The organism is Flavobacterium labens (genome assembly GCF_048286755.1).
GTDB lineage: Bacteria > Bacteroidota > Bacteroidia > Flavobacteriales > Flavobacteriaceae > Flavobacterium.
The window spans coordinates 288,358-346,028 of the sequence record NZ_JBLVPL010000002.1; the positions used below are offsets into that span (position 1 = coordinate 288,358).

Here is a 57,671-nt window from a genome sequence, read left to right on the forward strand (position 1 = left end):
ATACAACGAAAAAATCCTGATTTGTGAATCCCAAAACCAAACATTGCAAGACAAAAACATTTTATCTGATTTGCTTGGAGAATGGCATGATTACGAAGTTGTCATCAATCATTTAAAAAAAGGCATTAAGTCCAATAAGACAAATCCAAGCGTAACGAAACAACTTCAAGTAACTAAAGCAATATTAACTTCAAAAAGAGAATTGTTATTCAATAAAATAAATGCAACTTTACCCTATCAGACTCTTTTGTAAATATTTGAGACAAATAAAAACCAAAAAACATACTAAATAACTGTAGGAAAAGGGTGTTCCTTCTAAAACATTATGAACATTATGAAACAAACCATTACGCTATTATTCTTATTTGCTCTAATCGGTTGTGGCAGTAATTCCACTTATAAATCCGAAACTAAAAACAAAGATTGGGCGATGCTCAACTTTGTAAAAGTAGACAGTCTTAACCCAATTTTAGAACCTCAATTAAATCAGGTATTTCAATCTCCAATAAGCAATAAACAAGTACACTGGGAAGAAAGAAATGTTCTTAATCCATCAGCGATTGTCAAAGACGGAAAAGTATATCTCATCTATAGAGCACAGGACAAAGACATGACCTCAAGATTAGGGCTGGCCATCAGCGAAGACGGACTGCACTTTAAAAAACAACCGGCACCAATATTTTATCCGGACAACGATACTATGAAACAGTACGAATGGAAAGGTGGCGTTGAAGATCCAAGAATCATAGAAAGCGAAAATGGAACGTACATCATGACTTATACTTCTTATGATGGCAAAACAGCCCGACTTTGTTTAGCCAGCTCAAAAGATTTAAAAACATGGACAAAACACGGTTTAGTTTTAAAGGAAGAAAAACACAAAGATTTGTGGTCAAAATCAGGAGCTATTGTTTGTAAATTAGACGGTGATAAAATTACAGCCACAAAAATTAAAGGCAAATACTGGATGTATTTTGGAGATACTGATTTGTATCTGGCAACTTCCGAAGATCTTATCCATTGGGAAGTAGCCGAAAACGAAGAAAGCAAAAAAATGATTACTGTTTTACATCCTCGAATGGGTTATTTTGATAGTCGTTTAGTTGAACCCGGGCCTTTTGCTTTACTCCAAAAAGAAGGTATTGTTCTAATTTACAACGGAAGTAATGCAGCCAATTACAATGATTCGAGTTTACCTAAATTCACATACGCAGCAAGTCAAGCGCTATTTGATAAAGAAAATCCCTATAAATTAATAGACCGAATGGAAGATTATTTTATTCACCCGGACAAACCTTATGAAAAAACAGGTGAGGTAAATGAAGTTTGCTTTGTAGAAGGATTAGTTTATTTTAAAAAACAATGGTTTCTATATTATGGAACTGCCGATTCAAAAATTGCCGTCGCTGTTAAAAAATAAACTCAATCACTCCAATTGCAAACAAACTATTCAGCTACTAAACTTTCTAGATATGCCAGGAATCTGGATATTATACCCCTACTATTTTCGGTCGTTAAATTTTTTTTTTCAACTTTTTCAAATTCGTTAAAAGTAGAAATAAAGAACGTGACAAAGCATAAAATTACCACTACAGTCATGATAATTAATTCTATATTTTCCATATTATTTTTTGAGTTTAAGATTTAAAAATATTAAAAAACCTAAAATTGTTGGGGGCCATAAGCCAATAAAAATAGCTCTCTGAGGATCTTTTAACACAATATAAAAATATTCAGAAGTAAAAATTAACACTACAACCAGTACTAAAATTAAAATTTCAGACTTTTTAAATTTTTGAAACATATTTATGATTTTTATAATTTCTTATTTAATCTGTTACCCAAAACAGATTGTATCTTGTAAAATTAAGATGCTTTAAAAATAAATCAATTATTATTTTACTATAAACTCTAGATTATAATCGAAATAAACAAAGATGATAATGTATAAAAATTAGGATTAAAGAAAAACATAAATTTAGGTGACCATCAGTATATAAAATTATCGTCTTGTCTTATGGACAAAAAAAGAATACTGACAGTCCACAACCACCTATACAAACAGAGAATGAATTATTATTTTGGAAAATAAAAAACAGCATAGGCACTCAATCAATCACTATTAGTCTTTAGCATCTGAGAATCTAAAGATCTACAACGTAATGAAAAAGCATAACATCTAATTTAAAAAAACTAAACAAACGCAAAAAAACGATAGATTTAGTAGAAAAACGTAAAGTCAGCATGGGTACGACCAGAAATATAAGCCACCAATACCAATTAATTAATAATAATTGATAATGGCGACAACTCGTGAAATTCATTTTAAAGCTGGAAAATCTTTAGGAAAACCTAAATTTCTATTCCGGTTATTTTTGGTTCAAAATCGCTCCAATCATCAACGCACATTTCTCACCATCAATAGCGGCAGATATAATTCCACCGGCATAACCCGCTCCCTCTCCACAAGGATAAAGTCCTTTTATTTGAACGTGTTCGTAGGTTATTGGATCTCTGGGAATACGTACCGGCGAAGATGTTCTGGATTCCGGAGCATGAAGTATCGCTTCGTTTGTCAAATAACCACGCATCAATTTTCCAAATTCAGTGAATCCTTCTCGCAATATTTGTGTTAAAAATCCAGGAAAAACCTGTCCCATTTCTACTGAAGTCGTTCCGGGAACATAAGATGTTTTAGGAATATCTGATGAAACTCTATTTTGAGTAAAATCAATCATCCGCTGTGCGGGAACTTTTTGACTTTCGCCAGCCAAGTGCCATGCGCGTTGCTCTATACTTTTTTGAAATTCCATTCCAGCCAAAGCACCAAATTTAGCAAAAGGTTTAAAATCTTCCAGTTGCAATTCGATTACAATTCCAGAATTGGCAGTAGCCTGATCCCTTTTGGATGGCGACCAACCATTGGTAACCACTTCGCCAGGGCTTGTGGCACATGGTGCAATCACGCCACCGGGACACATACAAAAGGAATACATTCCCCTTCCTCCTACTTGCTTCACAATAGAATACGGAGCCGGAGGTAAATATTCGCCACGATAATCACAACTGTATTGAATGCTATCAATCAAAGATTGTGGATGTTCTGCCCTTACGCCCAAAGCAAAAGGTTTGGCTTCGATAAAAATCTTTTTTCTATCCAATAATTCAAAAATATCACGAGCTGAATGTCCTGTGGCCAAAATAAGTTTATTGGCAAGAATCGTATCTCCTTTTTGAGTAACGATGCCCTGCACTTCATTGTTCTTTATTAAAATATCAGTCAGTCGGGTTTCAAATAAAACTTGTCCGCCACATTCGATGATTTTTTCTCGAATATCCTGAATAATTTGAGGTAATTTATTGGTGCCAATATGTGGATGAGCTTCAATCAGAATATCTTCTGAAGCTCCAAAAGCGACAAACAATTCCAAAACTCGCGTTACATCACCTCTTTTTTTAGAACGGGTATACAACTTCCCGTCTGAATAGGTTCCTGCTCCGCCTTCACCAAAACAATAATTGGAATCTTCATTGACAAGATGATCCACATTGATGGCTTTCAAATCTCTTCTTCTGCCTCTAACATCTTTTCCACGCTCAATAACTACAGGCTTCAATCCCAATTGTATCAATTGTAAAGCAGCAAAAAGTCCTGCAGGTCCTGCGCCAACAACGATTACTTCTTGAGCTGTAGCAACATTACCATAATCCGGAAGTTGAATTTTTTGCTCTTGAAAAGGTTCTCCTTTTAAATAGATTACAACCTTAAGATTGATTTTTATAGCTTTCTGACGGGCATCAATCGATCTTTTCAAAATAGAAACGTGCTGAATTTCATTCACAGAAACCTTAATTTGTTTCGATAAATGATTTTTCAACAACAAATCATTTGCTGCAATTTCTGGAGATACTTGTAATAAGAGTTCTTGAGGCATTTTTTTAGATTATTCGATTTTTAGATTAGTAGACTTTTAAAAATGTCTAAAATAATCCAGGTACAAAAGTAGTATTTTGTACTGACTTCTTGTTATGGATAGAAGAATCCATTTTCAAATTTTCAAATTGGCTTATTTTCGAATAAGACTTTGTAACTTTGCCCGTTCAAAACAGTTAAACAATTAAACAGTTAACCCTTCCTAAAAAATGTCTAGACAAATAAAACTGGTATGGGATTTCCGCGGTCCGGCTGCAGCTAAAACAGCGGAACATCACGAAATCCATTTAAAAGAATATATCGCTATTGAAAAATTACCGTTGAATATAACTGGGTTTGAAATTCAAGGCGAAATGCAAGCCATTGCTTTTATGGTAGTCACGGATGAAAACATGATTCAGGTAAGAGATGCTTTGAAACCACATCGAGGAGAGTTGTATGTCGAAAGTTAAAAGTCTTAAAGTCGAAACCTTGAACAAAACATTAGAACTTTAAGACTTTCGACTTTCCATCTTTATGACTAGTTAGCTACTTCGCTGATGAATTTAATTCGCATTAAGCGCAATTCATCAATATCATAATCGCCATCAAATTCTTTGAGTGCGTTTTCTATATTATCAGATTCGGATTCCATAAAATAATCGTGAATTTCCTCTTGCTGATCATCGTCAAGCATATCGTCAATCCAATATTTTATATTCAGTTTAGTTCCTGAATACACAATTTGCTCCATTTCTTTAATCAAAGTATCCATATTGATACCTTTGGCAGAAGCAATATCATCTAGAGATAATTTCCTGTCGATATTTTGGATAATATAAAGTTTATTTACTGAGTTTACTCCTGTAGATTTAACCACTAAATCCTCTGGACGGATGATATCGTTATCTTGAACATATCGGCTGATTAACTCTAAGAATTCCTTTCCGTATTTTTTAGCTTTTCCTTCTCCAACACCATGAATATTAATCAATTCCTCTTGAGAAACAGGATATTTCAAAGCCATATCTTCTAATGATGGATCTTGAAAAACCACAAATGGAGGAACGCCTAATTTCTTAGCGACTTTTTTACGCAAATCACGCAACATAACCATCAATAATTCATCGGCAGTTCCGGTAGATTTGGAAGCGGAAACAATCGCTTCGTCCTCAGATTCGTTGTATTCATGATCTTCGGACATCATAAAAGATTCTCGGTTTTTAATAAAATCCAATCCCTTTTCGGTGATTTTTACAATACCATAGGTTTCAATATCTTTAGACAAAAATCCTGCAACAAGAACTTGTCGCAATAAGGCCATCCAGTATTTTTCATCATGATCTGAACCACATCCGAAAAAAGACTGCGTATCTGTTCTATGTGCTTTGATAACCGCATTGACACGGCCTATCAAGGTAAAAACAACTTCTTTTGATTTGTATAAATGCTTCGTATCGCGAACTACTTCCAATAGTTGCACCACTTGACCTATGGCTTCAACTTTTGTTTTTGGATTTCGAATATTGTCATCCATATCAGCGCCATCACCATTAACATCATCAAATTCTTCTCCGAAGTAATGAAGCAGAAATCTCCTTCTTGACATAGACGTTTCGGCGTAAGCCACAACTTCCTGCAACAAAGCAAATCCAATTTCCTGTTCAGCAACGGGTTTCCCCGACATGAATTTTTCTAATTTCTCGACATCTTTATAGGAGTAATAGGCTAGACAATGTCCTTCGCCACCATCACGACCCGCACGACCGGTTTCCTGATAGTAACTTTCCAGTGATTTAGGAATATCATGGTGAATTACAAAACGTACATCCGGTTTGTCAATTCCCATCCCAAAAGCGATAGTAGCCACCACCACATCTACATCTTCCATAAGGAACATATCTTGATGTTTGGCTCGGGTTTTAGCATCTAATCCCGCATGATAGGGAACAGCACTTATTCCGTTTACCTGCAAAACTTCGGCAATAGCCTCTACTTTTTTGCGGCTTAAGCAATAAATAATTCCTGATTTACCTTTATGCTGTTTGATAAAACGGATAATATCCGATTCTATATTTTTAGTTTTAGTACGTACTTCGTAATACAGATTAGGTCTGTTAAATGATGCTTTAAAAGTGGTCGCATCAGACATATCTAAATTTTTAAGAATATCTTCCTGTACTTTTGGCGTTGCTGTTGCAGTAAGCCCAATAATAGGAACATCACCCAATTGCTTGATGATGTGCTTTAAATTTCTATATTCCGGTCTAAAATCATGTCCCCATTCCGAAATACAATGTGCTTCATCAATCGCTACAAAAGATATGGTCACATTTTTAAGAAAGTTCACATATTCTTCCTTAGTCAAAGACTCAGGTGCCACATACAGCAACTTTGTCAATCCTGAAGTAATATCTTTTTTTACCTGGGCAATTTCGGTTTTGGTAAGAGAAGAGTTTAAAACATGGGCAACACCATTTTCAGAAGATAAACTTCTGATGGCATCTACTTGATTTTTCATTAAAGCAATAAGAGGCGAAACTACGATAGCAGTTCCCTCTTGAATCAAAGCTGGTAATTGATAACAAAGTGATTTTCCTCCTCCTGTGGGCATTATCACAAATGTATTCTGTTGGTTTAGGATACTTTTTATGACTTGTTCCTGCAACCCCTTAAATTGGCTAAAGCCAAAATATTTCTTTAATTCTTTGTGGATATCAATTTCGTTTGAATTCATTCTTTATTATGTGGTATTTTGTATAAATTTGCAACACCTAAAGGTACAAATTTCTTTTACACATACAAATTTTAATTATTCTGTTTTGATATCTAAAGAAAATATATTGGCTAGCGCCAAAAAAACTATTTTATCGGAAAGCCAATCTATTGCCAAACTAACTGATTTTCTTGATGAAAACTTCATTGAAGCGACACAAAACATCTATAATTCCAAAGGAAGACTAGTGGTTACAGGGATAGGAAAAAGTGCTATTATTGCCCAAAAAATGGTAGCTACTTTTAATTCTACCGGAACACCATCACTATTTCTTCATGCCTCAGAGGCTATTCACGGTGATTTAGGAATGATACAAAATGAAGATACTATCATTTGTATTTCAAAAAGTGGCAACAGTCCTGAGATAAAGGTTTTAGTACCACTCCTAAAACGTTTTGGAAATACATTGATCGCAATAACTGGAAATACAGCTTCTTTTCTTGCTAAGGGTTCTGATTTTGTTTTGAACACCACAGTAGATGCCGAGGCTTGTCCTAACAACCTTGCTCCAACGAACAGTACAACTGCACAATTAGTAATGGGTGATGCAATTGCCATTTGCCTTATGGAAATGCGCGATTTCAAACCGGAAGATTTCGCCGTTTACCATCCAGGAGGCGCATTAGGCAAGAAATTATTGTTGCGTGTAAAAGACATGTTGGAACATACCTTGAAACCTATGGTATCGCCTGATACATCAATAAAAAAGGTTATTTTCGAAATTTCTGAAAAACGTCTTGGCGTAACAGCGGTTGTCGATCAAGATAAAGTTATAGGTATTATTACCGATGGTGATATTCGAAGAATGTTAAACGACAGAGATTCTTTCGCTGATTTGACTGCCAAAGATATTATGACAAAAAACCCAAAATTAATACCATCTACCGCTATGGTTGTAGACGCCTTGAATATCCTAGAAGACTTCTCCATCACACAATTAGTAGTAGTTGATAATGGGGAATACAAAGGAGTATTACATTTACACGATATTTTAAAAGAAGGAATAATATAATGGCAAAAAAAAACTTAAACGAAATGTCGTTTTTAGATCATCTTGAAGAATTAAGGTGGTTATTGGTTCGAAGCACAATTGCAATATTAATTTTGGCTACAGTCACTTTTTTCATCAGTGATTATATTTTTGATGTCATCATTTTTGGTCCTACAAATGCTAATTTTGTAACCTACCGCTTTTTTTGCGACCTGTCAAATCAATTGGGCTTTGCTGAAAGTATTTGCGTAACCGAAATGCCTTTCATCATCCAAAATACGAACATGGAGGGACAAATCAACGTTTTGATTTGGACGTGTATAACTGCCGGATTTATTCTTGGTTTTCCATTCATTCTGTGGGAAGTTTGGAAATTCATCAGTCCAGCTTTATACGATACGGAGAAAAAACACGCGAGACTTTTTATCATTTCATCCTCTTTACTATTCTTTCTGGGTGTATTGTTTGGCTACTTTGTAATTGTACCCATGTCAGTAAACTTTTTTGCCACTTTTACCATCAGTACAGTAGTAAAAAACCAGTTTAGTATTGATTCGTATATTGGGTTAGTAAAAACAAGTGTTATTGCGTGTGGATTGTTTTTTGAACTACCCATAATCATTTTTTTCCTGACCAAATTAGGATTAGTCACACCGGTTTTCTTAAGAAAATATTGGAAATACGCCGTAATCATTATTCTTATAGTGGCAGCAATTGTAACACCTCCGGATGTGGTGAGTCAAATCATTGTAACCATTCCGATGTTGTTAATATATGAAGCGAGCATCCTTATTTCAAAAATAGTAGTAAAAAATAAAAAAAAGTTAAATGGCTGATATAATAGAAGAATTCAACGAGTACCGTTCAAGAATGAACGAAAAATTATTGGCAGACAATAATAAAATTGTAAAACGTATTTTTAATCTAGACACTAATGCATACGCAGCAGGCGCCTTGGATGTAAAAACGAAAGAATTACTTGGATTAGTAGCTTCGGCAGTTTTAAGATGCGATGACTGCGTAAAATACCACTTGGAAACCAGCCATAAAGAAGGCGTTACTAAAGAAGAAATGATGGAAGCAATGGGAATTGCGACTCTTGTGGGCGGAACAATCGTAGTTCCACATTTACGTAGAGCCTATGAATTCTGGGAAGCATTGGAAGAAAACGCAACCAAATAATTTGTTAAGAAGTTGAATCGTTTAATTGTTTATTCGTTTATTTGACACGATTAAACAATTAAACGATTAAAAAGTTAACCAGTTTAAACGATTAAACTAAAAAAAAAATGAAATTAAGAGCCGAAAATCTAATTAAAACCTACAAAGGGCGAAGTGTTGTAAAAGGCATTTCGGTAGAAGTAAATCAAGGCGAAATCGTAGGGCTTTTGGGACCTAACGGTGCTGGAAAAACTACTTCTTTTTATATGATTGTAGGATTGGTTAAACCAAATTCAGGCAATATATTTCTGGATGATTTGAATATTACCGATTATCCTATGTACAAAAGAGCACAGCAGGGAATTGGTTATTTAGCACAGGAAGCATCCGTTTTTAGAAAATTAAGCATTGAAGATAACATCCTAAGTGTATTGCAATTGACAAAACTTTCCAAAGCGGAACAAGAGGCTAAAATGGAAAGTTTAATCGAAGAATTCAGCTTAGAACACATTCGAACTAATCGTGGCGATTTACTTTCCGGTGGCGAACGCCGTCGTACCGAAATTGCACGTTGTTTGGCCACCGATCCAAAATTCATTTTATTAGATGAACCTTTTGCGGGTGTCGATCCTGTTGCCGTTGAAGATATTCAAAGAATTGTAGCGCAATTAAAAAATAAAAACATTGGTATTCTTATTACGGATCATAATGTTCAAGAAACATTGGCTATTACTGACAAAACCTATCTAATGTTTGAAGGAGGAATCCTAAAAGCGGGAATCCCGGAAGAATTAGTGGAAGATGAAATGGTTCGTCGTGTGTATTTGGGACAAAATTTTGAGTTGAGAAAGAAAAAATTGGAGTTTTAGAAAAGTGGTCAGTATTCAGTTTAAAAAAAGTCATCAGTATTCTACATTTTTTTTCACTATTCACTAAAAACTACTCATTAAAAAAACTACTCCACAGTAATATACCGCAACTGCTGTAAATCTCCATTGTAAATATTTATATCTACATTACCTTTAATCCCAGGAACTGATGCCTTTTCCGTGAATTGCCAAAACAACCAATCTTCGGCTATTTCTTCTCTATAGAAATTATAATTAGCAATCCAAAAAAGATAATCGCTGAATTCTTCTTTTAAAAAATCATCATAGTACCGCTCGCCTGTATAAATAATAGGCTTTACACCATAATGCGATTCTACAGCAGTTAACCATCTTTTTAAACCTAATTTAAGATTTTCTATCGACTGATTTTTAGGAAGTTTTTCTATATCTAAAACGGGTGGTAAATCACCTTTTTGTAACGTTACTGTTTTAATAAAAAGTTCAGCTTGTTCAATTGAATTTTCGTTGGGACGGTAATAATGATAGGCACCGCGAATCATTTTATTTTCTTTGGCGCCAAGCCAATTCTTATTAAACTGACGGTCTTTCCTATCTTTTCCAACAGTAGCACGAATAAACACAAAATGCAGCGGGTATTTATTTTCTAAAGTGTCGACATAAGTCCATCGGATTTTTCCTTGATATTCTGAAACATCCAAACCAATACTTTTCCCCTCGTGTTTTTCTAAAACCTGATAATTTCGAACATCAGAAATGCGCTTGGCTTCGGTTTCTTCTCTTAGGATTTTATCCGATTTAAAACTAAAATAGTACGCTAAACCATCTCTATAATGATAGCCAACAGCAACAATCAATACAATAAAAAAAATGACAATAGAATAACGCAAAACCTTTCCGGAGAAAACAGTTGCTTTCTTTTTAGGTTTACGAACAACCGTAGTTTTTCTTCTGACTGTTTTTCTTTTCATTCAAAAAGAATTACTTTTTTAGCACTTTATTATTCACCACAGAAAGCAAAACATAAAAGAGAATTACTAAAGGAATTCCTAGATATTGAAGAAAAATTAACAACAAAAGAGAACAAATCAAAAACACGATTTGAAGCACATTGTCTTTAAAATTGAACTTTTTGATTTTTAAGGAGAACAATGGAATTTCAGCATTCAAGATGTAAGCGCTCAATACCGATAATGCCAATAAAACCCATTGATTTGTCAAAATTTCGATAACAAATAAAGAATCCGTGTATTTTAAAACCAAAGGCAGACTTAAAATAAAAAGCGCATTAGCAGGAGTTGGCAAACCAATAAAAGAATCTGTTTGGCGGGTATCAATATTAAAATTTGCCAACCGGTAACAAGAACCTAAGGCAATCAAAAATCCTAAATAAGGAAAAACTTGTAAATGAGCAACCGCAGCAGTTGATGAATTGTCAATCATCATTTGAGACATCACTAAACCCGGTACAACACCGCTGGTAACCATATCTGCCAAAGAATCCAACTGCAATCCAAGCGGGCTGGACACTTTGAATAATCGGGCAAAAAAACCATCAAAAAAATCTAAGAATATACCTAAACAAACAAAATAAAATGCCATTTCAAAATCTTGGTTAAAAGCAAAAACCAAAGCGATACAACCGCAAAAAAGATTAAGTAAAGTAATAATATTGGGGATATGCTTTTTAATAGTCATAGTTATAAAATTTAGTGAACCACAGTTGGCAAATTTAGCATAATAAGTCAAGGAGAAGTACGTTTTTTAATAGAGTTTTTTCAACAGTGATTTCTTGTTTGGATATATTTACCGAAAGGAAGAAATAAGCTCAGTAAAAAATTATATTTTTGATAAAAATTAAACAGACTTATCGTTTGTAAAAATGACCCCATTGAAAAAAAGCTTCCTATTTGCAGCGGTTTTGGTTAGTACGCTAAATTACAGTCAAGCCGTCAGAAAATACTCGAATGAGTTTATGAATATCGGCGTGGATGCGGCTGCATTAGGTATGTCTAATACTGTTGTGGCTGCTACGAGTGATGTAAATTCCGGGTATTGGAATCCTGCTGGGCTTATTCATCTGGAGGATCATCAGGTGTCAATAATGCATGCTAATTATTTTGCTAATATTGCCCAATATGATTACATGGCCTACGCAAGTCCTATAGATGATCGGAGCGCTTGGGGAATTTCATTAATTCGTTTTGGTGTCGATGATATTTTAAACACTACAGAGCTAATCGACAGCCAAGGTAATATTGACTACAACAGAATCAGTCTTTTCTCTACGGCCGATTATGGTTTCACTTTTTCATATGCTCGAAAACTACCTGTTCCCGGATTTCAATATGGCGTAAATGCAAAAGTTATCCGACGAATCATTGGTAAATTTGCCAATTCCTGGGGTTTTGGTTTTGATGTTGGTTTACAATTCGAAAAGAACAACTGGAAATTTGGATTAATGCTTCGTGATATAACAACCACGTATAATGTATGGAATATTGATGAGGACGAATATCAGAAAATTGCCAATTCCATTCCCGGAGAAAACCAAGAATTACCCGAAAGCACTGAGATTACGGCTCCAAAAGCACAATTAGGAATCGCTAAAAAGTTCATCATACGATACGATTACAGTATTTTGGCTGCAGCCAATATGAATATGCGATTTGCCAAAACGAATGATCTTATCTCGACAGATTTTGTCAGCATCGATCCGGCAATGGGTCTTGAATTTGGCTATACTGATTTAGTATTTGTTCGTGCAGGCGTGGGTAATTTTCAAAATGTACAACAACTGGATAATTCCGAAAAAGTGGGCTTTCAACCAAATATTGGTTTGGGATTCAAATACAAAGGCATCCAGATTGATTATGCGTTGACTGATTTAGGTGATCAAAGTACAGCTTTATATTCCAATATTTTTTCAGTAAAAGTAGATTTGGGAATGTTTAGAAATTAATTTAAAAACAACAATACCACAAAAAATGTATATAGCTTCCTTTAAAAAAATAGTTCTTTTCATACTCTTGCTTTCAACTACAAGCTATAGTTTCGGACAAAGCATCGAATTATCAAAAAACACACAAGTTAGCGTAATTACTTGCGGAACGGGTAACGAATCCTATTCTCTTTTTGGGCACACTGCGATTCGGGTACGCGATACCATCAACGGAATTGATGTGGTATACAATTATGGCGCATTTGATTTTAACACTCCAAATTTCGTTATGAAATTCATAAAAGGCGACTTACAATATTTTGCTGTAGCGCACTCCTATCCTGATTTCATTAATCAATATCAATATGAAAAAAGATCTGTTTATGAGCAGGAATTAAACATGCCATTCCCTTTGAAGCAAAAATTATTTGACAACCTGAATACTTCTTTAGCCTCTGGCGAAAGTCATTATACCTATAAGTTTATTGATAAAAACTGTACATCGATGGTTGTTGACATCATAAACAAAACTTTAGACACCATCGCAATTGTAAAGAACACGGATACTGACTTCACTTACAGAACAATCCTTTATCCTTATTTTGACAATCACTTTTACGAAAAATTAGGGACAAGCATCATCTTTGGAAAAAAAGTAGATGGTTTGGGGACGCAACTATTTTTACCATTTGAACTGCAAAAAAGTCTGAAGAAAGTTTCTTTTCAAAATCATCCGCTGGCGCAGGAAAACAAAACACTGTTAGAATTCGATAATAAAGCTCCTGGCTCTTGGTGGAATAATATGTATACCTATTTACTTTTCCTTGGGTTTATGGTATTCTTAAATAAGAAAAGTGTCGATTTATTTTACCTCATCCTAATAGCGATTATAGGCCTGTTTTTTACGTTTATTGGATTTTATTCGTCACATTTGGAATTAGGATACAACTATAATATTTTACTTTTTAATCCAACTTTATTAGGATTGCTTTATTTTTATTGGACAAAAAACAAAAAAGGAATTTACAATTTGGCTTTAATAAATTTACTCTTGTTAGCAATCTATTTCTTTGTAGTAATTAACAAAGTTCATTTTTTACTGGCACTGCCATTAATAATTACTAACGGAATTGTTTTGGTAAGACTGGCAATGCAGAATAAAAAACGCATTCCAATTATCATTTAATTTTTTTTAAATAATAATAATAATAAATACTATTGTCCTCTATAAAATAAAACGGTGGTAATTGTTTTAAAAGCAATATTTAAATCCAGAAAAATACTTCTGTGTTTGATATAGTACAAGTCGTATTGAAGTTTTATTAAGCTGTCATCTATAGTCGCTCCATAAGCGTAGTTCACTTGTGCCCATCCTGTAAGGCCCGGTTTAATGATATGCCTTGTTTCATAGAAAGGCATAATTTCGGCAATTTCCTTTACAAAAAAAGGACGCTCAGGACGAGGGCCAATAACAGCCATATCCCCTTTTAAGATATTTATAAATTGCGGAAATTCATCAATTCTGGTTTTTCTTAAAAATTTACCGAATGCTGTCACCCGAGAATCATTTGTAGTGGTAAAAACTGCTCCGTTAGATTCCGCGTTACTGACCATCGTTCTGAATTTTAAAATTTCAAAAACCACACCATCTTTGCCTACACGTTCTTGGGTATAAAATAGCTTTCCCCGGTTTCCTATTGCGTTTCCAAGCAGTATTAATGGAAATAACACCAAACCGATACACAATCCAAGCACCGAAGCACTAATTTCAAAAATACGAACAGCAATTAAATACAACTTATTGTGATTGCTTCTGCTAAAAGGAAAAAACCGATAAAAATCTCTGGACATATAATGTACCGGAATACGTTGCGTTTTACTCTCGTATACCTGCGTGTATTCCCGAATTATAACTCCAGACTCCAGTAAATAAAGCAATTGCTGATACAACTCAGCCGTAATTCCATCTGTCTTTTGGGAAGCAATTACAATTTCGGATATAGAATTTTGTTTTACGAAAGAAAACAACGTATCCCGCTTTATATTTTTAACGTAGGGAAATTCGACTGTCTCATCTTCAGCTGCATCAGCATTAACAAATGCAATTATTTTATAATGGGGATCGATATTTTCTAATCCGGATATTAACTCTTCTACTTGTTCATTATCACAAATTAAAACGGCATTTTGCAAAAATCGAGTAGAGGCTAAAAACGAAACATAAAACATTCTCCATAAAAACAAAGCCAAAAACACCACTACATAAAACAATACAATCTGAATTCTTTTCGAAGGAAGTTCTGGAGAAAAAATTGGTGTTAGTAAATACACTAAAACAGTTGTTGAAACAGTAAGAATAGAGCTCTTTAGTACTTGAAATTGATTACTGGCAACCTGAAGATTATACATTTCGAAAATAGTACCGAAAAGATTAATATAAACGCCCAGAATTAGCATCCAATAAAAATTACTGGTAGACAAAATAAAATAATCAAAATCAAATATATTTCCTATCAAGAACAAAGAGCCAAAAACAAAAAAAACATCAAAAATACGGAGAATCATCTTTCGTTCTGATATTTCAAAATGCATTTTATCGACTGAAAACATAGGTGGTATTTACGCTTAGGACTGCAATTTAGTACTTTTGCTTAGAAGTAAATGGAAGAAATATTATTTTTTTTAACAAAATTTTAATAGAGACCGTTTTAATACAACATAAACACTATTAACATACCTAAAGAAAGTGATTAGAGTGTTTTATCCACTACTAAAATGTGTCCAAAACAGATACGGAACGCACTTATCAATAAATAACTCATCGACCACCGAACACTGAAATCTGATTACTAAACACTGACCACTGATCACTCCAAAAACTGATCACTCTTCTTCACTCTTAACCCTCCTAGGACTCCCCAACTGCACATTCAGCAAAGACAGAGAATACACAAATGCAGGAGCCGCAGTTCGCATCGCTGCATGATTAATGGTTAACAACCAAAATACAACAAAACATAATAAGAACATATTGAACTTATTTTCTAAATATAAAACCAGAGGGGTAAAAAATAAAATTAGTAATGCTAATACTCCTAATGAACCATGCTCCGCTAACATACGGGTAATTTCATCGTGTGACAAAGCCGCCCCCGGGGTGTCTAATTTTCTAACTTCAACTCCTTTCCCAACACCTACACCAAAAATAGGATTCTTTAAAAAGATATTAATTTCATCCGTTGCTATTTCCTCTCTTCCCGTCAATTGACTTTTTTTTGCCCTTCCGGCGGCATCTTGATTCGCATACCGCTTATCAATAAGCCCACCTGTTTGAAACGATGTATACGACCACGTTGCTATTAGTGCAATTACTAATAAAACTATGATATAATTTAATTTCACCTTCCCTGCAAAATTAGATTTAAAATACAAAAAGAACAGTAGTAAGAAAATCATCAAAAATCCGGTAATCATTCCCCCACGAGAAAAAGTAATCATCCCCCTATACGTAATATTCAAGGCTATAAAAACATTGATTAAAATTTGAAATTTTGATTTACTATCCAATATGATACGGGAAAAAAAAACAAACATTCCCAAGCCAAGTATAGTGGCTACTTGATTAGGTCCATATCCACCGGAAGTTTCATAATTAGATTGTGTACTGGTGATAATATCTCTAACATTTGGTGTATAAAAAGTCAAATACACCATACAAGTTACAATTGGCAAACCCATACTTAACAAAATACTATTAGTGTCTTCTAATGAAATTTTTCGTCTATAGGTATATAAGGAAGCGATTCCCAGACAAACAGGACCAGATATATTAAAAGCAATGGCTTTTCGGATATCAGTACCTAAATCCAATGCAAAAGTTGAAATGACGATACTAGGAACCAATAATATTAAAAAAAGCCAATACGGAGCAGCACCTTTAGAAAATCCGCTAAAATACATCCCTATAAAGACAAAAACCATGACCCCATATTTAGAAATTTCATACAAGGGATTACCATCCGTCATCCTCAAAAAAACTTCACTTCCTACGATATATGCAGCCGCAACAAGTGCTTCATTATTTCTATTTTGGCTTTTAATGACATAATAAACACCAAAAATAAAAATGAAATACCCATATATTTTAGAAATAAAGGGAACAGCATATACCATTGCCCCAAGAACGACATGGAAAAGAATTAAAAACAAATAGGATTGATCCTCTTTTTTCATTTACAAATATTGTTTAACCAATTTAAATACGCTGTAACGACAGCTTTTTTTGAATAATGCTCCTGTACCTTTTTATAAAGTAAATTGCCAAACTCGAGTTGCAGAAACTCTTTTTCTATTAATGCAACTAATGCTTCGTAAAACAAATGCTCATTATGGGGAGCCACAAGGAAACCGTTTTCGCCATTGATAATCAACGAGGATATTTCACCTACATCAGTAATTACAACAGGTTTTTTTAATCGTCCATATTCTAAAAGAGCAACAGGAAGACCCTCTGATTGTGATGTTAAAATCCCGATAGTAGCTTGTTGTAAAATATTTTCAATATCGGATTTGGTACCGTAAAGAAACACATTTTTTTCTAAATCAAAAGCAACTATAAGATCCTTGATTTTTTGAGAATAGACATCATTAAAATCTTTTCCGACCAAATGAAAAGTCCACTCTGGATGGGATATTTTTAGTTTACGTGCTACTTTCAATAATAAAAAGTGATCTTTCTGTACTCTGAGATTAGCTAAACATACGATTTGCTTTCCTTCGATTCCCTTCAATACAGTAAGTACCGTGCTATTATTCTTTTCAGAAGGAAAATTAGGCAAATAAACCGTATTCTTGAAATTCATTTTTTGCTCAGCCCAAACTTTCAATTTTTGGTTTACGGCAATAATTCCGCTAAAAAAAGGTAACATAATTTTTAAAGCACCTAATGGCCTTTTGGATAAAAACTCACTATCCCCATAATGGTCATGCCAAATTAATTGTATCGAGGGATGAACTAATTTCAATAAAAAAGCTAGAAAAAAAGAAGTACTGTGAGCATGAACAATAGTGACCTTATGCTGCTTCACATAATTTCTTAACATGTAAAGTGCTTTTAAATCAACGGCTTTATTTCTATTCAAAAATAAATATGATACCCCTTCGTCAACCTGATTTAAAAGTGGTCCTTCTTTACGACTAACCACCAATCCGGAAAACTCAATCGTATGAAATAATGCATTAGCATAACTCACTGCCATACGCTCGGCGCCGCCTGCCTCAAGAGAATCTATAATTTGAATGACTCTTATTTTATGATTATTATGTTGCATCTTGCTTCTCTTCTCTTATTTCTTGTTCCCTTAATCAAGGAGTCTTACATTTTGCCACTCCCATCGCTCCCAATTCTAACCCTCCAAACCTTAAACCTTAAACTTTAAACCTTAAACTTCAATCCCCTAAACAATTAACTCCTTAATCGCTTCCTCAAAAACATCCAGTGTAAACATTCTGGACCATTCAGCAGCTTTATTTTTTTTAGCATCAAAATCGGTTTGATCCTGTAAAGTCACCTCAATTTTAGCAATATCTTTTTCTAAATCCTGCTGCAATAAAATCCCTCTATTCCCACAATCCAACATATAAGGCACACAAGAAACGGAAGTAGCAATCGGAACACAACCCCAAAACATACCCTCCGCGATTACTTTGGGCCAACCTTCGCTGTCAGAAGGCAAAATCACAAAATAACTATTCTGATAGGCTTTCTTAACAATGTCATGTGTTTGGTTTCCCTTTAATGAAACTATATTTTGTAATTGTTGTTTAACAATATAATCTTCAAGAAGTTTTCGTTCTACCCCATCACCATAAAGATTCAATCGCACTGCATATCCTTTTTGATGCAAATTTTCTACTAATTGTATAGCATATAACGGATGTTTACCTTGAACTAAGGCACCAACAAAAACAAAATCAACAATTTCATTCAGACTTTTTTGAGCTACAGGTACTATATCATGGGTTGTATAGGAAGCTGTAAAAAAAGGTTTTATATTTTGGCTCGTGCCTTCCCACTCACCGTAAACCAAAACCTGCATATTTCGGGTTAAAAAAGTATTATTCAAAATCCATTGTTGCAATTTATAGGTCAAAGGTTGTTTGGATTTAGGATCCCAATTACCTGCATATTTTGCAGTTTTAGGCTTATTCGGAAATACAATTTGTACTATACAAGCTAAAAAACCAATATTCCCGGGACAGCGCAAATGAATGTGATCAGCAGATTGCATCGCTTTAAAAAGAATAAATAGTAAGCCTGGAAGTTTCAAAATAGTCCGCAAAATAGATTTAAGCGATAGGATATCAAAATTTGATACGGTTATAAACTCTATTTTGGGATGTACATACGAACTGTCAATTGCAGTTGCATCACCAATAAAAAAAGGGGCAACAATAACTAATTCATCTACATTTTCCCCCCAAACATTCATTTCTCTAACATAGGGAGCATAAGCATAATATTGATTATCAGCTTTAGAATGTGGGACATGAGTAAATATTGCGAACTTCATATTTTAACTATTACAGTTTCGAATTGTTTTTTAAAGTTGACTCACTATTTAATACAGACTCAACCACGTATTTTGCTTGTGCCGATGGGGTACAAAACCTATCAAAATAAATTTTACCATTAGCGGCTATTGTTTCATGATAGTCCGCATTATCAATTATTTTATCTAAAAGTGGTTTGAATTCTGTTGTTTTTTCTATAAAATGAGCTTCGGTATGCTGTGTTAAATTTTTAGGCAATTCAATTTTAAAAGGAAATGACATAACAAATAAACCTTGATTTAAATATTCAGCTAATCTCCAGCTAACCGCTCCACAAACTGCAGGATTATTTAATGCAATTTTAGATCTGGCGCTTAACTTTGAGAACATTCTGGGAGAATATTTTTCATCGTTAAGTTCATTATCAAATCCATAATTATTCCCATCAGACCGAGGTATAAATCCACCTTTAAATACTATTCTGTTATCTGCTTTACAAAAACGAATAAACTCAGCACGAATTTGATTGGTTTCTGGTTCTTTTTTCCAAATATTAGAAGAGAAAAAAATAAAATTATCTTTTTTAAAACTTTTTTGGTACTGCAAATACAAAGGCCTTCTTAGAAGAATATAAATTTGCTGCAATACCTCTTTTAATTTCAAATAACGAAACAGATCAAATCCAAAAACACGACAATAAAGCAGAACAATATTAACGGGATAATGAGGATAAAGTGGTTTAACTTTTGGTTGTTTATAAGAATCATGATTAATAAGCTTATTAGTCACAAAATAAATACTGGCTAAATCATATAATTCTGGATGAACTCCTGTAGGATCATCATTATCTATTACGGATATTGTATTATTAACCTTAAAAATCAGTAGGGGCTTGTTATTGAACTTAGCAAAACTAGGGTCCATTTTGAATTTGACCTTATACTCTTGATTCAATCCTAACAAATAGTAAGAAGAATAAAAATTAGGAATATTCAATACTTGTATTTCTATCATAATCTTGTCATTACCTATTGGGAACTAAATATGGAATGCATTACTTTCATTAAAACTTACTTCGGCTTATTAATCCATAAACTCCACCACCCCGCAGTTCTTCCTAAAGCTTCGGTTAAGGCTTCTTTTTTATTGCTTGTCGTAAGCACATTACTGTATCGTATTCCAGTTAAAAGTAAAGTTATAGCATGCCATTTTAATTGATGTTTCAATGTGGGACTTGGGTTTTTGGTACGCCATACATACCATCCGTTACGCACCACCATTGTTCCATATTTATATTGATTAGGCCTACCTGCAGCATCATGATAATGGTTTAGTCTCGCCGCTGTATTCAAGTATAACTTACCTATTTTAGCGGCTCTTAGGGTAAAATCAGCATCTTCATACAAACCATAGCCTTCAAAAAAAGTCGAAAAATGTAGCGTGTCAAAAACTTTTTTTCTAAAAGAGGAAACCCCTCCCATCAGCATTTCTACTTCATAAGTTTTACCATTTGGAGGTAAAAAGCCCACACTGCGACCGTGAGAATACAGTGATGAATAACCCGGTGGACAATCACTGTCCAATCCTAATTTTTTACGCAGGATAAAACGACTGCCGTCTTTTTGCTTCCATCCGTCAAAATAAAATTCTTGGATTGTAGGCTGATAATTAGGTCCTACAAATTGAAATTTATTCTCATTGCAAATGTAACCTCCCACACCCAACGCTTGCGGATAATCCGTGTAGGTTTTCAAAATTTGTTCAAAATAGTCTTTTTCTAAAACGGTATCATCGTCTAAAAAACAAACAATGTCAATTCCTTCATTTACTTTAGCTACACCATAATTACGCTGTTTCGTAAGACCTCTATGCTCAGGTTCCACTAAATAATAGTGTAGGTTTTTGAAAGGATTTTGATTCAAAACTGTTTCGGTATCCTGATTTAAGGAACCATCAACAATTATAATTTCATCAGGATAAACCGTTTGCCCGATAACAGATTGCAGTAATTGCAAAAGAGGTTTCGGACGCATATAGGTGCAAATAATCAGAGTAAATTTCATTTATATTTTTTCGTTAAAAAGAGTAGAAAGCGTTGTAAAATACGATTCTCTATTCAATAATTGAAGCCACAAATTACGGTTATTAACTTGCATCTTTTCAAAATCTTCAGCAGTTGTTTTTTGATGAAAAGCTATTAATGCCTCACAAATGTTTGTGTCAGAAGCAAGGATACAATGTGCTTCCCAATTGACAATCCCTTCCAAAGGTAATCTAAAATCAGTATCTATAACAAAAGGAATCCTTCCCATGGCAAGGGTTTCATAAAATCGTACAGAATAATTACCGGCTCCTCTAAGACAAAATGTGTAGGGATTGGCAGCTATATTTTTAAAAAAATCCTGAATTGTTTTCTGTTTATCCTGTGCTGTTTTTACTCCGGCTCGGTATTGATTTCTAAAAACAAAATCAGTTTCAATTTGATTATTTTTCTGCAATAAAGACAAGTACTTGTAGCGTTTTATACTAGAAGGATAAAAATGTTGATAATCAGTAAAGAGCACTTTGGTCAATCGCTTGTAATTGTGTAATAAAAAAACCAATACTTCTTTTACCCATTTAGTCCACGAGTTACTTGCGTGACCTACAAAACCAATTCTGGGTAATGGATTTTTAGGAATAGGTTGAAATTGGTTTTGAATAATAGCATAAGGATCTTCAATGAAGGAAGGCAAAATAAAGGTGTTGGCATCAAATTTTGAATTAAAACCACTTAATCTAAAAGTATAAACCGCTTTATTTAAAGTCAATCCATAATCACCAGCGGTATAAACCCATACTTTTTTATGCAATGCAATAGCTTTGTCTATATAATCAAAAAGCCATTGCTTCTGTTTTTTTTGAAAATATTCACTGATATCTAATGGTACAATTACAACAACTGCTTCCTCCATTTGGGTGACCAACTCATACTTTCTTAACAATTGCTCATTTTTTGTATAACACAAATCAAACAATAACGGAAAAACACATCTTCGGTTTTCCGGTGTAATAAAGTGTTGGTCTGTGTATATTTTTAGCATGTATTATTTTCTAAAATTTTTATAGGTTACCAGTCCTCTTTTGGATTTACTATAAAGGATACATTCTAAATGTAATCTAAAAGCGCGCGCAATCTTAATCAATGATTTATTTATTTTAAATTTTGGATTTTTGAATTTTACATTTCGGTCTATTACTGATTTACTTCCTTCCACAGAGGAAATATATTTATTTGGTACTATAGCAATCTTGGATTTAGATTTAAAAATTCTTATCGCGTATTCAGTTTCCCCATAATCTCCTGAAGTATTTTCAAGATAAAAACCATAATTATTGTAAAATTCTCTTGTTGTGATAAATGGATGATCACTATATTGATATGCGTTCACTAAAAAATTCTGAAAAGAAAATTTTGGAATCAAAAATATATTTTGAGTTAACGTAATGAGTTTTTTAAATTCATAATCAGATTTCAATCTAATCATATTAGCTCTTTGAGAATGTAATAGTTCAAAACATTCTGGTAGAATATCAATTATTTTAGAATTTAAAATAAAATCTTCCTGGCAATAAATAATATATTCTCCCTGACATGCTCGAATACCTTTATTTATATTAGCCGCCAATCCTTGATTCGTTCTGGAAGTAATCAACTTATCAATTTCGTAGTCTTGTATTATTTTTAAATGTTCTTCTTGACTGGCATCATCACTCACCACAATTTCAGAATCTACTACTTTCAGACTTTTTATAGCCATTAAACATTGCAACAAATCATCGGGTCTATTGTAATGTGTGATGAGAAAACTGATTTGTACTTTTCTATTTTCCATTCGTTATAATTTATTAGCCCAATATTGACTTAGACCCCATTTTTTTTGAAAAATTTTGAAAGAAACAAAATAATTTTTAAACGGTTCCTTTTTTATTATTTTAAAAAAGGAAACTAATTTGTAGCACAAAAGTTGTTGTTCTGTATAATGTTTCAAAAAAACATACATAATAGTAGGCGATGGTTTAGGTTGCATTTTTTCATCATCCCACAATTGTTTTACTTTGATTCTGAACCCACCCATGGGAGCCTTAAGATGCAAAATACGTATTTCCGGGAAATAAATAACATCTAATCCGTTATTGCGCAACTGCATTCCAAAATCAATATCCTCTCCATAACCAAACTCTAAGGCCATATCAAAAGATACCGTCGCTAAACAACTAGCTTTTACAAAACTATTTCCGGAACCAAATATTCCCGATTGATTCGTAATACTATAGCGTTGCGGTTCATTTTGTTGAAGACACGAAGTTGTGATAATGTTAGTGCCAAATTGTTCTATTTTATAAAATACAGTTTTAAAAAAATCTACATCAAAACTAATATCATCATCAGCTAAAAACACCCATTCACTTTCCACTTGGCTTAAAGCCAAATTACGGGCATTACAAGCACCAGCCTGATGAGTGAAAATATGTTTGATGTTAAAAGGCCAAGTTTGATTCGTCAAAAAATCCAATTCAGAAACACTGCCCGGCTGAGGATTTTGTTCTACAATTATTACATGAACCGGCAAATGGGTTTGTTGTGCCAAATCGTGCAAAACGTTATGTAAATAATTTTTCCGACCAATGGTAGGAATAATAACATCAATTTGTTTTTTTTCTACAACGGTCAAAGTTGATTGAACCGGAATAGCATCTAAATTCACTTCCTTTTTTTTTCTGCTTTTAAAAAACAACGAATATAACAATGGAAATAGTGGAATTTTTTTTTCGAAGACAAGCAAATTCAAAAACAACAATACTATCCAACGTTTTTTATAATGCTGTTTTACAAATCGAAATAAAACAAATAAATTGGCTTTTTGAAGATGGGGCTGTGGTGCGTTTTTTAATAACAATTTGGGTTCTGAATAACACAATAACCCCAAAATCATTCCAACTTTTGCTAGGGAGTTTAAAAAGTAATCAAAATTAGCGTCGGCTTTTATAGTATCTCCAATCATTTTTAGTACTGAAGCATGAATCACTCCAACATCACTACTCATTAACCAAGTAGGATAAGTACACTTTTTATTGACTTTAATAAAAGGGGATTCTTCTACAAAACCTATTCCATTTCCTAAGAAACCAATATCAGTTGCAGTATAAGAAAGCATCATTTTATTATGATGAAAAAGCGTTGCAATCTTTTCCATATTCAAACTGTTTTCCAGCAATTGATGGCACCAGACGATAGGATCCTGAGGAAATTGATGGGCCAATATCATAAGTACTTCTGCAATACTCGAATGCACCTCAACAGCAACTGATTCATTATGATTCGACACAACTTTAGTTACACGGTTATTTTGATGATACACTACAATCACGATTGACCAATAATAGATTTATAAAAAAGAATATTTTGTTGCACAATTTTTTCTATGTCAAAAACAGCTTCTACACGTTTTCTTGCCTTTACCCCCATTGACAAGCAGAGGTCCATGTCGTCTAACAACGAAATTATTCTATCAGCATAAAGAGAATGATTGTGCGGATGTACCAGAAAACCACTTTCACTATCTACGATTAATTCCTGTGCCCAACCAATATTAGTATTAACCACCGGCTTTTGTAGCGCCATTGATTCTATAGTTACCATGCCTAAAGTTTCAGCAAAGCTGGGAAAGAGACAAACGTTTGCTTGTTTAATGTAGTTTTGAACATCCTGATAAGGTATTTTCCCAAGGTAACTTACTTTTTCTAAATCATTTGTATCAAATTCTTTTTGAAGCAGTTGCCAGGTCGAATGACTACCTGTTTTTACATCTGAAGAATCTCCACCTATTAAAATTAGCTTCGCTTCCGGAAATTGCAATCTAACTTTATTAAAAATTTCGGGTAATTCGAAAACGCCTTTTTTGCGTATGATGGTCCCTATGTACAACAGCAATCCCTTTTCAAAATGTTGAGGATTTGGATTTTCAAAATGTTCTAATGCTAATCCGTAATGAATAGTTTGTATAGTTTTGTTTTTAATATCAAATAATTCTTGAGAAATTTTTCCTGCATAAGTAGTCGGTGCAATAAAGGCCTTGGCTTTTTTAGTTGCTAATTTTTCAAACCAAAAATTCTTTGCTTTTTGATGTCGTTTTTCGATATGGCAAAAATAAGTATCACTTCCATGAAACCGAATCACCAATGGCGCTTTCAAACGCATAAAAGCAGTTATTCCAGTCCAGTCAGGTGCTTCTACAGCATCAATTTGTTCAGACAGGATGTGTTTATTTAAGTAGTTCTGGAGGTACTTTCGATGATAATACCAACCCATGAATTTGTATTTTCTGTTTTTGATCAAATGAATGGTCATTCCATCCGCTACAAGTACCGCATCCTCTTGCTGGCCATATACAAATACTGAAACTTTGACTTTTTCTTTGGCCAAAGCAACCACTAAATTCTTGATACTGGTACCAATACCGGCAGCGTGAGCTACTCTTTCGTGGGGATATTCAGGAGTTAGAAAGGCAATGTGCATAGTTTATTTATTAAAAAAATCATTTAAAATTATATCCGTAAACTTACGTGCTCCAGCATCATTCATATGTCCGCAGGAGGAGAAAAACTGATCGCCTTGAACTGTACTTTCATAATTATGAATTTCGGGATACATCTGATGTACTTTTTCAAAATAATTTAATCCTTTGGTATTAGTACACATGGGTGTCATAACGGCTATCAGGTTAATATGATTTATTTTGCAAAGATGCTTTATTTCTTCATAGTATTTATTAAGCAAGGGTTTTAGATTAGTCAAGTCATTTTTCATATTGGCATTTGGGTTTTTACCCAACGGATAATAGCCTAAATGATCCAATAACTTGGTTGGTTTTTTTAGGGCAGCGTTATACATTTCCCTAAACCCTATTTGAGGTTCAAAAACAATGTACCTATAAAAGGGAAGGTAATAGTTAACCCAAAAATCAGGCTGTTGTGCAAAATGAGCTGCAATAACTTTAGAATCGTGAATATAAGGCATAAATTTAGATGCCACACTCTCAGATTCCTTCTCATTCGACAAGTTCAAATCGGCTTCAAGTATCACATTTTTTATGACATACTTCCGTTCTATCATTAATTTCAGTAGCAATGAGGCTTCAAACAAATGCCCGCCACTCATACCATAATTAAAAGCCTTCAATCCTTTGTCTTCAAACATTGGCGCAACAAAATGATTATTAGCTCTCGAGGATCCTAAAATTACTACATCATAAGCCCTGCCTTTTGAATTAAAGACATTTTCTATTTTCCCTCTATTGGAGGATTGTAAATACACTTTTGTATATACTAAATCTAATGCAACCAACACAAAAAAGGTCAGCAAAAATATTTTGATGGTAAAAATTAAAAACCGTTTCATCTTAAATTCTAGTATTATAATTATTTATGCTATTGAAAGCGCTCGCTTTTACAACTCGACTACATTGGATTTCACAACCCGACTTTTCTTGTCACGTCGAGCGCAGTTGAGACGCTTTTTATTCCACTGCGCTAGCTTTTACAACTCGACTACTCTTGTCAGATAGACATTTGCACTGTTCTAATACGAAGTACAGTCGAGACGCTCTTTAATTCACAACCAATCTCGACTGCGCTCGATTTGACAGCTCGACTGTAGCCCGTCCTGAGCGAAGCCGAAGCGCTCGATTTCTTAACTGAGTTGCGCTTTGTCAGGTCGAGCGCAGTCGAGACGCTTTATCACATCGAAAGTTTATACTGTGCTATAACGAAGTACAGTCGAGCCACGTAATCATATTATTCTTCAACATCTGGCTTGTATTTATAATGCGTTGCATTTCTGCATTCTGATAAATCTTGTAATCTGTCAAAATTACCATCAATTAATGCTTGCTTTTTAACTCTACTCCATTTTTTTAATTTCTTTTCAAACTCAATTGCTTGGTTAGGATCTGTAAAATCCTGATAAAAACTAATAAAACCGGTCTTCTACTGTGCGTATAGGCTTCTGGATATTTACCCATATTATGTTCCGTAACTCTTCTGTCAATATCAGAAGTTACTCCTACATACAACGTGTCGTCATTACAAAGAAGAATATATACATAATAGAATTTCATATGGCTAATTTAATACTACATTAATTCGACTAATCCATATAGGGCCAAAGTTTATACTGAGCCTAGTCCAAGTACATTCGATATGCCTTTGCCAATCAACGAATCTCGACTGCGCTCGATTTGACAGCTCGACTATAGCCTGTGCTGAGCGGAGACGAAGGACTCGATTTGACAATTAAACTACTCCCTATGTCACGTCGAGCGCAGTCGAGACGCCATTCCTTTTATAAATTTCAACAATTAAATCAAAACTGAAAATAAATAAATTCTTTATAATCCGAATACGTTCCTAAAGCTAAAAGAGCCGCCAAGCAAAGTGTAATTTTTACCCAACTATACCTACCTGAAATAGGTTCGATTTTAGTTCTTGAATTCCATTCGACGAGAATAAAAATCAAAACTAACAGTACCATTTCATAACTGTACCTTTCATTTTCTAAATATTGTGGTACAAAACTTCTATTTGTAAAAATACGGGCAATATAATCAAAGGCAATTTCAATAGATTTTGCTCTAAAAAATATCCAAGCCAGACAACTTAATCCAAAAGTGGCCAAAATACTCCACAATACCTTTAAGGAACTGAAATTCCATTGCAGTTCAAAGGTTTCCATATTAGAACGGTTTTTATGGAGCAACAATAAAGGTAAAAAGTATAACGCATTAATAAAACCCCAAGCGATAAATGTCCAATTGGCACCATGCCAAAAACCACTTAGCAAGAAAATAACAAATACATTGCGGACTTGTTTGAATTTACTTCCCTTACTTCCTCCCAGCGGGATATACACATAATCCCGAAACCAGGACGACAGGGATATGTGCCAACGACGCCAAAACTCCGCTATATCTCTTGAAAAATAAGGATAATTAAAATTACGCAACAAATCAATTCCAAATAATTTTGACATTCCCAGAGCCATATCTGAATAACCGGAAAAGTCCCCATATATCTGAAATGCAAAATAAACTGCTCCCAATAACAATGATAGTGAATTCATCGAATGATAATTATCAAAAATTGCATTGGCATAGGTAGCGCAAGTATCCGCAATGACTACTTTTTTGACCAACCCCCATATAAACTGATAGATTCCTTCTTTGGCCTTTTGATAATCAAAACTACGTTTTACTTTTACTTGTGGTAATAAATGTGTGGCTCTCTCTATAGGGCCAGCGACCAACAATGGAAAATAACTAACAAACAAGGAATAGTCCACAAAGTTGTATTCGGCTTTTATACGTTTTAAATAAATATCAATCACATAGGATAAACCGTGAAAAGTATAGAACGAAATACCCACTGGTAAAACTACATTCAGCAATAAGGGACTCGTTTGTAATCCAAACCCATTCAATAAATCGGAGAAAGAATCAGCAAAAAAATTATAATATTTAAAAACACCCAGAAAACCAAGGTTAATACTGATACTCAACCAAAACCAAAATTTTCGAGAGCCTTCGGATTTTGCTTTTTCAATTCGAATCCCTGTGTAATAATCTAAAAAAGTGGAGAAAACCAACAGAAACAAAAAACGCCAATCCCAACAAGAATAAAAATAATAACTCGCTATAATGAGAACTGCATTTTGAGTGCTTTTAGTTTTATTAAAAACAAACCAATACAACAGGAATACGATAGGCAGAAATATAGCGAAGGATAGAGAATTGAAAAACATGCTAAATTTTATTTTTATTATTTATTATTTTTTTCACTAAAATTTCAGTGAATTTACTTGCCCCCATTTCATTCAAATGAAAACAATTAACAAACATCGAATCCTCTTGTATGGCATTAGAAAAATCATATAAATCCGGAATTTTAGTTTTTAATTTTTTTATATAATCTAAATTTTTAGTGTGCTTACAAAAGGGAGCACAAAAGAAGACAATTTTTAGATTATTCGCTGTTCCATATTTTTTTATTTTATCATAATAAGGACTATATGAACCAATAGAAGTAGGCAGGGAGAAATGGCTGTTGTGCTTACCGCCATTATCATTTTCTCGTAAAGGGCTATATCCCTTATTTTCGACTACAGTAGTTTTCTTTCCAATGAAATTAGCAAAAACATCTCTAAATCCAATCTTTTGATCGCTTCCACAATATCTGATAAAAGGAATATAAAACATACTTGGATCTTCTCCCACATAATCAATCAAATAGTCTTTTGTTATTTGATTTTCCTTAATAAACGGGGTCATTTCATAAGGCAAATTAATGGAGTGCCCTTTAATGTCAAAAATATAATCTACTTGAATAAATACAGTATCAGAGGCAATATTATACCATTTTAATAATTGCAAAACCGTGTAAATATCACCCAGTTTAGCTGCCTCATACCCTAAATTAACACATTTTTTTTTAGTGTTGTTTTCTATAATGAATGGGTCAATTCCATTTTCAACCCTCGAAGAACCTAAAAAAATATAATTGACTTTGGTATTTTTCAGGCTTCTTAAATACTGGAATTTAGTCCTTGGATTAGCATTTTTATAAACAGTAGTATAGGTAAAATCGAATACTAATAGTAGTATTAGAAGTATAGATAAAATCCCAACAATCTTAATTATAAATTTTTTCATAGTTGACTAAAAGTAAAAACTCAAATTTTTACTTTTTTAAAATCGCATCAATATTTTCCCATATTTTCTCTGAAGCTTGTGTTGGAGTTACTCCGACCACAATTTCATACCATTTTTTCCCTTCTGAAACATTTGATAATTTGCCTGTTATGATTTGACTTACTAAATATTCCAACTCTTTTTTATCGGTACAAAACACAGCCGCTTCTGGACTGGGCATACTTCTAAAATGAACATAATTATAATTTTGTCCAATATCCCGAATACCTTTTTTTAATTGGGGTTGCTCGTAATTAAAATAGATGCAAGGTTTTTCATGTGCCACAAAATCAAAAACAGTAGAGGAACACACATTAGTGACCAATTCAGAATGGGCGCAAACATTATACAATAATCCTAAATCATCTTTAGTAGGCAAAATTTCATTCCATTGTTTCCCCATAGGTTTCCAGATAGGATCTAAAACTGTGATAATGTCAGCATTAGCAGCAAGAACTGCATCATATCTACTGGTTGTATCAACAGGGCATTTTCTGTAGATAATTCCCAGATTTTTACCTTTAGCATTTAAACTGTGTACTGCATGAGCCAAATCCTCTAAATAATACTGATCCAAAGGCGAAGTAGTTTCATCATCACCGGAATAACAAATGTATTTTTTATCAACATCCAAATGATGCTCGGCACAAAACGCAGCTCTTTCTTGCAGCAATCGGCTGTCGTAATGCTGCTCAAACTGAGGTGTTCCTGTAACAATAACTTGGGATTCCTTGACAAATGGGTAGTATTTTAAAACCTCCGATTTCATTAAATCACTCCAAACAAAATAATAATCCGTTTCCACCACTTGCATCGCCTTAGGCACATTGTCCCAAGAATACACAAAAGCAACAGTAGGAATCCCTAAATCTTTGGCTGCCAGTAAAGCGCTTATAGATTGCGTGGCACGTTGTGTAGTACAAAAAACCAAATCAGGCTGGTGTTCTTGTAACTGAGCTTTGCAATACTGGTATTTTTCAGTGGAACGTTCTAGACTATTGATTCGTTTTCGGATACGGACAATCCCTTTTTCTGATGAATTCAATCCTATTAACAACTTAGTATAAAGTGTAATTAAGGTGTTTTTTATGCTATTGTAGCTAAAAGGAAATTTATAAGTAGGATACACGTCATCCTTAAACTTCTTTTGTGACACATTCAATTCGATGTGTTTTCTAATGCGGGAATAGATTGGCGTTAACCTATTTATTTTATGGTTTTCAATTTTAACCTCATCATAGCCCAACTCCTCTTTGAGAGAGAACACAGTATTATTCCAGTAGACAATTTGATTTCCTTTTTGTTCTCCTAATTCCTTGAATTTAGTAAAGGCAAAATTACGCAGCCCCACTCCATCTGGAAAAAAAACAAATATTTTTTTACTCATAATTTAATTTATCAAGCTCGTTTGGGGTTTAATTATTGATTTATTTGCGGCTATCTGTCACTAATACCAATCTGAATTTTTATTAGTTTATAAAAAATAAAGTTCTTTTTCTCTTTAAACCATTAAGAAATTAAGGTTCATTAAGGTTAAAACTTAATTTTCTTAATTTCTTAATGGTTTAAAAATATAATAAAAATTTTGCTCTACTTAGCGGACAGTTATATTACTTTTTATTCTTCAACTTATCCCTTTGCACTTGTTCAATAGGCAAAATATCTGTTGATTTAAAAGTCAATGCACTATGAACAGCACTCAAGTCTCTCGCTAATTTTCGCAATCCCATAGGTTCTAAAGAAGCAGCATGATCAGTACCTTTCCAGGTGCGATCTATTGTATAATGTCTTTCAATAATGTTGGCACCCAGCGTATAGGCTGCTACATCTACGGCTATTCCTAAATGATGTCCGGAAAAACCAATATGCTTTACAATAGCACCATATTTTTCCTTCAGCAAAGTAATATCTAACAAACACACATCCTCAAAAGGCACCGGATATCCTGAGGTACAATTGTATAACACTAAGTCTTTATTCCTTCCTTTTGCAACAAAATAATTAACCAAAGTATCTGCTTCATCTTTAGTGGTCATCCCAGTCGAAATATGAATTTCCCCTTGGTAATGATCACACAACCAACCCAACATTTCAAAATTATTATTACAGGCAGATGGGATTTTAATAAATTCCGGATGAAGCGACGCTATCTCTTTGGCCGAGGTCGTATCCCAAACAGAAGTTGAATACGTAATTCCTATAGATTCACAATAGTCTTTTAACTCTTGATGTTGGTTCACATCAAATTCTAAAAATTCCCTGTGCGCACCATACGTATCGCCATAAGCGTTACTGACATTAGGGTGCGGTGCATTATATTGCTCCTCAGTCAACAATTCGGTGTTGTTTCTTTTTTGAAATTTAACGGCGTCAACATTACAAAATATCTTTGCAATCTTTATCAATTCTTTCGCAATTGCTATATCGCCTTTATGATTACAGCCAATTTCAGCAATTACGTAAGGTTTTTTAAAATCAGTCATATCTTTTATTATACTTTAATATCATTTCACAAACTTCCCTGATGGCACCGGCTCCAGAAGCTGTCCCAAGCACAAAATCAGCGTTCAGTTTTACTGTAGCAGTTGCATTTGCCGGAGCAAAAGACAAACTGGAACTACACATATTAGCCAAATCATTTACATCATCTCCTACATAAGCAACAGCTCCAAAACTACTATTTTTAGTGGCAAGAAATTGCTTCAGAAATGAATATTTATCCTTAACACCAAAAAATGCCTCTTTAATTTGAAGTTTTACCATACGCTGAGCAACCAGTTTGGAATTTTCAGAAGTCAATGTGATTACTTCAACATTATTTTCTCTTAAAATTTCTAACCCCATGCCATCACGCATATCAAACTTTTTGGCCATTTCTCCTTCTTCATTATAGTAAACCCCACCATCGGTAAAAACCCCATCAACATCTAATACTAAATAGGAAATCCTTTGTTGGGTCTTGCACTTTTTTTGTCGCTCTGTCAATAGATTTTCAATAATACCCCAATCAGAGATACTGTCAATCTCCATTAAAGTTTCTTCAGGCATGGTAACTAAGCCAATGTTTCCGCTGACTCTGTTTTTAGAAGTTAAAAAAAGTTCTTTTTTAGTAGCATACACCGCACCATTTTCTATCAACAATCCTTCAAAATCTTGTCGTCTGGGTCTGTTGAAAACATCATAATTTTGTGGGGTTCCATCACTGTTCCAGGTAAACCGATGCGTATTGACTACAGTAAGAGCACTGTCGTATTTCTCTGTGATGATTTTATCTAATACTTTATTGATATCAGCCGCCAATGTTAATGGCGAAGTCGCTTGAAGCAAACATAAAACAGCATACTCATGATTAATTTTCTCAGAAAACTCCATCATGGTACTCTCCGTAGAAGCGGTATCATTGGCATTTTCTTCGTTGCGCAACACGGCAAATATCTTATTGGTCCAATAGTATTCCCGTTCTATATAGCTAATGATTTCGGTATCGTTTGTAAACACATAAACGGCATCCAAATCAGAAAAAATAGCTTCCGTAAGTACCCACGAAAACAAGGGCCGTCCTACCATTTTCTTTTTATTTTTCCCCGGAATTCCTTTCGAATCTTTGCGCAGTGGAATGATCCCTATTTTTTTCATTTTATATTTTTTTAGTTGTTGCTTCAAAAAAAGATTTAATATTCTGACCTTGTATTAATTACAACTCAATATTTTATTCCTTTTACAGCTTTCATTTTTGCTAAAGTACTTTTTCGCACTGGTTTTCTAAATTTTAAAACAGCGCGTAACTCTTTTGTTACACTAAAAAGGGAACTCCAAAACAACTTAAAATATGTAAGATTGTGAAGTCCATATTTTTTAAAATTATGAAATAGTAATCTTGCTATTTTTAGCATGGGATTCGGATAATACACCACATAATAATACATAGTATTTTTGAGTTGCTTTTCGAAGCGAAAGTAATTCCTGCCCTGCCCTAGCCGTTTTTTTTTATCCACTCTATGATTCACAATTATTCTATTATCATAGTTTATATCATAACCTAAATCTAATACTTCAATAGCCAAACAAGATTCTTCACCATAAATATCAATCCAAACAGGAAAACCATTTGTGCTATCATAAACTTCTTTTTTTATCGCAAAACCACATCCTACAAAATCATTTGTTAGATAGCTATCCATTTTCGGCACAGCCATTATCAAAGCTTCTTCATCTGAAATAAAAACACCTCTAATTTCTTGAAAGGCTATAATACCAATTTTTTCATTTTCTAAAAAAACGGATTGTGTTTGAGTAATGAAATCCTCGCTCAAAGGGTGTGCATCATCGTCTAATCCTATAAAAATTTTACCTTTTGCTTTTTTATACAACTTGTTTCTTGCCGGCGAAGCACTGATACTTATTGCTGAATTTTCCCATTGCACCCATGGATATTTTGTAATTAATATTTCTGTTTTTTTACAACCATCAATAAAAACTAATACTTCATGAAATGTCAAATCAAGTAAACCGATTAGTCTATTTAATGTAATTTCCAGTTCGTCTGGTCTATTTTTAGTTACGATAAGTATTGATATTTCCATGCTTACATCTTATGACAGAATACCTTTATATAACTGTACAATATCTTGTTTTAGATTCTCTCTATTATAATTCTTACTAACTAAATTAATATTATCAGTTTGTGCCTCTTCTCTTAATTGGTTGTTTAATAAAGCCTTTTCAATCCAACCTGCAATTTCATGTATATCCAAAGGATTTTCAATTAAAAAACCATTCACTCCATGGGTTATGACTTCTTCTGAAACTTTTCCTGGATTAGACTGTATCGGAAAAACTCCCATTCCCATTGCTTCTAGTAAAGAATTGGGCATTCCGTCAGAGATGCTGTTTCCAATGTATAGCAAACAAGAACCTAATTTTTGCAATAACAATTTATTAGCAATAAAAGAGTTTCTTGAGATTATTTCAACTTTTCTTTGTTTAAAATAGTCTGATTTGTTTAAATATAATGCCACATTTTCATCTGCACTGAAAATTAAGAAATCAATTGAAGAATCAAATTGTATCGATTCAATTGCTTTTATTACAAGCAAGGCTTTTCCAACACTGTCATCATATCCTTTTATACAAATGGTTTTTCTATTATTTATGGGTCGTATCAATGTGGTTTCTATTTCAATTCCTCCATTACCTGGAAAAATACCTAGAAATTGATTTGTAAAACCTAAGTGCTGTGCTATTTGAAAATCTCGATTGCAATCGGTAATTAAATAATCCACTCTATTTAAAAATAACTTTGCCTGATTCCTGCTTATTCCTAAATTTTGATATGCATACATATCACTCCCCCAAGATGAATATACAAAAGGGATTTTATTGTGCTTCATGACTGGTAAAATAGGTAAGCCTGCCAATTTCATTTCAAAACAATGTACGATATCAGGCTTAATTTCATTGATTAGTTTTGTAAAAATAGTCGTTATTTTTCTTTCATTATATTTCTGAATTCCTTCGTAAATTCGAGGAAAGTTCTTTTTAAGAAAATGTCTTAATGGGAAATCAAATTTTAATTTCCAACCCTTTATTTGATGCACCCAATCTATTCTTTCTACTTTGTTCCCGCCATCAGTAACATCAAACCAATATACTTCATAGCCTGACTCTTTCAACTGATTGACCCATTGAAAAAAATGATGATTCGGTATGGCTATCATGAGGATTTTCATTTATGAACTTAATAATTTTTGATACGACTCATTGAATTTCTCTATACTAAAATGTTCTTGAGCATATAAAAACGAATTATAAGATAAATTATTTCTGTATTTTGTGTTCTCTATTATTTGAAAAATTGAATTACAGAATTCTTCTATAATTTTCGTTTCATCAGATTCATTAATCAATATGCCATTCTCATTATTTGAAATATGTTCACTAATGCCATCTAATTGAGTTGAAATCGCTATGACTCCATGAGACATTGCTTCCATTATCACTAAAGGAAACCCCTCATATATTGAAGGTAAAAGAACCACATTTAGTTCTTTATATAGTTGGTTTAAAATGGATTTATCTGTTATTTCTCCCAAAAATTCAACTCCTGCTTCTAAAATAATATCCAAATTACTTCTCATTCCAGTTCCTGCCATTACAAAAGAAATTAAAGGGTATTTACTTTTTACTTTTTTAGCTATTTCTAAAAAAAGTAAAGGACGTTTCTCAAAACACCATCGTCCTATAAAACCTATTTTAAAAACTGATTCTTGTTTTTGGCAATAAGCATCATTATCAAGTTCAATTCCGTTTCCAATAATTTTTATATTGTTATAATAATTACAATCTACTTTATTTCTATAATAATATTTTAAAATATCTTGTTTTGCCGCGTCATTAATCACTATTCTATGAGTAATCAAAGAAACTGAATTTATAATATCGTTTTCACGGCTGTCATTTTCAAAAAAATTGTGAAACAAATCGATTCTGGCTATTTTATCAGAGATAAAAGGAAGTATTTGGTAAAAACAAACTGAGTTGCAACCAAATACTGTTTTACAATTGTTTGATGTGTTAATCGTTTTGTAAATACTTTTTTTTAACAAACGAATTACAAACGAATTACGCTTGTTGAGTATTGGATTGATCTCAATACAATGGGCATTAGCTTTGAACTGTTCTTGAAAATTTTTAGTTGCTGAATTTAATGTAAAAATTACACAGACTTTTTTAGGAGCCAAAGCTTTTACTATATTTAGATGCACTTTTTCCGCACCTCCTGTATGATAGTATGGAAAAAAGCAAACGATATCTGCTTGACTGATTTTTTTTAAATCAAAAATTAAAAAGTTAAATAAATTCCAAAGACTATAAAAAAAATAGATTACTCTTTTGATTATATCTTTAATTATTTTATGCATCCTGTTTTTTAATTGCTTTACAACAAACCATTCGATCCTCATTTAATAAAATAACTTCCTCAACTTTCAAATTAGAATACTTTTCAATTTGGTTTTTCAATGTATCTGGACTATACCAACAATTATGATCCGGATGATTTACTTCTATAAATTCATTTTTACTATAAAAATTTCTATTAATATGGTTCTTTGAAAAACAATTAGGTGCTGTAATATAAAAGACATCTGCATCAACAGTCGACAATCCTTCCAAAAATAATCGAACATTATCTACATGCTCTATAGTTTCGGGAACCAGACAAACATCATACTTATTACCTTTTAGCTGATCAAAGTTTGAATAGTAGGGTTGTTCCACGTATCTCTTCAATTCTTCAATTCCTTCTAAATCAATATCGAAACCATGTATACTTTTTGCTTTTTTGGCAAGTTTAATATGTAAGTTATATTTTGGATTAAAAATAGGCCAATCATTACATCCTAAATGCAATAGTGTTTTTTGATTAGCGATTTCTTCGAAAAATACAACCCTATCATTAACAGTACTTGTTGCTACTTTTTGAATCCAAAATTTATCATATAATTTATATCTAGGTTCTTTCTTTTTAAAAAAATTAAAAACCTTTCTAATCGCTCTCTTTATCATATTATGTTATTTAATTCAAAATTTTATTTTATAAAAGATGTAATAAGCTTCAATTTATTTTTAATAATCAATATTTTTCTGAATTAAGTAACAAAAATTTCAATAGATAAAATAAAAATCAGTGATAATTATTAATGGGTGTTCATTTTAAAAAACATATTAAATTAAAAAACTACAAGTTAATAAATACTGTACTTGTTTATATGGACCAGCTAAAATTTTTCTGGTTTATTAAAAATAAACTTTAATAAATACAAAAACCGTAAAACTACATACCACAAATCTAAGATAAAAGATTTCATTAAATAAAAAACACCTGAAAGGAATCCCTTCAAGGCACTAACTATTCTAATCTCCTGATGCCACAATTGATAATTACCCACCACATCATTCTTAAATCGAAAAAATAATTGTTTTCTAGTTCGTTTAATATCATAACAAAAAATCGATTCCACAAAATCAATTGCATATCCTTCTTTCAAAACTCTGGTTGTCCATTCCTTATCTTCAAACGTTACCACATCTTCTCTAAAAGGATATTTTTCCCAAACTACTCTGCTAAAAGCTGAGCCGGAAAAAATTAATCCTGACTTATTAGGATCAACTGTAGCAGGTATTTTATTGATGAAATTTTTATAATCATTGGTACTGTGGAGGCATCGCAATCCCGCTAAATTAGGATTCCTATCAAATTTCGTTTGTATTAACTTAAAAAAGTCATGGCTCACAGGATACGAATGCGCACTAAAAATAACCACTACAGGGAATCGAGCTTCTCTTGCACAGACATTAGCGCTTCCGCCAAAACTAAAATTTTCAATAGTAACAAAACGTGCGCCAAATTGTTCTGCGACTTCCTTGCTGGAATCAGTTGATAGATTATCAACAACAATAATTTCCGCAATGTCACCAGCATATCGTTCTGTCAAATTTTTCAACAAAAACGAAAGGGCAACGGATTGATTTTTATTTCTAATAACAACTGAAATCATGGCTTTACTTTTGGATAGAAAACAGTTTTGAAATAACTTTAAAAGGCTTTGTAATTAATTTCCCTATTTTATATTCTAAAGAGTTCTTTGTTTCCATTTTACCTTTCCTATGTGTTTTTATGTAGTAAAAAAGCACTTCGGCAGTATTATCAAAATGTACAGTATAGAGCTCTTTGTGTTTTCTAAATATATACTCCATATTTGCTTCGGCATGGTGATTAATAGTATCCATTAGCATAGATTTTTTTGCTTTGCGATAATAGAACAAAAAAGCTTCAACAAATTTAAACTCCCATCCCCTTTTGGTAATATTAATCCAAAACTCCCAGTCTTCAAAACCTTTTATCATGGATTCATCATAGCCCCCAACTTCTTCCCAACATTTCTTTCTATATAGGGACGAAGGCATCAATTTATTTTCGAACATTAAATCTCGATAAGTCGAACCCGAAGCCTTATATTCCTTTATAACATTAGATTTGTTTTTAGTAAAAAAATAACGATAACAAGAAACAATTGCTAAAGTATCATTTGCTTGTAATTCTGGAACTAGTCGTGCCAAAAAATCAGGATGTAAGATATCATCAGAATCCAAACAAACAATAAACTCTCCTTTACTATTTGCAATCCCTGTATTACGAGCGCTGGGTAGACCTCCATTTTCTTTATGTAAATAGCTAAATCGTTTGTCTTTTGAGCACCATTCTAAGGCTTTAAGTTCAGTATCATCTGGGCTTCCGTCATTAACAATGATACATTCCCAACTAGTATAAGTCTGATCCAATACGGATTGTAGAGAATCCTTTAAGAAATGCGCTTGCTTGTAACAGGGGACAATAATAGATACTAAAATACTCATTATTTTACTACTTTATTTTTAAAGAAACGAAAGGGTTTCAAGATAAATCTTCCAAGGTTAAACTCTATTGAATTTTTAGCTTTATTTAAACTATTTCTTAAAAGCGAATTTTGAATCAATAATTGAAAAACATAAAAATCAAAATAAGTTTCATAGATTACTTTATGCTTTAAATAGATGTATTTCCTAAGTTCAAAATCATGATTCTCCAATGCTTTTTGGTCTCTTGATGTATTTTTTATTCTATAATGAGACAATACTTCTTTTATGATATGCATAGTCCCTTCTTGTTCTAAAATAGCAATCCAAAACTCCCAATCTTCATAACCTTCATGCATTTTTTCATCAAAACCTCCTACTTCTTCCCAACTTTTTTTAAGAAACATAGAACTAGCTCTGCCATTATTAATTACAATAAAATCTTTTAACTTTCCACCCAAAGGTTTTATAATCTCGATGGTTTTATCATTATTAAATGCCCGGCAATAACTACTTACTGCAACTACCTGATTATTGTTATCCAATACATCAACTGCTTTTTCTATAAAACTAGGCTCAAAATAATCATCGGCATCCAAATTCAAAATATAGTCAGTTTGGGCTAACTCAATTGCTGTATTCCTTGCATTACTAACGCCCTTATTTTCTTGATAAATAATCTCTACACTAGGATGTTTTATATTTTTTAAAACCTTTTTAGTTTCTGCATTAGAACCATCGTCCACAATAATAATCTTTTCAGGTAATAGTGTTTGAATGTATATTGATTGTAATGCTTTCATGATGTATTTTCCATCATTAAAACAGGGAATAATTACAGTTACATTACTTCTTGAATTCATTTTGTATACATTTTTACTGCCTCAATTTTGACTTTTTAATCCTCCTTTAATGTTATTTTATCAATATCTCCTATTATTGCAGCAATATCTGAAAACGAACTCCAATATGAACCGTAAATATATTTTGTTTTAGATAAACAATACATATCAATTACAGCATCAATTATCCCTTTCTGTGAATCCCTACTAAGTTCCTTTTTGTAAACAATAATTTTTTCACCAAATAGATTAGTTAACACATTTTCAACATCAGGATCATCAGTTGCTAAAAAGAAAGTTGTTTCACTATTTTTATTTATTTCTTCTTCAATTTTGGTAATAAATAACGACATTGGGCTTTTTGCAATTGAAATAAAATTATCTGTTTGTCTTATATGAATGCCTATAGTATTATCTCCATAAAGCGCTGTTTGTTGGTTAATAATTTTCTGAATTATTGCTTTGGGAACGAAATTTTTAAATTCTGGGTAATTATCTCCAAACTCTTGTGTAGTCGAAATATGTATATTTTTATTGTGCCTTACAATTTGATCTATTTTATTTTTAAAGACTTTATCTTTTAAATCCCCCTCAGTGATACTATAATCTATCCCTAGTGATTTATTTCTAAAATATGCTTTAATTTTTTTATAAAAATTTAATTGATTGCTTCGATGAAGATAAAAATATTTCTCTTTTTTTTTAACAAATGAAACATTTGGAATTGTTTCAAACAATAAATTAAATTCACAATTCAATTCTTTATTTAAATTCCAAATCACAGCTAATTCGTGATTAGAATTCTTCTTTAACCATAATCCTGAAGCTATAACCCTCATTCTATTTGCTACCCCCCCACTAGGTTCCAATAGTATCATATTTACTTGAATTAATTTTTCATAAAACAATAAAGTTATACTTATATACCCTTTTATCTTTTATACAAAAATGGGAAAAGCATTTGTCTAAACCTAATTACAGGAAAATATTTGATACTTAAAACTGAAAATAATAGTTTAGGATGTGGAAAAAATAGTTTTGCCCAATACCCAATGTCTTGAAACAATTTATTTTTCTCTTTGTGTTTCAAAATCCAAATCCACTTGAATAATTCATCAATAATTGCATAACTTACTTTATTTTGACTACACCACACAACAAGTGATTCATAACTTTTTATAGTGTATTTTTCGTATAAATTTGCTTGAGTAAAAACATTGTTGCTATGAACTCCTCTAATTGCTACTGGACAATCAATAATACCGGTTTCTAATTGGCATTTGATAGCCATTTTCCAAAATATCTCTGTATCTTCAGCAACTAACAAAGCCTCATTAAAAAGACCAATAGTATTAAAAACTGATCTCTTAACAGTTAATCCATCAATTTGGAAATGACCATACTTTCCGGATAATAAAGCTTCAAATAGAAAATCAGGATTTAATTTTTGATTTACCGTGTATAATTGATGCGATTGTATTTCCTCGTTTGTTGCAGCTCTATAAAAATGAAATCCTACCGCATTATAAATCCCATCACAGTTTTTATTTTCTTGAAATACTTTGATATCATTTACAAATCGATTAGCTAAAAAATAATCATCGGCATCCAGAAAAGCTAAATAATTCCCAGTAGCTTTTTGTATCCCTAGATTTCTAGTGGCCGAACGCCCTTTATTCAATTTATTTTGATGATGGAATATTTTAAGGATGGAATATTGTTTTTGTAATTGTTCCAAAAGCAACACGGTAGTGTCAGTGCTGCCATCATTTACAACTACAATTTCAGTCACTTCCGGTTGTGCAATTACTGAAGCTATCGTTTTCTCGATAAAGCACTCGCAATTATAAACTGGAATAATAACGGATAAAGCAAAGTCCATTGATACTATTTTGTTATTTGTTTTTATATGCGTAGATCATCCCAGTAAGCTCATCAAAATTCTTGGAAAAAAAATTAAATCCAGAATCAAGTAAAATTTTCTCCAACTTATGTGATCCTTGGTCGTGCCATTCTAACAACAGGACGTCGATACATTGTATCATTCCCGAAGTATAAAGTCCCTCTATTATTTCATATTCGCCCCCTTCGCAATCCATTTTTACAACTACTTTCCTACCTGGATTTGCTGCAACAATAGCTTGAAATTCTAAAGAAGCATCTTCTATTTGAACTTCTCTTTCTGTAGCCGTTGTGTTTTGCGAATAACTAGGACTTTCAAGACCTCGAAAACCTGCATTACCTTTCCACAACTTATCAAATAAAAAAACTTCCTTACGACTGCTTTTGCCTAAACCGATATTTTTTATCGATGCCACTTTGTGCATTTTCTTATTCAAACTAAAATTATATTCAGCCTGTTCAAAGGTGTCCTTAACGGGTTCGAAAGCATATATTTTTTCGACAAAATCAAACTGTGAAAAAAACAACGAAGTTATACCTATATTAGCACCAATGTCTATAACCACTGCCTTTGAAGCAGTCGTAAAATCATAGTCATTCCGTATAAAAATTTCATTTAGGATATAAAATTCTTCATTACTCTCTACATAAATACTATAGCCATGAAAACCTATCAAGAACCCCTCTTTATGATTTATGATTGTTACGTTCTTGAACTTTTTTTCTAAATTTTGGATATAATACTTGGACTGGAACAAAGTTTCAAAATTGTTCGAAATCTTATATTTTTGCAAAGGAAGCGCTAACAGTTCCCTCTCACTATTCTTATTTACAATGCGATATCCTAGTTTATTTACTAGGGAAAACAAAAGTTTTTTCATCAAAATTTATTTATAAAATTAGCACGAAATCGTTAGTAAAAGAGTATTAATAATAAGATATTCAAGCTCCTGACACGATTGATTAAGCGAATTTTCTATGGTACAGTACAACTCCTGTAAATTATTGTAATTGATGGTTATGATCAAGAGTTTAAATATCATACTGTATATTTTTTATTTTATGTGTTTAGACCAAAATGAATGGTTTCCTTCATAATATTCATTTTCTCTATACCAAGCATGACATGCAAACGGTAATTTTCCTAAATTACCAAACAAAAAATCAGGACATCTGTCCCATGAAAAAAGTAAAGCATCCTCCACTTTTGGTATTTTTAAAACCTTATAAACTGTATGCAAATGAACAAAAAAAACATCTTCATTATGTTTGAATTCTTTAGAATAGTTTTGACAATTATTTTTATAGCCAATTAGATTAAGAGGCAAAAAAAGAAATTCTTTAATCCCATTAAAAGCATTGATTTTGAATAAATTTCTTTTTTCAATAATTAATTGTTGAAAGCTTTTCAATGGTTTCTTACTTGACAATAATTGAATCATTGTTTTTATGTTTCTCAAAGACAGCCCTCCGTTACCAGCACGCCAAAATTTAGCTCCTAAATAAGGGTCTCCAACAAAACCTTCAAACCAAACCCCTCCAATATAATCATAATCTTTTTTTACCCAGTCTAACAATTCATCTCTAAAAACAAAACAGTCTGTTTGATAAATAAGCATGAAATCGTAATTTTTAAATGTTTTGTAAAAATCACAACTCATCATCAACCTATTATATCCCTCTATATCATTAAAATAATTTTGATCAAAAAAATGATAATTATTTAGCTCTGGAAATTTAGCACTATAAAAAGTAATGTTTAATCCTTTTGGACAAATAAAATGTATCGAGTAATCTGAAAGTATTTTGATACATTGGTTAACCGATTGAATTTCATATTCATTTAAGCTTTCTTTATAAATGGGTATAACTATGCAAATATCATTTTTTTTGAACATAATTTTTTTAAATTTCTACATTGAAAAAATTATAAATTGTTTTTCATTAGAATCAATTTATTTTTCAATTTCCTAATTAAAACACTTTTATTAATTGTTAAACTGAATATCGAAATCAATATTAAAATTCCTTTAAACTTTTTATTATTTTTAATTAAATAGTGAGCTTTTCTGTATTTAATTTCATTTATTAGTTTTTTATTTGTTTTTAGAATTATTGGTAAATTATTACTTTTTTGATTTCTGAAATAAATAGTAATTTTTTTTCTAATATTAATTTCAATATCTCTATTTACATTAAATTCACCGTTATCATAAGCTTTAGCAATAACACTGTCTTTATGATATCTAAAATTATTTAAAGATTTTGAAATAAAAGCTACTTTACCATTAGTTACCAATTTTATATAAAATAACCAATCCCCACATGTTTTTAAAAATGGATCAATGTCAAATTCCCCCAAACGGTCTGCATCCTTTTTACTAAACAAAACACCACTTGCATTCGGTATAACGTTTTTACGAATTAAAAAACGCTCTATAAATTCATTGCCGTCCATTACAAAATTTGTTAAAAACAAGGCTGCATCTATATCATCGGTATGGTTGAGCCAACTTCCTGTAATATTACCTAATTCGTCAGCTCGATTGGATTGGCAATAAACCAACTTTATTTCAGGGTTTTGCAGAACGGGTTGAATCAATTCTTCCAGAAAATGCAATTCACAAAAATCATCCGATTCAGCTATCCATATATAATCTCCTTTCGCTAATTCGATTCCTTTGTTCCACTGTATAAAAGTATTGCCGGAATTAGTGTCATTAAAAACACGATGGCTTACTTTTGGGTTTTTCACATACTCCAAAATGATTTCTTGGCTCTTGTCAGAACTGCTATCATCTAACAAAATCACCTCAAAATTTGGATAGGTTTGATTAAAAATACTCTCTAAACGCTGTTTTAAGAACTTTTCATGATTGTAATTGGGGACAATTATAGAGATTAAAGGGGTTATTTCTTCCATAATCTCTTTTTTATCCTTGATAAGATTATACAAAATAAATCTTTACTTGTTTTAGCAAATACAGATTCGTTTTTTAATTTATCTATATCCAAAGCAATTAAAAATACTTTTGAATATTGTTCGTAATATTGTTTACTATACTTTTTAGTAATATAATCTTGATTTGACTCTAACATTTCATACGTAAACGATCTAATCATTGAATTACTGGAGACAAAATACCTGAAAGTTATTTTTTTTAAGTGATGAAATCTAACGTTTATAATCCCAAAAGCCAGCCATAACTCCCAATCTTCATGTCCTTGAAAAGGCATTTTTTCATCATATCCTCCAACTTGCTCCCATATTTTTTTTCTATAAATAGCACAAGCATCAATATAATTTCCGGCTAGTATTTTTTTTAGATTGTATTCTTCCACTTCCCAAAGTCCATTTCTTTCACCAAAATATTCAGCATCTCCATGAATGACACCAATACTAGAATCCTTTTCAAAAATAGTTATGGCACTAATTGCAAAATCTTTTTCTAGTTGATTATCTGAATCCAAAGGCAATATATATACCCCACTTGATCTAGCTATTCCATAATTTCTTGTCTTCGCTAAGCCTTTGTTATGTTTGGAAAAATATTTAAATCTCTCGTCTTTTTTAGTCCAATTTAAAGCAATTTCTTCAGTCTTATCAATTGAACCATCGTTTATTATTATGGCTTCCCAATCTTGAAAATCTTGACTAATAACTGACTCCAAAGTAGTTTGCAAAGTAAATTCAGAATTATAACAAGGAATTATTATTGATATTATTGGGTTCATGGTAATTTTTTTATATTACTATTATTTATACCTTTTAATCCTACTTAACGACAAATCCGTATAATCCTGAATACATTTGATTGTTCTTAAATTTTAGTTCTTTTTTATCTTTTTTCATTAAAAACTTAACTACAAAATTTAAAAATGGTTTTATTAGTTTTTGTTTCTTTTGAGGAAGTCTATAGTCATTCCATAAGGCAAATGATAATGCTAAATGATAATGAAATCCTCCTAATTGCTTAATCTCCCATGAAGAAAATTCTGTGTTTTTGAAATGCTCCTCCAAAGCGTAGGGAGTAAATCTATGATAATCATACGGAGCCTCATGTAATGGCCAAACACTAGGCACTGTAAAAAAGAACGTTCCTCCTGGTTTCAAAACTCTTTGTATTTCCTTCAAAATAAAATTAGTATCAAAATAATGCTCGAGAAATTCTGTAGCAATTACAAAATTGACTGAAGCATCTTCAAGTGGTATTTTTTTTCCATCCCAATAGTAGTCTGGCTTTACCTGATTATGATATTCAGTTGGTTCAAGGTCTATACCAATATAATTTTCTATTGAATTGTTTAAGAGATATTCTTTATATGGCATTACTCCACAAGCAAGATCAATAACTACACCATGTAATTTAGGCTTCAACTCAGTTATTGCCTCCAATAATGATTTCCTAATTATATAAAAAGAGATTAGCATTTTATCTGATTTTATATTGATAAACCAATCACTTATGTATTTCTCAACATTATTTACCATTATGTTTTTATAAATGTTTTTATGATTCCCAACTTCCTTCTTCAATATATTGACAAACGTTATTTTGCCATCCCCATTCAGGTTCTTTTTGATTTATCATTTCTACATCAAAATTACAACAATCAAATTCTTGAAATTTTTCTCTTGTTTTAGAATTTGCAACATGTATTTTCAAATAATAACTCCCTTTATAAAGTTGTAATTTATTAAATTCATAAGTCATCCTATTTATTCCATTTTTACGGCAAATAGGACTATCCTTATCAAAAATATAAGAATACAGCACTGCTTTATTTAGATAATCAAATATTTGAAATGAAAAAGAAAAGTTTTCATAATTGGCTACAGGCATATTAATTTCAAAATTAATTTTCAAGGGCTTCATATTAGCATGTAAAGTTCCTCCTTCGGAAGTTATAAGCTCAACACGAGTGACTGAAGGAACACTGAATAATTCTTTTTGCTCAAATATACTTTCTTTAGTATTCATTGAAGAATAAATTGCAATCGCTTTATTAGTCTCCTCAATTGCTATTATCTTGCCGTTAGAGAGCACAATAGTTCTTGTTGCGAGAGTACTTATTGCACTCAAGTCGTGACTCACAAACAAAACCGTTCTACCGCCTGTTCTAGAAATATCCTGCATTTTTCCAATGGCTTTTTTCTGGAACTCTGCATCTCCTACGGCCAAAACCTCATCAATAATCAAAATTTCAGGTTCTAGGAATGCAGCTACAGCAAAAGCCAAACGTACGGTCATCCCGCTACTGTAGCGTTTTACAGGCGTATCAATATAGCGCTGACAACCAGAAAAATCTATGATTTCATCCAGTTTTGAGGTGATTTCTTTTTTAGTCATGCCCAGGATAGACCCATTCAGGTAAATATTTTCCCTGCCGGTCATTTCCCCGTTAAATCCAGTACCTACTTCAAGCAAAGAAGCCACACGACCACCAAACTTAATATTCCCTGTAGTGGGTGCCGTAACGCGGGATAATATTTTCAATAAAGTAGATTTTCCCGCACCATTTTTACCAATAATCCCTAAAACTTCTCCACGTTCCACTTCGAAGTTAATGTCTTGCAATGCCCAAACATAATCACTCTCGCCCTTAGTACTGCGGTCATTAGTATCTCCTATTTTCAAGTAGGGATTTTCTTTACCACGTATTTGATGCCACCATCTGTTCAAATCATGACTCAACGTACCAGTGCCTACTTGCCCCAAGCGGTATTGCTTAGAAATGTTTTCGGCTTTTAATATAATATCTTTCAATGGAGGTATAATTGGTTAACTGTTTATTCGGTTAATCGTGTAATCAATAATAATAAATTTAAACTGTGTCTATAAAACTCTTCTCCGTTCTGTTAAATATGAGCACTCCTACAAAAAACACCACTACAGTAACTAAAAAAGTATAACCTAATCCTAAAATAGAAATGTGTCCAACATTTAATAACATATAACGAGTCGTTTCTATAACATAGGCCAAGGGATTGTACTCCACAAGCCATCCATAAGTAGGCAATTTTTCTTTGATTAATGCCATAGGATACATCACGGCTGATAAATACATCAACAGTTGCACGCCAAAGCCAATCAGATTACTAAAATCTCGGTATTTCGTAACCAAGGAAGAGATTAGCATTCCTAATCCCAATCCTAAAATACCCATCATAGCAATCAGTAACGGAAAAAATAAAGCGGCAACATTCATTTCTATTGCAGCACCTTGAATATAATAATAGAGGTAAAAACAAATAAAGATAAAAAACTGTATCCCAAATTTTAACAAATTAGAAACAACTATAGAGAGCGGTACTATAATACGTGGAAAATATACTTTACCAAAAATTCCTGCATTACTTCTGAACGTATCGGAGGTTCCATTTAAACAAGCCGTAAAATAATTCCAAATGGTAATTCCTGCCAAATTGAATAAAAAAGGAGGTACACTACCCGTACTGATACCAGCAACGTTATTAAAAATAATAGTAAACGTAATCGAGGTAAACAACGGCTGAATTAAGTACCATAGTGGTCCCAAAACCGTTTGTTTATATACCGTCACTACATCTCTTTTTACAAAAAGCAGCAGCAAATCACGGTATTGCCAAACTTCCTTAAGGTTCAGCGAAAAGAATTTATTTTTAGGTGTTATTTCAAACAGCCACGTGGTATTGGTTTGTTCGGGTTGGTCCATTGGTTTATGCTAAAATCCTATCGTTAATTTTGTCTTTTCGAGCATGTCATCTCGAGCGGGGTCGAGAGACAAAAGCTATTTTACTCTACTAACTAAACGGTATCATTACGAAGCAAATATAAATAATTTGTATTTGCTATTTCCTTAAAATAGCGACGCATTCTATTTATTCTTGAATATTATCTACTAGGGCTACATGACCTAAGATTCACGACAAAAACAAACCTTTTGGATACGCTTCGCTGCTCTAACTAACAGTTTTGAGGTAAAGCCAATCTGTTGCAAGAGTTATTTTCAGCGAATATACTATTACATTACAAATAACACCAACAATTAACAAGCTATCGACAACTTTGATACACAACAAGCTTATTCATCTATTTTTTGGCAGAATCTTCTGAGCCCTTTTACCGATTTTTTATACTTTTTAGAAATTATTTTCTCTTGAGAACCAGGAAGCAACTTTTTATCGAAAGAATTTTAATTGTGGTTTAAATCCAATATATTTACGTACTGATTAAATTAAAATAAGCTTTTTAAAGCCATTACACAGACACTTCGGGCGAACTGAAGGTAGTAGCAGCAAAATACTATCGAAACTCAAAACACACAATGGAAAAATACGTAAGACAATTAATCTCAATAGAATTTGAAGACAAAAAAGACGTCTTTAGTGGTTTTCTTATCGATTGGACTGAAGATTGGATTTTATTAAAAAATAATCCTGTAGATTTTATAATTGATGGCTACACGATACTAAAGAACAAAAATGTAAAGTCAATTATTCAGGACAAAGATCATGAATTCACAGAAAGAGTAATCAAACTTAAGGGTCTTAAAACAAGCGCAGAGGAAATAATACCTCTTAAAGATTTGTATTCAATTATAACCTTTGTAGCGAATAAGTATGAAATTTTTCAGATTACAAAAAAGTCAGATAAAGCGGTTTATCTCGGCAAACTGATAGACCTAGACGAGAAAGAACTAGTAATAGATTTTTTAGGAACCGAAGGTAAATTTGACGGCGAAATGAGTTTTAAGCAAAACAAAATAAGAGTTATAGAATTTGATACTGACTATATCAATTCTTTAAAACTAATTGTTGACGAAGAAAAGAAAAAATAATGGACTGCTACTAATGGATATAATTATTCATAACGTCAGTTCGAGTGATTTTATCCCGAAGTATCGAGAATAAGATTGGATCAAGAACAAGAAAATTATAAGTAAAAACTAATGACAAACTACAGGTCCAATAATAGTATCCTAACACACTAGTTATTTCTTTTTTGTTTCTTCATACGCTGTAAGAATAATAGTGCTGATCCGTTTAAAATTCTCAACAAACGTCAAAAATCTTTAAGCAATCCCCGTGCAATGACTATTTTCATAATTTCATTCGTTCCGGCATAAATACGTGCCACACGATTATCGGCGTACATACGCGCAATTGGATAGTCCCATATATAACCATAACCGCCAAACAATTGCAAACAGGCATCAACAACTTGACCGCACATGTCGGTTGCCGAATATTTAATCATCGAAGCACTTTCAGTTGTTAATTGATGATCAACTAATAATTCGATACATCGATCTAAAAAAGCCTGATGTATTTGCATTTGGGTTGTGCATTCTGCCAGTTTAAATTGGGAGTTTTGAAATCCTGAAATAGGAGTCTCAAAAGCGGTTCGCTGCTTTGTATAAGTGATGGTATTTTCGATAGCACCCTCAGCAGTTGCGACTGCCATAATCCCAACTGTCAATCGCTCCCGAGCCAATTCTTGCATCATAATTTTAAACCCCGCTTTTTCGTCTCCAAGTCTGTTCTCTTTTGGAACTCTTACATTATCAAAAAACAACTCGGCCGTATCTTGGGATTTCATTCCGATTTTTTTGAAGGGAACCCCTTTATGAAACCCTTCCATAGTCGATTCTAAAATAAGCAAGGTAACGCCTTCCTCATCCGTATTGTGATTAGTTTTTACGGCAACTATTGCCATATCACACATAAAACCGTTAGTTATAAAGGTCTTTTGACCATTTACCAGATAATGATCTCCTTTATCTTCGGCCGTTGTCCGTAGTGCTTTCAAATCACTCCCGCAATTAGGCTCTGTCATTCCTATAGCAGTAATAATTTCCCCTTTGGCCATTAGCGGTAAATACTTTTGTTTTTGTGCTTCAGTTCCATAATACAATAAATAAGGCGCTACAATATCAGAATGCAATGAAAACCCGGGACCTGTTATTCCTTTTTTGGCAAACGCTTCAATTAGTAAGGCATTAAAAGTAAAATCCAATCCTCCGCCTCCATATATTTCTGGTATATCCAAACACAGTAATCCTAATTCCCCCGCTCGTTTCCATATTTCACGAGATACCATACCATTTTTCTCCCATTCATCTAAATGATCCATAATATCATTTGAAATAAATTCTTGAATCATCTCTTGCATCATTTTATGCTCTTCAGTGGCATAAATCTTTCGTTCCATTAATACGTTTTGTAGCATTTTTATCATTTTTAGATTAGAGAATGCATGTGCTGATTCCAGTATTGGAAAAATTCAAGGTGGTAGTATACAGTAATCTTGCGAACAATTTTTGTCTCCTAAAGTTACATAATTTTTGTTTTAAAAATGCTTCAATAAATAAATCAGAAATTTGTCTTGCCCTGAAATAGCTTTACACTAACAAAGAGTCTTTGAAAAACTAAAATGTGGTATTAGGAAATGTCAGGGTATGTATGTATCCAAAATAGGAACACCACATAACCAATAAAACATAAATACAAGCAAGATTAAATATGCATAAGATCAAAACCAAATACTATCAATAAAGGAATTTTGCGCACTTGAAATTGTATAAAATCCAATAAAGAGAAATAATGCTGTTATTTTCAGCATTATTTTTGAAGATTGAATATAAAAAAGTAAAATTATTCAATATAATACTCCGCATTTTCTGCGTTCACAATATCAATAGGCAAAAGAATCATTTCTGGAATTTCTTTCTGAAAGAGAAAATGTTCCACTAAAGAAGTAATTCCCAGATACGCTTGTCTTTTCTGATTTTGATGAATCATAAAATCAATTACACCTTGATTCAAATAAGTAACATTTTCATCTATCAAATCATAACCGACTACTCCAATTTTTTTACGTTTAAATGCACTAATTACCTTAGCAATTTGATACGCTTTAGAGGTGGTAATAAAGATACCTGACAAATCAGGGTTTTCATTCAGGAAAGTATTGAAATTAAGTTCAACATTTGGATTTTTTAATTTTAGAGTGGTAATCGTGTATGCAGAATTTTCTTTCTCGTCAAAATAAGTTCTAAAACCCCGTTCCTTTTCCTGCATGTGAATTGCATTTTTGTAGGTTTCATCAATATGAACAATAGCAATTTGACCATTATCAGTAATTGAATCCAATAATTTTGCCGCCACTCTCCCACTTCGGAATAAATCTTGACCAACGAAACTTTTTACAAAACTGGATTCGACTTGGTTATTAAACGTGTTCACTATGATGTTTAACGAATTATATTCTTCAATAACATCTACAGTTTCTTTATGGAATAAAGGCGCTAACAAAACCGCATCAGGAGATAAATTTAATACAGCTTCATTCGTTTTTAAAAAGGATTTCTTTTTTTCCGGATTAAAATAAAAGGTTTCAATAACCAAATTATAGGCTTTGAATTCTTTCACCGCATCATCAATACCATTCAGGCAAGGACGCCAATACGGATCAATTTCGGGATCTGGAAGTACAATACAAATGCGATAAATTTTATTGTTCTTTAAATTCCTGGCAATAAGATTTGGTTCGTAGTCAATTACTTTTAAAACTTCGTTAACTTTATCTAAAGCTGCTGGTGACACTTTTCCTCTTTTATGCAAGACTCTGTCAACAGTTCCTTTTGAAACGCCGGCTAATTTAGCAATATCCTTTATTGTATATTTTTTATCCATAATGAGCAAATATATAAAAACTTTGGTTTATTTTTTTTTGTAAGACTTAATCAACAAAAGAGAATGTAGTTAAAGGAGCGATATTCTTTTATTTTAAATCACAATCTGTTTACAAGAGTCTCTTTTTTATATAATTTAAAAATGTGCTCGACAACATAAACAAAGTGTGTTCGAGCACATTTATTGTTTTTTACTTGCTTTATTAGAATTTAATCTATAGTTTCGTAAAGTAAAGACCAAATAAATAGTTAGCATTACAAATAAAATTCACTGTAAAGTTCAATATTACAGCGTTTTAACACCTATAAAAAGTGAAAGAAATTATATCATTAGCTCCTGGACGAATTTGCCTCTTTGGAGATCATCAAGATTATTTAGGTTTACCGGTGATTGCATGTGCGATTAATAGAAATATAAAATTAACCGCAGTGCAAAATGACACTGAAGTTTTTAGACTAAACATGGACGATATAAATGAAGTTAGAGTCATTGATATTCACGCTACCTTTTCGGAATTAGCGCCTCGGGATTATTTTGCCTCTTCCCTAAGGGTTTTGAGAAGACAGGGCTGCATCCCAACTTTAGGATACGACATTACCATAAAAGGAGATATTCCTATCAATTCCGGAACTTCAAGTTCATCCGCTTTGCTATTGGCTTGGATTAATTTTTTGATTACCGCTTTTGGAGTTGATGCCGAAGTTACTCCGGAATTTATTGCAAAAATGGGGTATGCTTCTGAAGTTTTAGAGCACGGAGAACCCGGCGGAATGATGGATCATTACAGCATCGGAGTGGGCAATATTGTGCACATCAATACCAAAGATCCTTTTTCATACACCATCATTGGAACCGAGCTAAAAGGCTTAATAACAGGTGTTTCCGGAGTACCCAAAGAAACAATTGGTTTGATTGGAGAATTAAAAGGAAATGCCTTAATAGCTATTGCTATTATTAAACAAAATTTTAAAAATTTTGATTTAAACACATCCGAAATAGAAGATTTAGATAAATATCACAATTACTTACCGGATCGATTGGTTCCTTATTTTGAAGGGGCCATCAAGAATTACCACTATACAAAAGAGGCTTTAAAAGAATTTGAAAAACCAACCCCAGACTTAAAGAAGATAGGTGCTTTAATGAATCAACATCACGCTGTTTTAAGAGATTTATTAAAAATAACAGTCCCTAAAATTGACGCGATGATCAATGCCGCATTAAAAGCTGGAGCGTATGGCGCAAAAATAGTGGGTTCAGGTGGCGGAGGAAGTATTGTAGTGCTGGCTGAACCGGGAAATGAAGCTCCTGTAGTGGCAGCAATACTTGCAGCAGGCGCAATAGAAGCCTATACCGTAACCGTTGATCCTGGAGTGAGAATACTAGAAAACAGTAAAATTTTAAAGAATTAAGTATGCATGACAATCTAATTATTTTGGCTGGTGGCACATCTTCCCGAATGAAAAAACAAGTTACAGTGGCTAATTTGAGTGAAGAAGAAATTGCGCAAGCGAATGAAAGAAGTAAAGGATTAATTGGCGTTGGACCAAACGGAAGACCATTATTGGATTTCCTTTTATTAAATGCAAAAAAAGCAGGGTATAAAAACATTTATATTATTATTGGGGAACAAGGAGACTTATTCAAAGAGTTTTACGGAAGCAAAAACAGCAACAATGATTTCAATGGCTTAACGATTTCCTTTGCAACGCAATACATTCCCGAAGGGAGAATAAAGCCATTTGGTACCGCTGATGCCTTATTCCAAGCTACTGAGCAATATCCTGAATTGAATTCTCAAGAATATACTGTTTGCAATAGCGATAATTTATATTCTACCGAAGCCTTATATGCACTTAGGGAAACCACTAGTCCAAATGCATTTATCAGTTATAACCGGGATGCATTGGAGTTTCCGTTAGATCGAATTTCTCGTTTTGCCATTGCCAAGCTTAGTGTAAACAATCAATTATTAGATATTCTAGAAAAACCAACTGCAGACGTTTTAGAAAGCTACAAAGATGCCGAAGGAAAATTGAGAGTGAGCATGAACGCTTTTAAATTTAACGGAGCGCTTTTATACCCGTATCTGAAAAACTGTCCCGTTCATCCAGAAAGAGACGAAAAAGAATTACCAACAGTACTTTTGAACGCACTAAAAGAGCATCCTGAGACCACATTAGGAATTCCGTTCTCTGAACATGTTCCAGATTTAACAGCAAAAGAAGACATTGCCGAGGTAAAAGCCTATTTAAAAAAATACTATCCAGTACTCAACTGGGAATTGTAAAACCTATAAACAATTAACATGTCACAAAGTAAAAGCACCATAAATAATAAACCTGGGAATACATTAATTCCAATGGTTATTCTAACCACATTATTTTTCATTTTAGGATTTGTAACTTGGTTGAATGGTCCACTAATTCCATTTTTTGAATTAGCGTGTGAATTGTCTCCATCACAGGCTTATTTTGTGGCTTTTGCCTTTTACATTGCTTATTTTGTAATGGCGATTCCTTCCTCTTGGGTTATAGAAAAAGTAGGTTATAAAAACGGTGTTTCGGTAGGATTAGTAGTAATTGCTTTTGGAGCATTTATGTTTTACCCCGCAGCCGAAGTACGCACTTTCCTTCTATTTCTGGTGGCTTTATTTGTTATGGGGACTGGTTTGGCAATTTTGCAAACGGCGGCAAATCCTTATGTAGTTGTTATTGGTCCCAGAGAAAGTGCTGCAGCACGAATTAGTGTGTTAGGGATTGCCAATAAATTAGCAGGATTTATTGCGCCGCTGGTATTGACAGCTTTGGTGCTGTCAAATATGCAGGAGTACACGGCCGATAAAATTGCCGTGCTGGATTATGCCAATAAATCTGCCGTCTTAGATTCCCTTGCGCTACAATTACAGACTCCGTATTTGTATATGGGAGCTATTATTCTTGTCTTGGCCGCTTTAGTCAAACTATCTCCGTTACCGGAAATTGATCTGGATGAAGATGGGAAAGTATTAAATCAAAGCGTTTTTAAACAGATTGTAAATGCTTTTAAATATCCTCAATTAGTTTTAGGTGTAATCACCTTGATGTTATACTTGGCTGCCGAGGTTTTAGCTGGAGATTCAATTGGTGGTTTCGGAAAACAATTAGGCGTATATGGTGAAAATGGTAATTTTTATTTAAAACTAACTTCATTTACCATGACCGCAATGGTAATAGGATATATTTTAGGAATTACATTAATACCAAAATATGTTTCGCAGGTGACGGCACTAAAAGCTTCAGGAATTCTGGGATTAATTTTAGTTTTAATAATTGTCTCGATTTCCCCTACTATAATGATTCCTTTACCTGGGATACCGGCTTTGCCTTTAGTTATTATTTTAGTCGCTCTTTTAGGTCTTGCCAATGCACTTTGTTGGCCTGCAATATGGCCAATGGCGCTTCAAGATTTGGGCGGATATACTAAAATAGCCAGTGCCATATTGATTATGGGTATTATTGGAGGTGCAATTTTCCCATTGCTTTATGGTTATTTGGTAGAAACTATCAACTTGGCAAATGAAGCCAATGGTGTTGCAGAAACAGCAAAAAGTGGGAATCAAATTGCGTATTTAATTTTAGTGCCTTCTTATTTGATGATTATATTTTATGCTTTTAAAGGGCACAAATACCGAAGCTGGTCCAGAAGACAATACGTATTAAGTGAGAAATAATTTTTTTAAAAATAACTGACAATGTTAAAAAGTAGTATAGATAAGGCGACAGGTTTCGAAAAAAGATTCGAAAATATTGGCACAGTAGTTTTTGAAAATTCAATTGTGGCATCTAAAGCGGTTGCGCAACAAATAGCAACACTTATCAAGTCAAAACAAGAGAATCAGGAATCCTGCATATTAGGCTTGGCAACAGGGTCTTCGCCCAAAGGATTGTATGCTGAATTAGTACGCCTGCATAAAGAAGAAGGTCTGAGTTTCAAAAATGTAATTACATTCAACTTAGACGAATATTACCCAATGGAACCGGATTCTATAAACAGCTATGTGCGATTTATGAAAGAATTACTATTGGATCAAGTGGATATCCTACCAGAAAATTATCATATTCCGGATGGAACGTTATCCAAAGAGGAAATTGCGGATTATTGTGCTAATTATGAAGCCAAAATAGAAGCTTTGGGTGGCATTGATTTGCAGATTTTAGGAATTGGCGGAAACGGTCATATTGGGTTCAATGAATCTGGTTCTTTACAGAATTCAAAAACAAGATTGGTGGCATTAGATCACATTACCAGAGTGGCGGCAAGTGGCGATTTTTCTGGATTGGGCAACACACCCAGAACAGCAATCACGCTTGGAGTTAAAAAAATAATGGAAGCCAAACAAGTGATCCTAATGGCTTGGGGCGAAGGAAAATCGAGCATCATTAAAGCTTCTGTTGAAGGAACCATAACCAATCAAATTCCTGCATCCTTTTTGCAAGAGCACAATAATGCTGTTTTTGTTTTAGATAAAGAAGCTTCTTCAAAACTAACACGAATTAATAGGCCTTGGTTAGTGGAGAAAATTGTTTGGACAGATCGATTGACCAGAAAAGCAGTATTAGGGTTAGCACTTGATTTAAAGAAACCTATTTTGATGCCTACGGATGCAGATTATATTGAGAACGGAATGAGTGATTTACTGGCTGATTCAGGTCCAGCGTACGACATCAACATCAAAATATTCAACAAATTACAAAATACAATTACCGGATGGCCGGGAGGAAAACCAAATGCTGATGACTCCAATAGACCCGAAAGAGCGGAACCGGCTAGAAAGAGAGTACTGATTTTTAGTCCGCATCCAGATGATGATATTATCAGTATGGGAGGAACTTTTATGCGATTGCA

At 33.0% G+C, this 57,671-nt stretch carries 53 protein-coding genes (2 of these 53 only partly in view); 14 read left to right on the forward strand and 39 right to left on the reverse strand.

Translation table 11 applies throughout. The features are described from left to right. Both ACNQF8_RS07835 and ACNQF8_RS07840 read left to right on the forward strand, forming a co-directional pair. Positions 1-253, forward strand: the 3' end of a protein-coding gene (locus ACNQF8_RS07835) for a CHAD domain-containing protein (protein ID WP_417953187.1). Its footprint begins 533 nt before the window's first position; the window shows 253 of its 786 coding nt (coding positions 534-786); its start codon lies off the left edge, out of view; it ends in the stop codon at positions 251-253. Positions 254-334: 81 nt separating this feature from the next. Continuing rightward, the gene (locus ACNQF8_RS07840) at positions 335-1,420 is read left to right on the forward strand and encodes a glycoside hydrolase family 130 protein (RefSeq protein ID WP_417953188.1); all 1,086 of its coding nucleotides are present in this window, start codon (positions 335-337) and stop codon (positions 1,418-1,420) included. A 949-nt stretch (positions 1,421-2,369) separates the two neighbouring features. Here the strand turns inward: ACNQF8_RS07840 and ACNQF8_RS07845 are convergent. After that, on the reverse strand, positions 2,370-3,935 hold the full coding sequence (locus ACNQF8_RS07845; RefSeq protein ID WP_417951868.1) for an NAD(P)/FAD-dependent oxidoreductase: 1,566 nt from the start codon (positions 3,933-3,935) through the stop codon (positions 2,370-2,372). 208 nt (positions 3,936-4,143) lie between these two features. Here ACNQF8_RS07845 and ACNQF8_RS07850 point away from each other — a divergent pair, with 208 nt between their 5' ends. Next, complete coding sequence (locus ACNQF8_RS07850) at positions 4,144-4,386, forward strand: hypothetical protein (RefSeq protein WP_417951869.1); 243 nt, start codon at positions 4,144-4,146, stop codon at positions 4,384-4,386. Positions 4,387-4,454: 68 nt separating this feature from the next. Here the strand turns inward: ACNQF8_RS07850 and recQ are convergent, their stop codons facing one another. Further along, positions 4,455-6,650, reverse strand: coding sequence for a DNA helicase RecQ (recQ, locus tag ACNQF8_RS07855; RefSeq protein ID WP_417953189.1), 2,196 nt, complete (start codon positions 6,648-6,650; stop codon positions 4,455-4,457). Between the two features lie 85 nt (positions 6,651-6,735). On the opposite strand from recQ, the gene ACNQF8_RS07860 reads away from it, so the two are divergent. The 4 genes from ACNQF8_RS07860 to lptB all read left to right on the forward strand — a co-directional run bounded on the left by ACNQF8_RS07860 (position 6,736) and on the right by lptB (position 9,710). Next, positions 6,736-7,701: a KpsF/GutQ family sugar-phosphate isomerase gene (locus ACNQF8_RS07860; RefSeq protein WP_417953190.1), complete on the forward strand. Its 966-nt coding sequence runs from the start codon at positions 6,736-6,738 to the stop codon at positions 7,699-7,701. Beyond that, the gene (gene tatC, locus ACNQF8_RS07865; protein WP_417951872.1) at positions 7,701-8,516 is read left to right on the forward strand and encodes a twin-arginine translocase subunit TatC; all 816 of its coding nucleotides are present in this window, start codon (positions 7,701-7,703) and stop codon (positions 8,514-8,516) included. Before ACNQF8_RS07860 ends, tatC begins: the two co-directional genes overlap by 1 nt. Beyond that, on the forward strand, positions 8,509-8,862 hold the full coding sequence (locus tag ACNQF8_RS07870; protein ID WP_114753020.1) for a carboxymuconolactone decarboxylase family protein: 354 nt from the start codon (positions 8,509-8,511) through the stop codon (positions 8,860-8,862). The genes tatC and ACNQF8_RS07870 overlap by 8 nt, the downstream gene beginning before the upstream one ends. 107 nt (positions 8,863-8,969) lie before the next feature. Then, positions 8,970-9,710, forward strand: a complete 741-nt coding sequence (gene lptB / locus ACNQF8_RS07875) for an LPS export ABC transporter ATP-binding protein (protein ID WP_035667905.1) — start codon at positions 8,970-8,972, stop codon at positions 9,708-9,710. Positions 9,711-9,796: 86 nt separating this feature from the next. Here lptB and ACNQF8_RS07880 read toward each other — a convergent pair whose 3' ends face one another. Together ACNQF8_RS07880 and ACNQF8_RS07885 are read right to left on the reverse strand one after the other, a co-directional pair. Further along, positions 9,797-10,660 carry a glycoside hydrolase family 25 protein gene (locus ACNQF8_RS07880; protein ID WP_417951873.1) on the reverse strand — a complete coding sequence of 288 codons (864 nt, stop codon included), beginning with the start codon at positions 10,658-10,660 and terminating at the stop codon, positions 9,797-9,799. A 10-nt stretch (positions 10,661-10,670) separates the two neighbouring features. Then, the gene (locus ACNQF8_RS07885) at positions 10,671-11,387 is read right to left on the reverse strand and encodes a CDP-alcohol phosphatidyltransferase family protein (RefSeq protein ID WP_417953191.1); all 717 of its coding nucleotides are present in this window, start codon (positions 11,385-11,387) and stop codon (positions 10,671-10,673) included. Between the two features lie 193 nt (positions 11,388-11,580). Between ACNQF8_RS07885 and ACNQF8_RS07890 the strand changes: the two genes are divergently transcribed. Both ACNQF8_RS07890 and ACNQF8_RS07895 read left to right on the forward strand, forming a co-directional pair. After that, entirely contained in the window at positions 11,581-12,651 is a 1,071-nt protein-coding gene (locus ACNQF8_RS07890; protein ID WP_458552865.1) for a putative type IX sorting system protein PorV2, read from the forward strand. 25 nt (positions 12,652-12,676) lie between these two features. Further along, positions 12,677-13,816 carry a lipoprotein N-acyltransferase Lnb domain-containing protein gene (locus tag ACNQF8_RS07895; protein ID WP_417953192.1) on the forward strand — a complete coding sequence of 380 codons (1,140 nt, stop codon included), beginning with the start codon at positions 12,677-12,679 and terminating at the stop codon, positions 13,814-13,816. A 29-nt stretch (positions 13,817-13,845) separates the two neighbouring features. On the opposite strand, the gene ACNQF8_RS07900 is transcribed toward ACNQF8_RS07895, so the two are convergent. The 33 genes from ACNQF8_RS07900 to ACNQF8_RS08060 form a co-directional block, all read right to left on the reverse strand. After that, entirely contained in the window at positions 13,846-15,240 is a 1,395-nt protein-coding gene (locus ACNQF8_RS07900) for an exopolysaccharide biosynthesis polyprenyl glycosylphosphotransferase (protein WP_417953193.1), read from the reverse strand. Between the two features lie 273 nt (positions 15,241-15,513). Then, complete coding sequence (locus ACNQF8_RS07905; RefSeq protein ID WP_417951878.1) at positions 15,514-16,863, reverse strand: O-antigen ligase family protein; 1,350 nt, start codon at positions 16,861-16,863, stop codon at positions 15,514-15,516. Further along, a complete protein-coding gene (locus tag ACNQF8_RS07910) occupies positions 16,860-17,960 on the reverse strand; it encodes a glycosyltransferase (protein ID WP_417953194.1) in 1,101 nt (366 codons plus the stop codon). Before ACNQF8_RS07910 ends, ACNQF8_RS07905 begins: the two co-directional genes overlap by 4 nt. Before the next feature lie 126 nt (positions 17,961-18,086). Next, positions 18,087-19,202 carry a glycosyltransferase gene (locus ACNQF8_RS07915; protein ID WP_417951880.1) on the reverse strand — a complete coding sequence of 372 codons (1,116 nt, stop codon included), beginning with the start codon at positions 19,200-19,202 and terminating at the stop codon, positions 18,087-18,089. 10 nt (positions 19,203-19,212) lie between these two features. After that, positions 19,213-20,196, reverse strand: coding sequence for a hypothetical protein (locus tag ACNQF8_RS07920; protein ID WP_417951881.1), 984 nt, complete (start codon positions 20,194-20,196; stop codon positions 19,213-19,215). A gap of 56 nt (positions 20,197-20,252) precedes the next feature. Continuing rightward, positions 20,253-21,245, reverse strand: coding sequence for a glycosyltransferase family 2 protein (locus ACNQF8_RS07925; protein ID WP_417953195.1), 993 nt, complete (start codon positions 21,243-21,245; stop codon positions 20,253-20,255). Continuing rightward, positions 21,246-22,265: a hypothetical protein gene (locus ACNQF8_RS07930; protein WP_417953196.1), complete on the reverse strand. Its 1,020-nt coding sequence runs from the start codon at positions 22,263-22,265 to the stop codon at positions 21,246-21,248. A gap of 3 nt (positions 22,266-22,268) precedes the next feature. After that, positions 22,269-23,057: a glycosyltransferase family 2 protein gene (locus tag ACNQF8_RS07935; protein ID WP_417953197.1), complete on the reverse strand. Its 789-nt coding sequence runs from the start codon at positions 23,055-23,057 to the stop codon at positions 22,269-22,271. A 3-nt stretch (positions 23,058-23,060) separates the two neighbouring features. After that, the gene (locus ACNQF8_RS07940; protein WP_417953198.1) at positions 23,061-24,584 is read right to left on the reverse strand and encodes a glycosyltransferase family 2 protein; all 1,524 of its coding nucleotides are present in this window, start codon (positions 24,582-24,584) and stop codon (positions 23,061-23,063) included. A gap of 5 nt (positions 24,585-24,589) precedes the next feature. Further along, positions 24,590-25,741, reverse strand: a complete 1,152-nt coding sequence (locus tag ACNQF8_RS07945; protein WP_417953199.1) for a glycosyltransferase family 4 protein — start codon at positions 25,739-25,741, stop codon at positions 24,590-24,592. 3 nt (positions 25,742-25,744) lie between these two features. Continuing rightward, the gene (locus ACNQF8_RS07950) at positions 25,745-26,623 is read right to left on the reverse strand and encodes a hypothetical protein (protein ID WP_417953200.1); all 879 of its coding nucleotides are present in this window, start codon (positions 26,621-26,623) and stop codon (positions 25,745-25,747) included. A 514-nt stretch (positions 26,624-27,137) separates the two neighbouring features. Continuing rightward, entirely contained in the window at positions 27,138-27,341 is a 204-nt protein-coding gene (locus ACNQF8_RS07955; protein WP_417953201.1) for a GIY-YIG nuclease family protein, read from the reverse strand. A gap of 245 nt (positions 27,342-27,586) precedes the next feature. Continuing rightward, positions 27,587-29,020: an MBOAT family O-acyltransferase gene (locus tag ACNQF8_RS07960; RefSeq protein ID WP_417953202.1), complete on the reverse strand. Its 1,434-nt coding sequence runs from the start codon at positions 29,018-29,020 to the stop codon at positions 27,587-27,589. Position 29,021: 1 nt separating this feature from the next. Continuing rightward, positions 29,022-29,927 (reverse strand): hypothetical protein, encoded by a 906-nt coding sequence (locus ACNQF8_RS07965; protein ID WP_417953203.1) that lies wholly within the window; start codon positions 29,925-29,927, stop codon positions 29,022-29,024. A 28-nt stretch (positions 29,928-29,955) separates the two neighbouring features. Then, positions 29,956-31,353 (reverse strand): UDP-glycosyltransferase, encoded by a 1,398-nt coding sequence (locus ACNQF8_RS07970; RefSeq protein ID WP_417953204.1) that lies wholly within the window; start codon positions 31,351-31,353, stop codon positions 29,956-29,958. Between the two features lie 223 nt (positions 31,354-31,576). After that, positions 31,577-32,449 carry an N-acetylneuraminate synthase family protein gene (locus ACNQF8_RS07975; protein WP_417953206.1) on the reverse strand — a complete coding sequence of 291 codons (873 nt, stop codon included), beginning with the start codon at positions 32,447-32,449 and terminating at the stop codon, positions 31,577-31,579. Next, the gene (locus ACNQF8_RS07980; RefSeq protein WP_417953207.1) at positions 32,442-33,602 is read right to left on the reverse strand and encodes a cytidylyltransferase domain-containing protein; all 1,161 of its coding nucleotides are present in this window, start codon (positions 33,600-33,602) and stop codon (positions 32,442-32,444) included. Before ACNQF8_RS07980 ends, ACNQF8_RS07975 begins: the two co-directional genes overlap by 8 nt. A 65-nt stretch (positions 33,603-33,667) precedes the next feature. After that, on the reverse strand, positions 33,668-34,549 hold the full coding sequence (locus ACNQF8_RS07985; protein WP_417953208.1) for a glycosyltransferase family 2 protein: 882 nt from the start codon (positions 34,547-34,549) through the stop codon (positions 33,668-33,670). Positions 34,550-34,558: 9 nt separating this feature from the next. Beyond that, a complete protein-coding gene (locus ACNQF8_RS07990; RefSeq protein WP_417953209.1) occupies positions 34,559-35,683 on the reverse strand; it encodes a glycosyltransferase in 1,125 nt (374 codons plus the stop codon). A 12-nt stretch (positions 35,684-35,695) separates the two neighbouring features. Next, positions 35,696-36,886, reverse strand: coding sequence for a glycosyltransferase family 4 protein (locus ACNQF8_RS07995; RefSeq protein WP_417953210.1), 1,191 nt, complete (start codon positions 36,884-36,886; stop codon positions 35,696-35,698). After that, complete coding sequence (locus tag ACNQF8_RS08000; RefSeq protein WP_417953211.1) at positions 36,879-37,532, reverse strand: class I SAM-dependent methyltransferase; 654 nt, start codon at positions 37,530-37,532, stop codon at positions 36,879-36,881. The genes ACNQF8_RS07995 and ACNQF8_RS08000 overlap by 8 nt, the downstream gene beginning before the upstream one ends. Positions 37,533-37,744: 212 nt before the next feature. Beyond that, a complete protein-coding gene (locus ACNQF8_RS08005; RefSeq protein ID WP_417953212.1) occupies positions 37,745-38,524 on the reverse strand; it encodes a glycosyltransferase family 2 protein in 780 nt (259 codons plus the stop codon). Between the two features lie 4 nt (positions 38,525-38,528). Next, positions 38,529-39,383 (reverse strand): glycosyltransferase family 2 protein, encoded by an 855-nt coding sequence (locus tag ACNQF8_RS08010; RefSeq protein WP_417953213.1) that lies wholly within the window; start codon positions 39,381-39,383, stop codon positions 38,529-38,531. Further along, the gene (locus tag ACNQF8_RS08015; protein ID WP_417953214.1) at positions 39,383-40,225 is read right to left on the reverse strand and encodes a glycosyltransferase family 2 protein; all 843 of its coding nucleotides are present in this window, start codon (positions 40,223-40,225) and stop codon (positions 39,383-39,385) included. Before ACNQF8_RS08015 ends, ACNQF8_RS08010 begins: the two co-directional genes overlap by 1 nt. Positions 40,226-40,260: 35 nt before the next feature. Next, complete coding sequence (locus ACNQF8_RS08020) at positions 40,261-41,082, reverse strand: O-fucosyltransferase family protein (protein WP_417953215.1); 822 nt, start codon at positions 41,080-41,082, stop codon at positions 40,261-40,263. A gap of 53 nt (positions 41,083-41,135) precedes the next feature. Then, a complete protein-coding gene (locus ACNQF8_RS08025) occupies positions 41,136-42,086 on the reverse strand; it encodes a glycosyltransferase family 2 protein (RefSeq protein ID WP_417953216.1) in 951 nt (316 codons plus the stop codon). 13 nt (positions 42,087-42,099) lie between these two features. Continuing rightward, positions 42,100-42,987 (reverse strand): FkbM family methyltransferase, encoded by an 888-nt coding sequence (locus ACNQF8_RS08030; protein ID WP_417953217.1) that lies wholly within the window; start codon positions 42,985-42,987, stop codon positions 42,100-42,102. Between the two features lie 174 nt (positions 42,988-43,161). Beyond that, a complete protein-coding gene (locus ACNQF8_RS08035; protein ID WP_417953218.1) occupies positions 43,162-44,004 on the reverse strand; it encodes a DUF5672 family protein in 843 nt (280 codons plus the stop codon). Positions 44,005-44,033: 29 nt separating this feature from the next. Continuing rightward, positions 44,034-45,029, reverse strand: a complete 996-nt coding sequence (locus tag ACNQF8_RS08040) for a glycosyltransferase family A protein (RefSeq protein WP_417953219.1) — start codon at positions 45,027-45,029, stop codon at positions 44,034-44,036. Then, positions 45,017-45,841 carry a glycosyltransferase family 2 protein gene (locus ACNQF8_RS08045; protein ID WP_417953220.1) on the reverse strand — a complete coding sequence of 275 codons (825 nt, stop codon included), beginning with the start codon at positions 45,839-45,841 and terminating at the stop codon, positions 45,017-45,019. Before ACNQF8_RS08045 ends, ACNQF8_RS08040 begins: the two co-directional genes overlap by 13 nt. 40 nt (positions 45,842-45,881) lie before the next feature. Then, complete coding sequence (locus ACNQF8_RS08050; RefSeq protein WP_417953221.1) at positions 45,882-46,643, reverse strand: methyltransferase domain-containing protein; 762 nt, start codon at positions 46,641-46,643, stop codon at positions 45,882-45,884. Continuing rightward, positions 46,618-47,874: an ABC transporter ATP-binding protein gene (locus tag ACNQF8_RS08055; protein ID WP_417953222.1), complete on the reverse strand. Its 1,257-nt coding sequence runs from the start codon at positions 47,872-47,874 to the stop codon at positions 46,618-46,620. The genes ACNQF8_RS08050 and ACNQF8_RS08055 overlap by 26 nt, the downstream gene beginning before the upstream one ends. Positions 47,875-47,932: 58 nt before the next feature. Further along, positions 47,933-48,802 carry an ABC transporter permease gene (locus tag ACNQF8_RS08060; protein ID WP_417953223.1) on the reverse strand — a complete coding sequence of 290 codons (870 nt, stop codon included), beginning with the start codon at positions 48,800-48,802 and terminating at the stop codon, positions 47,933-47,935. A gap of 612 nt (positions 48,803-49,414) precedes the next feature. Here ACNQF8_RS08060 and ACNQF8_RS08065 point away from each other — a divergent pair. Beyond that, the gene (locus ACNQF8_RS08065) at positions 49,415-49,927 is read left to right on the forward strand and encodes a hypothetical protein (protein WP_417953224.1); all 513 of its coding nucleotides are present in this window, start codon (positions 49,415-49,417) and stop codon (positions 49,925-49,927) included. 224 nt (positions 49,928-50,151) lie between these two features. Here the strand turns inward: ACNQF8_RS08065 and ACNQF8_RS08070 are convergent, their stop codons facing one another. Both ACNQF8_RS08070 and ACNQF8_RS08075 read right to left on the reverse strand, forming a co-directional pair. Beyond that, complete coding sequence (locus tag ACNQF8_RS08070) at positions 50,152-51,318, reverse strand: acyl-CoA dehydrogenase family protein (RefSeq protein ID WP_417953225.1); 1,167 nt, start codon at positions 51,316-51,318, stop codon at positions 50,152-50,154. A gap of 425 nt (positions 51,319-51,743) precedes the next feature. Further along, on the reverse strand, positions 51,744-52,784 hold the full coding sequence (locus tag ACNQF8_RS08075) for a LacI family DNA-binding transcriptional regulator (RefSeq protein ID WP_417953226.1): 1,041 nt from the start codon (positions 52,782-52,784) through the stop codon (positions 51,744-51,746). 311 nt (positions 52,785-53,095) lie between these two features. Here ACNQF8_RS08075 and ACNQF8_RS08080 point away from each other — a divergent pair, with 311 nt between their 5' ends. The 4 genes in view from ACNQF8_RS08080 to nagB are tightly spaced (at most 21 nt apart) and all read left to right on the forward strand, a layout consistent with a single transcriptional unit that may run on beyond the window. Next, on the forward strand, positions 53,096-54,196 hold the full coding sequence (locus ACNQF8_RS08080; RefSeq protein ID WP_417953227.1) for a GHMP family kinase ATP-binding protein: 1,101 nt from the start codon (positions 53,096-53,098) through the stop codon (positions 54,194-54,196). A 2-nt stretch (positions 54,197-54,198) separates the two neighbouring features. Continuing rightward, positions 54,199-55,074, forward strand: coding sequence for a sugar phosphate nucleotidyltransferase (locus ACNQF8_RS08085; protein WP_417953228.1), 876 nt, complete (start codon positions 54,199-54,201; stop codon positions 55,072-55,074). Between the two features lie 18 nt (positions 55,075-55,092). Beyond that, a complete protein-coding gene (locus tag ACNQF8_RS08090) occupies positions 55,093-56,496 on the forward strand; it encodes a sugar MFS transporter (RefSeq protein ID WP_417953229.1) in 1,404 nt (467 codons plus the stop codon). A 21-nt stretch (positions 56,497-56,517) separates the two neighbouring features. Then, positions 56,518-57,671, forward strand: the 5' portion of a protein-coding gene (gene nagB / locus ACNQF8_RS08095; RefSeq protein ID WP_417953230.1) for a glucosamine-6-phosphate deaminase. It continues 775 nt past the right edge of the window; the window shows 1,154 of its 1,929 coding nt (coding positions 1-1,154); its start codon is at positions 56,518-56,520; its stop codon lies beyond the right edge, outside the window.

What these genes read in the sequence shown, in the direction of transcription:
- ACNQF8_RS07950 (WP_417953200.1), bottom strand. Translation starts at nt 26,623, where the DNA reads ATGAAACGGTTTTTAATTTTTACCATCAAAATATTTTTGCTGACCTTT.
- ACNQF8_RS07960 (WP_417953202.1), bottom strand. Translation starts at nt 29,020, where the DNA reads ATGTTTTTCAATTCTCTATCCTTCGCTATATTTCTGCCTATCGTATTC.
- ACNQF8_RS08065 (WP_417953224.1), top strand. Translation starts at nt 49,415, where the DNA reads ATGGAAAAATACGTAAGACAATTAATCTCAATAGAATTTGAAGACAAA.
- ACNQF8_RS07845 (WP_417951868.1), bottom strand. Translation starts at nt 3,935, where the DNA reads ATGCCTCAAGAACTCTTATTACAAGTATCTCCAGAAATTGCAGCAAAT.
- recQ (WP_417953189.1), bottom strand. Translation starts at nt 6,650, where the DNA reads ATGAATTCAAACGAAATTGATATCCACAAAGAATTAAAGAAATATTTT.
- tatC (WP_417951872.1), top strand. Translation starts at nt 7,701, where the DNA reads ATGGCAAAAAAAAACTTAAACGAAATGTCGTTTTTAGATCATCTTGAA.
- ACNQF8_RS07985 (WP_417953208.1), bottom strand. Translation starts at nt 34,549, where the DNA reads ATGGAAATATCAATACTTATCGTAACTAAAAATAGACCAGACGAACTG.
- ACNQF8_RS07980 (WP_417953207.1), bottom strand. Translation starts at nt 33,602, where the DNA reads ATGAAAAAAATAGGGATCATTCCACTGCGCAAAGATTCGAAAGGAATT.
- ACNQF8_RS08025 (WP_417953216.1), bottom strand. Translation starts at nt 42,086, where the DNA reads ATGGACTTTGCTTTATCCGTTATTATTCCAGTTTATAATTGCGAGTGC.
- ACNQF8_RS07900 (WP_417953193.1), bottom strand. Translation starts at nt 15,240, where the DNA reads ATGTTTTCAGTCGATAAAATGCATTTTGAAATATCAGAACGAAAGATG.
- ACNQF8_RS08060 (WP_417953223.1), bottom strand. Translation starts at nt 48,802, where the DNA reads ATGGACCAACCCGAACAAACCAATACCACGTGGCTGTTTGAAATAACA.
- ACNQF8_RS08005 (WP_417953212.1), bottom strand. Translation starts at nt 38,524, where the DNA reads ATGATTTCAGTTGTTATTAGAAATAAAAATCAATCCGTTGCCCTTTCG.
- ACNQF8_RS07885 (WP_417953191.1), bottom strand. Translation starts at nt 11,387, where the DNA reads ATGACTATTAAAAAGCATATCCCCAATATTATTACTTTACTTAATCTT.
- ACNQF8_RS08070 (WP_417953225.1), bottom strand. Translation starts at nt 51,318, where the DNA reads ATGCTACAAAACGTATTAATGGAACGAAAGATTTATGCCACTGAAGAG.
- ACNQF8_RS07910 (WP_417953194.1), bottom strand. Translation starts at nt 17,960, where the DNA reads ATGCAACATAATAATCATAAAATAAGAGTCATTCAAATTATAGATTCT.
- ACNQF8_RS07945 (WP_417953199.1), bottom strand. Translation starts at nt 25,741, where the DNA reads ATGCACATTGCCTTTCTAACTCCTGAATATCCCCACGAAAGAGTAGCT.
- ACNQF8_RS08015 (WP_417953214.1), bottom strand. Translation starts at nt 40,225, where the DNA reads ATGAATTCAAGAAGTAATGTAACTGTAATTATTCCCTGTTTTAATGAT.
- lptB (WP_035667905.1), top strand. Translation starts at nt 8,970, where the DNA reads ATGAAATTAAGAGCCGAAAATCTAATTAAAACCTACAAAGGGCGAAGT.
- ACNQF8_RS07935 (WP_417953197.1), bottom strand. Translation starts at nt 23,057, where the DNA reads ATGGAAAATAGAAAAGTACAAATCAGTTTTCTCATCACACATTACAAT.
- ACNQF8_RS07920 (WP_417951881.1), bottom strand. Translation starts at nt 20,196, where the DNA reads ATGATAGAAATACAAGTATTGAATATTCCTAATTTTTATTCTTCTTAC.
- ACNQF8_RS07990 (WP_417953209.1), bottom strand. Translation starts at nt 35,683, where the DNA reads ATGATAGCCATACCGAATCATCATTTTTTTCAATGGGTCAATCAGTTG.
- ACNQF8_RS08010 (WP_417953213.1), bottom strand. Translation starts at nt 39,383, where the DNA reads ATGAGTATTTTAGTATCTATTATTGTCCCCTGTTACAAGCAAGCGCAT.
- ACNQF8_RS07975 (WP_417953206.1), bottom strand. Translation starts at nt 32,449, where the DNA reads ATGACTGATTTTAAAAAACCTTACGTAATTGCTGAAATTGGCTGTAAT.
- ACNQF8_RS08030 (WP_417953217.1), bottom strand. Translation starts at nt 42,987, where the DNA reads ATGAAAAAACTTTTGTTTTCCCTAGTAAATAAACTAGGATATCGCATT.
- ACNQF8_RS08000 (WP_417953211.1), bottom strand. Translation starts at nt 37,532, where the DNA reads ATGATAAAGAGAGCGATTAGAAAGGTTTTTAATTTTTTTAAAAAGAAA.
- ACNQF8_RS07850 (WP_417951869.1), top strand. Translation starts at nt 4,144, where the DNA reads ATGTCTAGACAAATAAAACTGGTATGGGATTTCCGCGGTCCGGCTGCA.
- ACNQF8_RS07870 (WP_114753020.1), top strand. Translation starts at nt 8,509, where the DNA reads ATGGCTGATATAATAGAAGAATTCAACGAGTACCGTTCAAGAATGAAC.
- ACNQF8_RS07905 (WP_417951878.1), bottom strand. Translation starts at nt 16,863, where the DNA reads ATGAAAAAAGAGGATCAATCCTATTTGTTTTTAATTCTTTTCCATGTC.
- ACNQF8_RS08085 (WP_417953228.1), top strand. Translation starts at nt 54,199, where the DNA reads ATGCATGACAATCTAATTATTTTGGCTGGTGGCACATCTTCCCGAATG.
- ACNQF8_RS07955 (WP_417953201.1), bottom strand. Translation starts at nt 27,341, where the DNA reads ATGAAATTCTATTATGTATATATTCTTCTTTGTAATGACGACACGTTG.
- ACNQF8_RS07925 (WP_417953195.1), bottom strand. Translation starts at nt 21,245, where the DNA reads ATGAAATTTACTCTGATTATTTGCACCTATATGCGTCCGAAACCTCTT.
- ACNQF8_RS08045 (WP_417953220.1), bottom strand. Translation starts at nt 45,841, where the DNA reads ATGAACCCAATAATATCAATAATAATTCCTTGTTATAATTCTGAATTT.
- ACNQF8_RS07930 (WP_417953196.1), bottom strand. Translation starts at nt 22,265, where the DNA reads ATGCTAAAAATATACACAGACCAACACTTTATTACACCGGAAAACCGA.
- ACNQF8_RS08020 (WP_417953215.1), bottom strand. Translation starts at nt 41,082, where the DNA reads ATGATACTATTGGAACCTAGTGGGGGGGTAGCAAATAGAATGAGGGTT.
- ACNQF8_RS07895 (WP_417953192.1), top strand. Translation starts at nt 12,677, where the DNA reads ATGTATATAGCTTCCTTTAAAAAAATAGTTCTTTTCATACTCTTGCTT.
- ACNQF8_RS07995 (WP_417953210.1), bottom strand. Translation starts at nt 36,886, where the DNA reads ATGCATAAAATAATTAAAGATATAATCAAAAGAGTAATCTATTTTTTT.
- ACNQF8_RS08075 (WP_417953226.1), bottom strand. Translation starts at nt 52,784, where the DNA reads ATGGATAAAAAATATACAATAAAGGATATTGCTAAATTAGCCGGCGTT.
- ACNQF8_RS07880 (WP_417951873.1), bottom strand. Translation starts at nt 10,660, where the DNA reads ATGAAAAGAAAAACAGTCAGAAGAAAAACTACGGTTGTTCGTAAACCT.
- ACNQF8_RS07965 (WP_417953203.1), bottom strand. Translation starts at nt 29,927, where the DNA reads ATGAAAAAATTTATAATTAAGATTGTTGGGATTTTATCTATACTTCTA.
- ACNQF8_RS08035 (WP_417953218.1), bottom strand. Translation starts at nt 44,004, where the DNA reads ATGTTCAAAAAAAATGATATTTGCATAGTTATACCCATTTATAAAGAA.
- ACNQF8_RS07840 (WP_417953188.1), top strand. Translation starts at nt 335, where the DNA reads ATGAAACAAACCATTACGCTATTATTCTTATTTGCTCTAATCGGTTGT.
- ACNQF8_RS07915 (WP_417951880.1), bottom strand. Translation starts at nt 19,202, where the DNA reads ATGAAGTTCGCAATATTTACTCATGTCCCACATTCTAAAGCTGATAAT.
- ACNQF8_RS08090 (WP_417953229.1), top strand. Translation starts at nt 55,093, where the DNA reads ATGTCACAAAGTAAAAGCACCATAAATAATAAACCTGGGAATACATTA.
- ACNQF8_RS07970 (WP_417953204.1), bottom strand. Translation starts at nt 31,353, where the DNA reads ATGAGTAAAAAAATATTTGTTTTTTTTCCAGATGGAGTGGGGCTGCGT.
- ACNQF8_RS08040 (WP_417953219.1), bottom strand. Translation starts at nt 45,029, where the DNA reads ATGGAAGAAATAACCCCTTTAATCTCTATAATTGTCCCCAATTACAAT.